Below are 56,275 nucleotides of genomic sequence, written 5' to 3' on the forward strand. Positions count from 1 at the left end.
ACGCTGTCTTCAGACCCCACCTCACGATGACGCCCTTGCGCTTCGCTAATCCTTCGCCGCCATCAGGCTGGATAGAGGACTTCCACCTCCAAGCTGTCGTTCATACTCGGCACACAACAAAAAACGCGGCGTCGCCGCCGCGTTTTTCAATTCATTCTGCCGTTCGCGCTTATGCCTGCGGCTGCGGCTCCAGGCCGGGATCCGGATCGGGCCGCGGGCGGGGCTTGCCGGCAGGCGGCACGGCGGAGGCGCGCGGCGTGGTCGGCTCGAGCACGGATTCGCGGTTCGGCTTCTTGCCCTTGAGCAGGTCGATGATCTCATCGCCGGAGAGCGTCTCGAACTCGAGCAGCCCCTTGGCGAGAGCTTCGAGATCGGCGCGCTTCTCGGTGAGAATACGCGTCGCTTCGTTGTAGCCCTCTTCGACGAAACGCCGGATCTCGTTGTCGATCTTCTGAACCGTCGCTTCCGATGCGTTCTGGGTGCGCGACACCGACATGCCCAGGAAAACCTCGTCCTGGTTCTCGCCATAGGACACGGTGCCGAGCGCCTCGGACAGGCCCCAGCGCGTCACCATCATGCGCGCCAGACGCGTCGCCTGCTCGATGTCGGACGACGCACCCGAAGTCACCTTCTCGCGGCCGAAGATCAGCTCTTCGGCGACGCGGCCACCCATCATGATGGCAAGGCGCGAGGTCATCTGCTCCAGCGACATCGACAGCTTGTCGCGCTCGGGCAGCTGCATGACCATGCCCAGCGCACGACCGCGCGGAATGATGGTCGCCTTGTGGATCGGGTCGGTCGCGACGACGTTGAGGCCGACGATGGCGTGGCCGCCTTCGTGATAGGCCGTCAGCAGCTTCTCTTCCTCGGTCATGACGAGCGACTTGCGCTCGGCGCCCATCATCACCTTGTCCTTGGCTTCCTCGAACTCGGACTGCGTCACCATCCGCTTGTTGCGGCGGGCTGCGGTGAGCGCGGCTTCGTTGACGAGGTTCATCAGGTCGGCGCCAGAGAAACCCGGGGTGCCGCGCGCGATGGTCTTGAGGTTGATATCCGGCGCCAGGGGCACCTTGCGGACGTGAACCTTGAGGATCTGCTCGCGGCCGACGACGTCGGGATTGGGCACCACGACCTGACGGTCGAAGCGGCCGGGACGCAGCAGCGCGGGATCGAGCACGTCGGGACGGTTGGTTGCGGCGATCAGGATCACGCCCTCGTTCGCCTCGAAACCGTCCATCTCGACCAGCAATTGGTTCAGCGTCTGCTCGCGCTCGTCATTGCCGCCGCCGAGGCCGGCGCCGCGGTGACGACCGACGGCGTCGATTTCGTCGATGAAGATGATGCACGGCGCGTTCTTCTTCGCCTGCTCGAACATATCGCGGACGCGGCTTGCGCCGACGCCGACGAACATCTCGACGAAGTCAGAACCCGAAATGGTGAAGAACGGCACGTTGGCTTCGCCCGCGACCGCACGTGCGATCAGGGTCTTGCCGGTGCCGGGAGGGCCGACCAGCAGCACGCCGCGCGGAATGCGGCCGCCGAGGCGCTGGAATTTGCCGGGGTCGCGCAGGAATTCGACGATCTCCTGCAGGTCCTGCTTGGCTTCGTCGACGCCGGCGACGTCCTCGAAGGTGACGCGGCCATGCGCTTCAGTCAGCATTTTTGCACGCGACTTGCCGAAGCCCATCGCCTTGCCGGCGCCGCCCTGCATCTGCCGCGACAGGAAGATCCACACGCCGATCAGCGCGATGAAGGGCAACCAGGACACCAGCAACGAGACGAACCACGGCACGTTGTCACCGGGCGGCTTCGCGGTGATCTGCACCTTGCTGTCATAGAGGCGCTTCACCAGCGTCGGATCGCTCGGCGCATAGGTCTGGAAGCTCGAGCCGTTGGTGAAGGTGCCGTGAATGTCCGGCCCCTGGATCACGACGTCGCGCACATTGCCGCGGTCAACCTCGCTCAAGAGCTGGGAGAAGGCGATGTCCTGCGAGGAGGCGCGCTGACCCGGATTTTGGAAGAGCGTGAACAACGCCAACAGCAGCAAGACAATGATGACCCAGAGGGCGAAATTGCGCAGATTGGCGTTCATCGATCTTCCTTCGTGGTCGCGCGGATCGCGGCCTGATCCTTGGGCGGTATCTTGGGGTAGCTATTTGGGCAGTGCGAGGAAATCCCCAAGGAATCCTCTTCGTTTGATGCATACAATTTAGGTGCCGCCCCGGTCGCTGCCAAGGGAACGAGATGGGACTATTTATCCCATCTTAGAGCGATTCCCGCTGAAATAATGGCGGTCGGACAGGGGTTTTTCCCGCCTGGTTAAGGTGACCTGACGCCGCGCGGCCGAAACGCCCGGTGTCATGGGCCGCGGCTTAGCTCCCTTTGCGCCGCCGGGCCGGCGCCGGCGCGATGTGGATACGCCCCCCGGCAAGGCTGATCAAGGCTCCCGCAAGGGTCTGCTTCAGCACCGGCCGGCCATTTGCAGCCGCGCGCCCTGCCGCCATACGCCCTGCAGCCACACCCCCTGCAGCGATGGCCTGATCGAGCGCGGCCATCAGGGTTTCGACCTTGCCGAGTTCCGCCGGCCCTTCATGACCGAAGGCATTGACCGCCCGCAGCAGTAGCCGCAGCCGGACCTCCTCCGGCAGGAGGGCAAAGCGCGATGCTTCGAAGCTTCGACCGACCGCCTGCGGCGCATCGCCGCGCGCCCGGAGTTGAAGGAAGCGCTCGGCACCGTCGACCATCACCTCGACCGCCGCATTGGCCCGCGCCAGCCTGCCTGCAAGCCGAACCAGAGTGCGGGCATCGCCGCCCTCGACGGCAAGCTGCGGCAGCAGCGCGCGCAGCCGCGGCCGGGTGAAGTCGGTGTCGCGGTTGGTGGGATCGTCGGCAAAGCCGATCTTTGCCCGCTTCAAGGTCGCGATCAGCTGCGACTTCGGGACATCGAGCAGCGGGCGCGCAAGGACGACGCCATCGCGTACCGTGAGGCGGGCCATCGCCGACAGCCCCGCAAGTCCGCTGCCGCGGACAAGACGCATCAACAGGGTCTCGGCCTGGTCGTCGCGGGTGTGGGCGGTCAGCACATGGCTCGCACCGACGGCACGCGCGGCCTGCGCAAGCAGGCGGTAGCGGGCTTCGCGCGCAGCGGCCGGCAGTCCCGTTTTCGGCTTTGCGCCGCGCCAGCGCAGGATCCGGTGCGACAAGCCAAGCCCGGCGGCCAGCCGCTTGACCTCACGCGCCTCGCGCGCCGCTTCGGGGCGCAGGCCGTGGTCGATGGTGACGACGGTGAGACGTGGGCCGTGCGCGAGGCTGCGCTGCCAGCGCGCCGCGAGCCACATCAGCGCGACCGAGTCGGGCCCGCCGGAGACCGCGAGCACCAGCGCGGGCGCGCTTTTCAGGTCGGCGAAGAACCGCTTCGCCTCGCGCGCCGAGATCGGAGAATTGTCGTCGTCTGACATGGCGCTGCAACCGTCCGCGGATGGACCGACTGTTTAGCGCAGCACCATCCGTCTTGTCAGGATCGATCGCCGCGCCTCAGCACTTCACCCGCTTCTGCTCGCGGTCCACCGCGGCTTTGACGCCGGCGGAGGCGCGCGGATATTTGCGGCCGATCTCGCCGAAGGCGGCGCAGGCAGCCTCCTTCTCCTTCAGCGCGGCCAGCGACTGGCCGAGCCGCAGCAGCGCATCCGGCGCCTTGGCGGACTTGTCGTATTTGGTGGTGACGGCGAGAAAGGCTTCCGCGGAGTCACGATATTGCTGGCGCTGGAAATAGCTCTCGCCGAGCCAATATTGCGCGTCGCCGAGCAGCGGGTCGCTCGGATATTTCTGCGAGAAGTTCTTCATGGTCTGCTCGGCAAGCGCATAGTCCTTGCGCTGCATGTAGCCGATGCCGAGGTCGAACTCGTCGCGCGGCGTTGCCGAAGGCGGCAGCGTCGTTAGGCCAACGCCGCCTGATGGCGCAGCATTCCCTTGCTGGGCCGGCGGATAGCCGGGCTGCGCCGCCGGGGGCGCGGCCTGCTGCTGATAACGAGGGCCGGTATTGGCAAGATCGAGCGGTTCGCCCGCGCCACGACCGCCGGGTGCGCCACCAGGGGTGCCTGCCGGCATCGGCTGCTGCCCGCCGCCGAGCGCGCGCGGCGCACCCGGCGCATTCGGGCTCTGGTTGGGGTCGAAGGCATCGCCGCGGCGGCGCGTGCCCGGCGCGCCGGGCGCAGGCTGCTCCTGAACGATCGGCGCGGGAGAGGCAATCTGCGGCTGCTCGTAATTCGGCCGGGCCGGCTGCTGTTGCGGCTGCTGCTGGCGATAGGCCGGCGCGGCCTGCGCGGGCGGCATGGCCGCGACATTGGGCTGGACCGGCGCCTGGCCGGGCGCACCTTGCGCGCCGCCCTCGAGCGCCCGCAGCCGGTCCTCGAGCTGGCGGTTGCGATATTGCAGCTCTTCGTTTTGGCCGGTGAGCTGGCGCAGCTGGTTCTCCAGCCGCTCGATCCGCATCTCGGGATCTGCATCGTCCGACTGCGCGAGGGCGGGCGAGCACAAAGAGAGCAGCGCGGCGATCGCCACGGTGCCGGTAAAGACCTTAAATCTGGATGACATCTTGCCCTGACGACGAAAGCGAAATGGCCTGCGACCGAACACTCGACGCGCCACACATTGAAGGGGAGTACGCCAAAACTGTGGCTGGAACAAACGGGTTTCGGTCACAGATCGCTGAAACGAAGCCGGCGCCCGAGAGGGCGCCGGCATAATCGGTTTCTGAAGATGAACGGCGCCTGACTGATAGTCAGGAGCTCGCGTTCAGCACGGTGACGGCGCGGCGGTTCTGCGACCAGCACGAGATGTCGTTACAGACGGCGACCGGCCGCTCCTTGCCGTAGGAGATCGTGCGCATGCGGTTCGGATCGATGCCGCGCGAGGCGAGGAACGAGCGCACCGACTGGGCGCGGCGGGCGCCGAGCGCGATGTTGTATTCGCGGGTGCCGCGTTCGTCGGCATGACCTTCGACGGTGAAGCTGTAGCGCGGATAGCTCTGCAGCCACTGCGCCTGCTTCTCCAGGGTCACGATCGCCTGCGGGGTCAGATCGGTCTGGTCGCTTTCGAAGAACACGCGGTCTCCGACGTTGACGACGAAGTCTTGCTGGCTGCCCGGCGTCGCCGCGTTGGCCATCGCATCCGTTGCAGAGTTCTTGTTGGCGCAGGCGCCCATCGACAACGCGACAGCAAGCACCGCGACCAGCTTCAATCCCTGGAGGATACGCATAGGATGTTTCATTCCGGAGCCTCCACGCTCACGTTTCGTCCACTGCTGTCCGGTCTACAGGGGGTTGGTTAAGCGAACGTTCCGTCAACCTTGATGGAACCTTGCCACAGCCGGTCAAATGCCCCCAACCAGCGAAAAGCAAACGTCATGGTTAATGGGTTGTAAATGTGGCGCGAGGGTGAAGGCAAGCCGTGCCGAGAAGCAAACGGCGGCCTTTTGCCGGAATTTTTGACCTGCCAGGCGGACAAGCGAGGGATCGAGAGGACAAACGACGCTAACGGGGCGTCCCGACCGTCGAGGCCACCGCATCCAGATTCCGCGGAGTGGCCAACAACACCGGCCGCGGGGCAGCCTGGCGCGGGCTGCTGCGTTCGAACAACATGCGCCGCTCAAAAGCGCTGGAGCGCATGATCGGAAAGCGGGTCAGAACCTTGTCGCGTTGGTTCCGGAAGTCGGATGCCATCAACACCGCCTTCTTGGTGGGCCAGCCCGGAAATCCACGCGGTTCCGGTGAAATGGTCTCGTGCAGAAATACGCGGCGATAAAATGCCTGATGGTCAGTCCGGATCATGGCAAGCCCGGTGTCGGCATTGAAATGGTCGCAAGCCAGAAAAGCAAGCCGCACCGTCAGATAGGGCAGCTCCGGAAAACGCTGATGCTTTTCGGGATCAGCAACAAACCGACATGGATCGACAAGGACCTCGCCACGGTCGAGGCGCGGATGCAGGACATCGCCAAACACTTCGGTCGTATAGGACATTCGCCAGTCCGACGTCAGGACGTGAATGCGGACGGAGCTGCACAGATCTCCATCGACATAGATCCCGAAATTCCAGGTGTTGGGCGCATCATCGAAGCGATCGGTCACGCGCATCGACTCTGACGGCACGATCAGTCCGGCTTGCAGATAAGCCCGGTACCGCATCAAGTAGAGGTTATCTCTATCCTCTGGAGTTTCGATGAGGCGGTAATCGATTCGGTCAAACAGCGCGGCTCCGCGCGGAAGGAGCACCGTGTGCGGTTCGGCCCCGGACTTCATCTAGTACCCCTAAACTCCAAGCAACTTCTGCGAGTGGGGCGAGATTAATGGTTCGTTAATGGAATTGCAAAGCCTTAGAATCGTTAGGGTTAACCATTGGGCCCGAAAAAATACGGGCAAAAACCGAGCTTAGCTTGCTGAAAGAGAAGGCGAAGAAGGATCAAGCGATGGATCGCGACGACACCATGACGATCTGATCCTCCGTCCCGCGACGGCCGTGCGAAGCATTGAGCAACTGGCGAATCCGGATTGCCGGAACCGGCCGGCTGAACAGGTAGCCCTGCCCTTCGGTGACGGTGCCGTCGGCGCTGATCAGCTCGAGCTGATCATTGGTCTCGATGCCCTCGACCACGACCGCCATGCCGAGATCGGCGGACAGCCGGGCCACGCCGCGCAGCAGCGTCAGCGGCCGGTCGGTGTCGATGCCTTCGAGGAAGGAGCGATCGATCTTCACCTTCTGCATCGGGAAATTGTGCAGATAGCTGAGGCTCGAATAGCCGGTGCCGAAATCGTCGAGCGAGATGCGCACACCGAGCGCATGCAATTGCGACAGGATGTCGTGCGTGAGCTGGGTATTGCGCAGTAGCGAGGATTCCGTGATCTCGATCTCGAGCCGGTGGGCCGGGAGCCCTGAGACCTCCAGCGCGTAGCGGATTTCGCTCAAGACGTCGCGCTGGTGGAATTGCTGCGGCGAGAAGTTGACGGCGACGCTGACGCCGTCCGGCCACTTCATGCATTCCATGCAGGCGCGGCGCAGGATCCAGCGGCCGAGATCGACGATCAGCCCCATGTCCTCGGCGACCGGGATGATGTCGATCGGCGAGACCGTGCCGCGCACCGGATGATTCCAGCGCAGCAGCGCCTCGCAGGTGCTGATCTTGCCGGACTTCAGATTGACCAGCGGCTGGTAGAACAACTCGAACTCCTCGTTGGCGAGCGCCTTACGCAGATCGAGCTCGAGGATGCGGCGCGCGTCGACGGTCGCCGCCATTTCGTCGCGGAAGAAGCAGAAGGTGCCGCGACCGTCGGCCTTGGCGCGGTACAGCGCCATGTCGGCGTTCTTGAGCAGCGTATCGGCGCTGACACCATCCGGCGAGGTCAGCGCGATGCCGACGCTGGCGCCGATCTCGACCAGATGACTGTCGATGCGGTAACGCTCGCTCAGCCGCTCGACGATGCGGCGCGCAAGCGCAGCGGCGTCCTCGGGCGAAGAGATGTTCTGCTGGAACACGACGAATTCGTCACCGCCGAAGCGGGCGACGAAATCCTCGGGACGCAGCATCTCGCGCATGCGGTTGGCGACCGCGCACAGGAGCTGGTCGCCACAGGGATGGCCGAGCGTGTCGTTGACCTGCTTGAACTGGTCGAGATCGACGAACAGCAGCGCCGAGAGGCGCTCCGCATGATGCGAGGTCGCCAGCAGGTGCTCGATCTCGTCCCGGAAATGTACGCGGTTGGGTAGCGCCGTGAGATCGTCGTAGCGCGCCAGATGCGCGATCTTCGCCTCGGCGCTGCGTCGCTCGGTGATGTCCTCGAGCAGCACCACCGCGCCACCGTCCGCCATCGGCTGGACGGTCCAGGACAGCGAGCGGTTTCGCTGCGCGTCGGGATCGGCGGTAATGATCTCTTTTGCCTGCGAACTTTCGATGTCCGCGACGATCCATTCGCCGCTTGCGGTCGAGATGGATCCGGCGCGGACGCACGCCGCGACAATGTCGCGCGCGGTGGTGCCGCTCTGCGCGATATCCGCAGGCAGGTTCATCATCGCGCCGAAGCGGTGGTTCATGACCGCCAGCTGTCCGTCGACGCGGAACATGCAAAGCCCGTGCGGCATGTTGTTGAGTGCCGTATCGAACTGGCCCGCGAGCGCGGCCTCCCGCTCCCGGGCCACGACCGCCCCCATGAAGATGCGGTGCAGGTTCACCGAGAGTTGCATGATAGCCATCAGGAACGCCCCGCTGACCACCGCCATCGCGATGTAGTAGGGCGTCCCACGCAGCGCCAACGCGAGCACGGCCGGGCCGAAAATCAGCACGGCCTGGAGGTGGAAGATCGCGGGCCGGCCATACGCCCTGCCGGCGCCGCCCGCCGCGATTCCGGTGGTGACCGACAAGGCGATCATGTGAGCCACGGCGTCGTCCGTGGCCAACAGCGCGGTGGCGCACCAGATGCCGATCGCAGCCGCCTGGATCTTTGCTCCGATCTGATAACGCTTCTGCCAGCGTTCGGCCGCCTTGACGGTCATGACCGCCTTACGTGCCTGATAGAGGCGCAGGTCGATCGCCCGCGCGGTGCCGGCCAGGATAAGAAGCGCCACGCACGCCCAGATCAGCGGCTCGCCCGTCCTCAGCGCGGTGAGGGCAGCGCCGATCGACACGAAAATGAGACCGGCCAGCAGCGGACCGGGCGCTTCGAACAGCGAATCGATTTGCGCCGCCGACGTTTTCGGCGGCCGCTGTTCCGACTCTCCGCTCTGGCTTGGGAACTGCATCGGGTTGTACGCGGGTCCTGTTTGACGCGCAGTTTTACCCAACCCAGGTGAAGCCTTTCTGAGCGAACATCCTTAAAGTTGAGTTGTTTTTCGGCAATAGCGAACCTGTTTCCGCTGAAATATCAAGCAACTAGGCAAGCGTTGCCGAGCACAAGGTGAAGGAAACCTTGCCTTCCCCACCGAACACGAAAAAAATCGGCGCATTTTTTCGGAAACATCGCACGCCTCAACACGCGATGTTAGCCGCACGATCTTTAGCCGCCCGATGTCGAGGACAATAGCGGCGACCATGCCGGGTCGGAGGCGAAACCCGGCGTCGGCACCTTCAGCTCGTTGCGGCCCGAGATGTCGACGGAGAACAGCGACGGCCCGCCGCTGCCGCCGGGATCGCGGAAGAACATCAACACGCGGCCGTTCGGCGAGAAGGTCGGGCCTTCGTTGTGATAGCCGGAGGTGAGCAGCCGCTCGCCGGAGCCGTCCGGCTTCATGACGCCGATCGAGAACTGCCCGCCGCCTTGCCTGGTGAAGGCGATGTAGTCGCCGCGCGGCGACCACACCGGCGTCGAATAGGTGGCGTTGGTGTCGTCCTTGGAGAAGGAGATGCGTTGCGCCGCTCCGCCGCCCGCCGCCATGACATAGATCTGCGACCTGCCGCCGCGATCGGACTCGAAGCAGATGCGGGAGCCATCCGGCGAGTAAGAAGGAGACGTGTCGATCGCCGGCGTGTCGGTGAGGCGCGTGGTCGAGCGCGAGCGCAGATCCATCACGAACAGGTTGGAATTGCCGCCCTGCTGCAAGCTCATGATCACGCGCTGGCCGTCCGGCGAGAACCTGGGCGCAAAAGTCATGCCGGGGAAGTTGCCGACGGTCTCGCGCTGGCCGGTCTCGATGTTGAAGAGATAGACCTTCGGGTCGCCCTGCCCGAACTCCATATAGGTGATCTCTTGCGAGTTCGGCGAGAAGCGCGGCGTCAGCACGAGGTCGGAGCCGCGGGTCAGATAGCGCACATTGGCACCGTCCTGGTCCATCATCGCGAGCCGCTTGACGCGGCGCTCCTTCGGCCCGGACTCGTCGACGAACACCACGCGGCTGTCGAAATAGCCCTTCTCGCCGGTCATCCGCTCGTAGATCTGGTCGGAGATGATGTGGGCGATGCGGCGCCAATATTCCGGTGAGGTGAAATATTGCTGGCCCGCGAGCTGCTGGCCGGAGACCACGTCCCAGAGACGGAATTCGGCCTTGAGCCTTCCGTCCGGCTGCCGCGTCATGCGGCCGGTGACCACCGCCTGTGCGTTGATGGTCTTCCAGTTCTGGAATTGCGGCGCGACGTCGATATTGTTGATGCGCTCGATGAAGGCGGCCTGGTCGATCGGGGCGAACAGGCCCGAGCGCTTCAGATTGTTGGTGATGACCTGCGTGACGCCCATGCCGACGTCGGCGTCGGCCGGCGAGCCTGGCAGGAAATTGGTGATCGCGATCGGGACCGGCTGGAATTCGGTCGGGTCGATGCGGATGCGCGGTTGGCCCTGGGCGAAAGCGTGTCCGCCTCCGAGCATCGCCACCGCCGAGCCGGTAACGGTCATGAAGCGGCGGCGGGTGATCGATCGAGCGTCATTCATCGGAAAATTCTTTTGTTCGGATGTCACAACATATCTTTCAGACCGAAAGTCATCGGAATGAGCTTCCAGCTCTCGTACTGCGGCTTCGGCATGAACGAATAGACCTGACACTGCACGATAGCGCGCTTGGCGCTTTCGGCAATTGCCTGAGCAATCGACCGGGACGGTCCCCTCACCCCAACGATGACCGGCTCAGACGCCAGCGATCCATCGATTTTCATGGAGATGTCGATGTCGGCTTCGTACTGGTCGGCGTCCTGCCCGTTATAGGTCGGCGTGAAGCAGCGCTTGACTGCGCCCTGGAACGCACCTCGCCAGGTCGCGACGTTGTTGGCGGCAGTTCCAGTCGTCGAACCCAGCGAGGCCGACGCATTCAGCGCCGCGCCGGCGAGCTCGTGCCGGGTCGCAGCGCGCTTGTCGAGATCGCGCTGGATCTGCGCGGGATCGAAGCTGCGCTCCTTGGGCTTCGGCTGCTGTTGCGGCTGTACCGCCGCGACCTTGGGCTCGGGAGGCTTGGGCGGCGGCTTCTTGGTCTCGAGCTTTTTCTGGAGTTCGGCGATCGGATCTTCCTTGGCCGGATCAGGTTTCTTTTCCTGCGGCTTCGGTTCCTCTTTGGGCTTGGCCTCGGCCACGGGCTTGGGTGGCTCGGGCTTCTTCTCGACCGGCTTCTCAACGGGTTTCGGCGGCGGCTCGGGCGTCGAGTTGGTCTTGATCAGCTCTTTCTTCTCGGTGACCTTGCCGACGGCGTCTTCATCTGGCTTGGCCTCGGCGATCTTCTCGACCTTGGGCTTCGGCTCTTTCTTGTCGCCGGTCTTCTGCCCGTTGGTCATCTGCGCGAGCTGGTCGGTGGAGATGATGTCGATCGGCAGCGACTCTTCCGGCACGACGAAGGCCCTGCTGCTAAAGGTGACCAGCCCCCATCCAAGCACGAGGACATGGAGGGCAATCGACGCAACGAGTGTCTTGTCGACCTTCACCTTCACGGCTTACCCCTGATCCGCTTCCGTGACGAGGGCCAGCTTCTTGAAGCCTGCACCGGACAACAGGCCCATGACCCTGGCCACCGTGCCGTAATCAGCCTTCTTGTCGGCGCGCAGATAGATGCGCTCCTCGAGCCCGCCGCGCGCGTCCGTGATCGCCTTCAGCTTCGGCACCAGTTCGTTGATCGCGATCTCGGCGTCGTTGATGAACACCTTGCCGTTGATGTCGACCGACATCTGGATCGGCTTCTGGTCGCTGGTCTCAAGGCTCTTGGCCTGGGTCTGCGGCAGGTCGAGCGGCACGCCAACGGTCAGCAGCGGCGCCGATACCATGAAGATGATGAGCAGCACCAGCATCACGTCGACCATCGGCGTGACGTTGATCTCGGCCATGACCGGCTTGCGCCGGCTGCGACGGCCGCCGCCTCCGGACGAACTGGCTGCGTTCATGCCCATGATCTGGTGCCCAAATTGCCCTTCACACTATACATGCCGTCCGTCAGCCCCGCTCGTCGATCTGGCGCGACAGGATGGCTGAAAACTCGTCGGCGAAGCCCTCGAGCCGCTGGGCCTGCCGGTTCACCTCGGAAGTGAACTTATTGTAGAAAATAGTGGCAGGAATGGCGGCGATAAGGCCGACGGCGGTCGCAAACAGCGCCTCCGCGATACCGGGAGCCACCACCGCCAGGGAGGTATTTTTCGACGCCGCGATCGACTGGAAGCTCGACATGATGCCCCAGACCGTGCCGAACAGGCCGACGAAGGGGCCGGCCGAGCCGACGGTCGCGAGCACCAGCAACCGGCGCTCCAGCCGCTCGATCTCGCGCGAGATCGAGACGTTCATGACCTTGTCGATGCGCATCTGAAGCCCCGCGACCGAGCGCGCCTGGCTCTCGAACGAACGCTTCCACTCGCGCATCGCCGCGACGAAGCAGGCCGCCATGGAATGGGTCGGCTTGGCCGAGAGCGTGCGATAGAGGTCCTCGATCGACTCGCCGGACCAGAAGGCCTGCTCGAAACGGTCCATCGAGCGGCGCGTGCGGGCAAACAGGAAGATCTTGTCGATGGCGATTGCCCAGACCCAGACCGAGCAGGACAGAAGTCCCAGCATGACCCCTTTCACGATCCAGTGAGCCTGCCAGAACAGCGCGATCAGCGACACGTCCGCGGAAGCGGCAACCGGAAGGGCTGACTGAGCCACGTCGGCCGGATTCATAAGCAGTATCCTCTCAAGGCGATCATTACCTAATGTCCCGGCCAGCAAATGGCCGCCGGTTCCCCAATAGCCGCGCTAGATCGGCGCGGCCGGCAAGCCCGCTCAAAGCCATATCTTTCTGGGGTGCAGGGCTCGTCCAAAGCCGGCCGCCTGCATTCCCTGCCAAGATGTCAAAACTATGGGCCTTGGCCCAAGGTCCTGACCAAGGTCCTGACGCCGGGCCTCGGGCGCGATTGTCCGCAATTACCAGAGCCCGGCGTTGGTTAATGCGAGGTTACCGCAGGCGAATTTGGCTGCGGGAAAGGGAGGTAGCGCAGAAGGTTGGGCGGCGCCGGGAAAGTTCCGTGTCGCTACGCACCGCAACGCCCATACGGCGTCGAGATGCCCGTGAAGAGCGGAGCCTGCTCTGCGTCGGAGGAACCAGCCCTCGCCCGCAAAATTGTCCCGAGCATCACTTCTCGCGAGGTTTTGCCATGAGCATCAACCCAAAGACGACCGCCGCCATCGGCGATCATCCGCTCCACCCTATGATCATCCCGTTCCCCGTCGCCTTCCTGGTCGGCGCGCCTATCGCCGATCTCGCCTTCATCGGAACCGGTGACGGCTTCTGGGCCAGGGCCGCGATCTGGCTACTCGGCGCCGGCATCGTCATGGCGCTCGTTGCCGCCGTGGCGGGCTTTATCGACTTCCTCAGCGAGCCTCGTATCCGCCGCCTCAACGATGCCTGGTATCACATGGTCGGCAATCTCGCGGCGGTCGTGCTGGCCGTGATCAATTTCTGCCTCCGCTACGCGCAAGGCGCGGAGGCCGCGATCAAGCCGTGGGGCGTGGCGCTCTCTCTGATCGTGGTCGGCATCCTCCTGTTCACGGGATGGAAGGGCTGGGAAATGGTCTACCGGCATCATGTCGCGGTGCTGGACGCGCCGGGCCAGACCAGTTCGGAGCCGGTCACCCCGCATCATGGCGGCGAGAGCCACCGCCGTGCGGCCTGAACGACGGGCACGTCGCCTGATGACGTGAGGGCGAGTCAGGCCGCCGACGCTGGCTCGGGACAATTGGTCAACCGCGCGGGATTGCCGATTGCGGTGCAGCCGCCGGGCACGTCCGATGTCACGACCGTGCCGGCACCGATCTTTGCAAAATCGCCGATCCTGACGTCGCCGAGAATTGTCGCGCCGGAGCCGATGAACACGCCGCGACCAATGCGCGGCGAGCGCGTCGGCAGTTCACTGTTGCGGCCGATGCTGACGTTCTGAAGGATGGTGCTCCCGCCGCCGATGACCACATCGGCACCGATCACGATGCCGGTGGCGTGGTCGAGATACACCGACGATCCGACGCTCGCTGTCGGATGAATGCTGACCTGCAGGACGTTCGAGGCCTCGTTCTGAAACAGCAGCGCCGCGTCTCGATGGTCATGATGCCAGAGCCAGTTCGAGACGCGCCAGGCTTGCAGCGCGACGTAGCCCTTGAAATGCAGCAGCGGCGGCAGCAAGCTGGCGATGGCGGGATCGCTGCGCACGATGGCCTGCAAGTCGCGGCCAGCCGCCTCGATCAGATCCGGGTGCCTGCGAAAGGCGTCGCGGGAAAATGTCGCGAAGCGCTCACGTTCGATAGCGCGACCGCCAAGCCGGCGCCCGATCAGGTCGGCCAAGGCGGCGGTAAAATCGTCATGTGCGAGGATGAGGCCGACAAGAGCCCTGCCGAACACGGGTCCGCGGCTGCTGCGCGCTGCGCCTCGCCGCGGATCTCCTGCCAAAGGTTCTCGCTCGTCATGATCGCCGCTTCCGCCATCGTTACCGCCTGCGGTGTTTTGACGCGTCTTGCTTGCTGCCGGATATAGGCCATCCGCAGCCCGCGCACCACGCTCCCCCGTGCGGCTACGAGCTTGCATGCCAGACAACCGCACTCATATAGTCGGTTGAGTTCGCGGCCGAAGTTTTGGCCTCAGGTTGGCCTTGCCGCGTACTGCCGCCTTGGGCAGGGTTGCCCGAGCATCTCGTTCAAGACCCCGCGGTGGTCCGCCATCCCCGGGTTTGTGGTACGCGGCGGCTTTCAGTGCTGCCGAAATCCCGTTATCCAAGGTCACGCTAATACATGTCGCCCAACGCCCCCGCCGACGACCATCACGACGACATCATGTATCCGTCCGCCCTGCCGTTCCTGCTGGTCCATCTCGGCTGCTTTGCGGCCATCTGGTCAGGCGTCACTTGGCAGGCCCTCGCGATCTGCGCGTCACTGTATGTCGTGCGCATGTTTGCCATCGGAGCAGGCTATCACCGCTATTTCTCCCATCGGGCTTTTGCGACCGGCCGGGTGTTTCAGTTCGTCCTGGCCTGGCTCGCCCAAAGCACCGCGCAGAAAAGCGTTTTGTGGTGGGCGGCCAAGCATCGACACCATCATCTCCATTCCGACACCGAAGACGACGTGCATTCGCCGCGTCACCGGGGCTTTCTCTACAGTCATCTCGGCTGGATTTTTTACCGGGAGCACGACGGGACCGACCTCGTGAAGGTCGGCGATTTCGCCGCCTATCCGGAGCTGATGTGGCTGCATCGGCTGGAACTCCTGCCGGCCGTTACGCTGGCGGGGCTCTGCTTCCTGGTTGCCGGATGGTCCGGCCTCGTCGTCGGCTTCCTGTGGAGCACCGTGCTGGTCTATCACGCGACGTTCTGCATCAATTCCCTCGCCCATGTGCATGGACGCAAGCGGTACGTGACCGGCGACGATTCCCGCAACAACTGGCTGCTGGCGCTGTTCACCCTCGGTGAGGGCTGGCACAACAATCACCACGCCTACCAGAGCAGCGTGCGACAAGGTTTTCGCTGGTGGGAAATCGACGTGACCTATTACATCCTGAAGGTGCTGTCCTGGTTCGGCGTCGTCTGGAACATGAAGACGCCGCCCGAACAGGTGCTGCGCAACGAGCAGCCGCTCGGCGCGCGGGTCATCCATCGGGCGGCCCGCGAGCTTGCCGGACGGTTCGATGCGCAGACTCTGGCGCACGCGATCTCGTCGGCGCTACGCCGGCCCGATTTTGCCCAGTTGCAGCTGCCAACGCTGCACGACATCCTGAATCGCGCCCATGAAGGCGTCGATGCGCTGACGCATCTGCATTTGCCGAAGATTCCGACCCGCGACGAGTTTCTCGCCGAGGCGAGGGCGATGTTCGCGCGAACGCGATCACTCAACGAGATCGTGGACTCCGCCTACGAACACTTCCTGGAGTCGCTGCGCGCGCAACTCGCCACGGCGCGCTGAACCCTCCGGACCAAGGCTCTTCAGACCAAGGCTCTTCAGACCAAGGCTCTCCACGTCGCGGCTGCCAGCCGCGCATTCCCAAAAACCAAACCGCCCGCCTGCGGGTTGCGCAAGCGGGCGGCTCGGGGCCATCAGGACTTTGGGGGCTTGCGCCTGAAGGCTTTGAGAGGCGTCAGTCCAAGATCAACCCTGCCCGAGATCAACCTTGCCCGAGATCAGCCTTGCTGCTGGTCGGCCGGCGGCGGGGTCGGGCGCGTCTTGTGCTGGGACATGAACTGGTCGAACTCTTCCTTGTCCTTGGCGTGACGCAGACGGTCGAGGAAGTTCTTGAACTCGACCTGCTCCTCCTCGAGCCGCTGCAGTGTCTCGGTGCGGTACTCGTCGAAGGCGCGGTTGCCGCTCGAGGGCGGGCCGAAGCCGAAGCCGAAACCGCGGCGCTCCATGCGGCCGCGCATGCGGTCCATCTTGTACTGCATCCGCTCCATCTTGTTCTGCCAGCGGTCCTGATTGCTCCAGCACGACATTCTTCTGCTCCCGAGTGTGAAAAAGAGAAGGGCAAGTCCGATCGGCCACCAGATGATGAAGCCGAGGATCGTCACGGCGATCCAGCCGGGATGCCAGGGCGTCTCGAGCATGCGGGGACGCTCGTATTGTTGCTGTTGGTCCGACGGGCCGCGCCATCGATTGACATCAGCTGTGTAGGCCATTTCCATCTCCGTCACGGCATCAGCGCCGTTGTGAATGTAAATAACATTTACATAGCTAAATCATCCCGCGATTTTGTCAAGCCGACCGCCAGACAGGGCGGCCAAATTATTTGCGCAACTTTATTTCGGCTTGCCCCAGGGACCGCCGGGCGGCACTCCGGAACCGGAGGATGCCTCCGGCGGCACCGGCGGCGGCTCGGCGCTTTTCGCCGGAGGACGGCGGTCGGTGGGGAAGCCGAGACCGCGCAGATAGATCAACACCTCGGCTTCGAGCAGCTCATCCGGCGACATCGGCAGTTTGCGCCGCGCAGCGTCGCCGCGGGAGAACAGCGAGGCCACGCCGTGCGCCATCGACCAGATGTGCAGCGCCATCATCATCGCCGGCGGACGGGGCGTGCCAGGCGGTGCGAGTGCGGCAAGCCGCTCGGCCGCGGCACGAATGACGTTGAAAGCGCGCTCGCTGGCGGCCTGCAGCGCCGGATTGGCATCCACCGGCACGCCGGATTCGAACATCGCGTTGTAGAACGCGGGCTCCTCGCGGGCGAAGGCGAGATAGGCCCTGCCGACGCGCTCGAACGCCGTGACCGTATCGGGCCGTCCGTCGTCCCAGGCCGCGGTCAGGCGCGCCTCGAACTGCTCGAAGCCGCGCTGCGCGATCGAGGACAGTAGTTCCTCGCGGTCGCGGAAATGCCGGTAGGGCGCCGCCGCGCTGACGCCGGCCATGCGTGCTGCATCGGCGAAGGTGAAGCCGGCCGCGCCCTTCTCAGCGATCAACCCGAGGGCGGCCTGCAACAGGGCTTCCTTCAGATTGCCGTGGTGATAGCCGCGCTCGGCGCGGCGCGTCTCCTTGCGCCAGCTCATGTGAACGAGCTTTACATGAGCCGGGCGTGAAGGTCACTAGCAGGAAGCCGGTCGTGATTAACCCCGTACTCTCACGGTCGTCCGTGACCTAGCGGCCGGGGATCGGCAGCACCGGCATGACCTCGATGGCCTCGCCCGGGAAGATCGCAAAGTGCGGGTGGTTCTCGAACAGTTTTGCCGCGTCCTCTTGCGAGGCGGCGCGCACCACCGTGAAGCCGGTCAGCGCATTGCTCACCTCGGTGATTCCGTTGGCATTGATCTTCCGGGTCTTACCGAGCGGTCCACCCATCTCGACGATGACGGCCTTGTGCTTCTCGACCCAGCCGTGCCAGGCGGCCATGCCCTCCTGCTCCTTCGCCTTCCGTTCGGCCTCGGGCAGCGCTTGCCAGGCCGTCATTTTTGGGCCGGTCTTGCTGCCGAGATAGACGGCGAGGAATTTGTGTTCGGTGCTCATGGGTATCTCCTCAGGTTGGTGGGTTAGACAGTTCAGTGCATTGCCCGCGGGCGAGGCCCCTATCGCTTCTTCAGATCGCCGAAACCGGCGGCGGCCTCCTGCACGTCGGGCGGAAAGTCGCTCATCTCCTGCACCTGCCGGATTTCGATGATTTCGTTGGCCGAGCCCGGACACTTCTTGGCCCAGGCGATCGCCTCGGCACGCGAGGCGACTTCGATCATCCAGTAGCCGCCCAGAACTTCCTTGGCCTCGGTGAAAGGCCCGTCGGTCACAACAGGCTCACCGGTCGCAAAGGAGACGCGCGCGCCCATCGACGGCGGATGCAGGCCGTCGAGCGTGATCAGTACGCCGGCGTCCTTTAGCGCCTCGTTGTAGCGCATCATCGCGGTAACGCGTTCGGGATCGAGTTGGACATCGGGCGGAGCAGTCTCGTAGCCGAGCGGGATCATCAGCATCATGAATCGCATGGAGGTTCCTTGCTTTGCGCTCACTTCCAAGACGAACGAGCTTTTATCGAACCGACAGGGTGACGAAAATTATTCCGGAGGTAATTGCGCTGGCCGCTCGCGCGGCTGCGGCAGGAAACGACCATCCTGCCGGGCGGCGCCGAAATAGACTTCGATGCGGCGGACCTTGCCACCGGCGAAGGTGAAGAACTCCGTGTTCCGAAAGCTCCTGCCATCTGTCGCCAGGCAGAGATAGGTGACGAAGGCCTCGTCGCCCCGGACGAAAATCCGCTCGATGTCGTGCCGCGCGATCCAGCCGGTGTCCTTCCAGCAGCGCTCGAAATAGGTCGCCTTGTCGAGGTCGTCGTCGAACGGGCTGGTGAAGCGGAACTCGTCGGCTAGCACGGCGCTGACTTGTTGCCGGTCGTTGGCGAGATAGGCGGCGAACAGATTTCGAATCAGGTACTCGTGATGCTCGGGCACGGTCGCTCCTCCTCAAATCATTTGAAGCTCCGATGGAAGACGAACCGCGCGCAGGCCTGCCGACATCGCACGCCGATTCCCTGCGGCAAAATCGCCCTAGTCCGCCGTCCATCGCCGCGTCGCCTCGCTCGCTCCCTCCGGCAGCGCCTCGAAGACCGGCGAGGCCAGCACGGCGTGGACGTGTAGCGCGGTCGTGCCCGAATTACGAAAACCGTGCTTGCGGCCGGCGGGAACCAGCAGCGATTGGCCGGCCGTCACCGTGACGCGCTCGGCCTCGATCCACATATCGGCCTCGCCCGCACGCACGGCCAGCACCTCCTCGACCGGATGACTGTGCGTCGGCGCCCCGGCGCCGGGCGCGACCCATTGCTCGAAGATGCAGAGCGCAGTGGCGCCGTTGCGCGCGGATGTCAGCATCCGAGTCGTCACACCTGGCCGCCATTCCTCGAGCGGGATCGCACTGGGATCGATGGGCATGAACAGAGGCCCTTTCTTGCCGGGACGAAAGCGAAGTAAAAGGAGCGGGCGCTCGCGCGCGACCGAACTTTCGGACACAGGACAGATTAGCAAATGCCGCAAACTCCGCAAAAACTCGCCCTCGTCACCGGAGCCGCGCGCGGCATCGGGCTTGCGACCGCGAAAAAATTCCTGGTTGAGGGCTGGCGCGTGGCGCTGCTAGACATCGAGGGCGAGCTGCTCGGCCGCGCGGTCGCCGAGATCGGCCAGGACGAGGCCACGCTGGCGCTGACCTGCGATGTCTCGGACGCAGTCTCGGTCGCCGCCGCGATGACGACGATCGAACGGCGGTTCGGCCGGCTCGACGCGCTCGTCAACAATGCCGGCATTGCCGTGTTCGCACCGCTGATGGAGACGTCGGAGACCGATTGGCGGCGGGTGCTCGAGGTCAACCTCACCGGTCCGTTTCTCTGCACCAAGGCGGCGGTGCCACTGATGCGCGATGGTAATGGCGGGGCCATCGTCAACATCACCTCGATCTCGGCGGTGCGCGCCTCGACGCTGCGCTCGGCCTACGGCACCAGCAAGGCGGGCCTCGCGCATCTCACCAAGCAGCTCGCGGTCGAACTCGCCTCGCTCGGCATCCGCGTCAACGCGGTCGCGCCGGGGCCGGTCGACACCGCGATGGCGAAGCAGGTGCACACCAGGGAGATCCGCGCCGACTATCACGACGCCATCCCGCTCAACCGCTACGGCCTGGAAGAGGAACTCGCCGAAGCGGTCTACTTTCTGTGCTCGGAACGATCGAGCTACATCACCGGCCAAATTTTGGCCGTCGATGGCGGCTTCGATGCGGCGGGTATCGGCCTGCCGACGCTGCGCGGCGAGCGGAGGAACGGGTAGGCACGGGAAGAGTTCGGAGAGTGCCATGCGACACGTCATCTCCCTCAAGGCCTTGATGCTCGCATCCGCGCTGCTCGCGTCCGCGCCCGCCGTGGCTGAAATCCGCATCATTCAGTCGCCAGGCGGACAGGTCGGGCCGTTCCTCGATTTGTTCGAGAAGGTGCGCGAGAGCGGCGAGCGCGTGGTGATCGACGGTCCCTGCCTGTCTGCATGCACGCTGGTGCTGAGCATCGTTCCGGGCGAGCGCATTTGCGTCACCCGACGCGCCGTGCTCGGCTTCCATGCGGCGCGCTCGGCCGACCGGCGCGGGCGCTTCTATGCCGAGCCGGAAGCATCCGACGTGGTGCTTGCCGCCTATCCCGGCCCGGTGCGCGACTGGATCAGCCGCCGCGGCGGTCTCTCGTCCAGATTGCTTTTGTTGAAGGGCCGCGACCTCGCCGCGATCTATCCGCGCTGCCGGTGAGGATGATGCGGCCGCGAAGGGTGTGACCAGGTTAAATCCGCCGCTGTCCTGCTGATCGCGGGCGTCAGCTTCACGCTCTTCGCCTTGCTCGTGAGCTGGCGGACAACCGCGTCGGCAAAATTCCGCCGGTCAGGCGCTTCGTGAGGTCTAGTAAAACCTCTGGATCATCTGCGTCAGTTCCATGGTCGCGCAGATGAGCATACCCCAGAGTGCAAAGTTGATCTGTAGCGCCGTCGCCATCGGTCGCTCCCCTTCCAAGTCCGCCTGCCCCAATTTGTAGCTTTTTATGAAGCAATAATTAGCGATTCTGTCACGGAGTTACAGCCTAATATTGCGCCAGTTGTTGTGCGATGCAGTCCGCGTCATTTCACGAAGTGGCCTCACTGCCCTCGCAATGTGGTGCGAGAGCAAAAGTCCATATTCGGCCATGCGGGCCACACGTTTCCCTTAGGTTCCATTTTAGCGGCGTGACGCGAGTTTCCGCATGCGGGGCTAGCGTGTCGCGTATGACACCGAGGGTCCGGCATGATGCGACACGGCTTTGTCTTGCTCACTTTTTGCATAACGCTCATGGGATGCGCAGTCGCGCCTGCGCAGGAACGCCGCCCGATCGCATGGGACGGTCTCGGTCAGGATCCGAACCGCCCCTCTGTCACAAGGCGTCGTGTGGCGAACCAAGCTCCCGCACAGAGCGATCCGAATCAGGAGCGGGAAAGAGTGCTCGGTACCTTGCACCCGTACTCCGCGGCGTGGTGGGCCGTCCGTGACGAAATCGAAGCGGAGAATGACAGGCAGCTCGGCACCAAGCTCGTGATCTGCCCTCGCTGCGTTCCGTCGTCCTCACCACCGGGCAACGACGTGACCGGATCGATCCGCTGAGAGGGCACGCGGCCGATCGGCATATGACGTGGCGTCCTTGTGCGTGTCCCCTCTCCCGCATCGGCAGGAAGAGGGGATCGCCGCTTGGCGCATCAGGCTGTCGCGCCTGTCACATTCCATCGGCCGGGCAGTTCACCATCCAGGGAATGCCGAACTTGTCGACGCACATGCCAAAGCCCTTGGCCCAGAACGTCTTGCCATAGGGCATGGTAACGCTGCCGCCATCGGCGAGTGCGTTGAACTTGCGCTCACCCTCCGCAGGGTCCGCGACCGTGAGCGAGATCGAAAAGCCCTGCGGCTTGTGAAATTGCTCGCCCGGTGCATCGGAGGCCATCAACACGCTGCCGTCGGGCAGCGACATCCGCGCATGCATGATCGTCTTCTCCCGGCCGGGCGCGGCGGCCATGTCCGCCGGCGCATCCGATGCACGCACCATGGCGTCGACCTTGCCGCCGAGGACCTTGGCGTAATAGTTGAACGCCGCTTCGCAGGTGTCCTGATAGAACAGATACGCATTGAGCATGTTTCTCTCCTCTTCGTTTGCTTGAGCCGTTGCTTGACCGTTCCTTCGACGAGGACGGCGTTATTTCTCCGTGAGCTTCTTCAGGCTGGCAAGGCCGGCCTCGAAATCCTTGCCGATCATGCTGTCCATGTTCATGAACACCTGCATCAGCTTGGACATGAAGGGGGCCGGACCGGACATCGCCCATGTGACCATTGTGGCATCGCCTTGCGGCACAAACGTGAACTCGGCGGTGTTGTGGCCTTCGAAGGGGCGCTCGAAATCCAGCTTGATGCGAAGTTTTGACGACGCATTCGCCTCGAGGATCTCCATATGGCCGGCGCCGACATTATTGTCGCCGTCCCAGGCATAGGTCGCGCCCTTGCCTTGCGCGGTGCCGCCAAACGTCCGCTTCATGGCAGGATCGCGGTTCTCATAGGGTGACCAGGCCGTCCAGCGATGGAAATCGGCGACCTGCGGATAGATCGCATTGGCCGGCGCTTTCACGGCGAGGCTGCGCTCGACGCGGAACGTGTCGGGCTTCGTCAGGGCGAAGACGAGGACGCCAACGATTCCGGCCGCGAGCAGGACGGCGATGACGGCAATGGCTTTCAGCATAAAGAACTCCTTGGATGCTCGCTAAGGACGAAGGGGGATGGCCGGGGCCGACAATTCGGAATCAATAATTTGGACGACCGTCATGGCCGGGCATAGCAGTCCAAAGGACGGCGTCGCTTCCGCTTGCCTCTGTCCCGGCCATCCACGTTCGCGGCGCCGATCAGAAGGACGTGGATGCCCGGGACAAGCCCGGCATGACGGCGAGAGATGGGGGTTGCTCCCTACGTGACCTTCGCACCCTGCCTGGCGCCGCCATTGGCGCCCTTCGGCTGGCTGTCCCGGATCAGGCGATCGAGATGCATGCGGATGTGGGCGGCTTCTGCGGACGTGTTGGCGAGGGCGATGGCGCGGTCGAAGGCGATGTGGGCTTCGTCATTGCGGCCGAGCTGCATCAGGAAGGCGCCGCGCACGCCGAAGAAATGGAAATAATTGGCGAGCTTTGGCGCCAGCGGCTCGATCAGGTCGAGCGCGGCTTGCGGTCCGCGCACCTTGGAAACCGCGACCGCGCGATTGAGTGTCACCACCGGTGAGGGTTGCACCACCTCCAGCGCACCATAGAGCAGGTCGATCTGGGCCCAATCAGTCTCCTCCGGCGCCGATGCGCGGGCATGCAGCGCGGCGATCGCGGCCTGGATCTGGTAGGGCCCGCTGCGACGATGGCGCATCGCCTTGTCGATCAGCGCGAGGCCTTCCGCGATCAAGGTGCGGTTCCACAGCGAACGGTCCTGGTCGTCCAGCAGGATCAGCGAGCCGTCCGCGGCAAAGCGCGAAGCACTGCGCGCATGCTGCAACAGGATAAGTGCCGTGAGCCCCATGATCTCCGGCTCGCTCTGGAACAGCCGTAGCAGCAGCCGCGCCAGCCGGATCGCCTCCTCGCACAGCGGCTTTCTGATTTCGGCGGTGTCGCCGCTCGCCGAATAGCCCTCGTTGAAGATCAAATAGATCATCGCGGCGACACCGGCGAGCCGCTCGGAGCGCTCGACCGCGCCCGGCGTTTCGAACGGCGTCCCGGCCTCGGCGACCTTCGCCTTGGCGCGCGTGATGCGCTGCTCCATCGCCGCGTCCGACACCAGGAAGGCGCGTGCGATCTGCTTCACCGTGAGACCGGAGACGATACGGAGCGCCAGCGCGATCTGCTGCGTCGCCGGCAGCCCTGGATGGCAGCAGATGAACATCAGCCGCAAAATGTCGTCGCGATAGTGCGAGCCGTCGAGCCGCTCGGCGAGCGCGCCCTCGGCGTCGTCGAGATCGGAGATCGCCTGGTCGTCCTCCGGCAGCGGCTGCTGCTTCCGGGTGCGGCGCACCTCGTCGATGGCAACGTTGCGGCCAACCATGATCAGCCAGGCCGAGGGATCGCGCGGCGGTCCGTTCTGCGGCCAGGTCTTGAGCGCGCGCAGGCAGGCGTTCTGGAAGGCCTCCTCGGCGGTGTCGAGATCGCGGAAATAGCGCAGCAGCGCGCCGACCGCCTGGGGGCGCGCCGAGGTCAGCGCGGTCTCGATCCAGGCGGTATCGGCCTCGCTCACGTCAGATTCCCTCCGGGCCTGAACACGCCGACCGGACGCACCTCATAGGCGCCGCCGGGATTGGCCGATCCGAGGTCGCGCGCAACGTCGAGAGCCTCGTCGAGGTTCTTGCAATCGACGATGTAGAAGCCGAGCAACTGCTCCTTGGTCTCTGCATAGGGGCCGTCGAGCACCAACGGCGGATCTTCCTTGCGCAATGTCGCTGCCGCAGTGGTCGGCAGCAGCCGCGCCACGGGGCCGAGCCTGCCCTGCTTCGCGAGATCTTCCTGCACCACGGCGAGCTTCTTCATCACGGCCTCGTCCTGGTCCTTGCTCCAGGAGCCGACGAAGTCCTCGTCGTGATAGCAAAGGATCGCATAAAGCATGGGCAGCACCTTCTCTGAACGCTTGTTTTGAAGACGATCCACTATGCCCCGCCCCGACATGGCTGCGGAAAAAAACTGCAAGAAAAATCCGGCAGATCGTGCCAAGGAGAGGCACCAAAAGCGGAACCTTGTGAGGCACTTCGAATGACCGTGGGCATACTGGCAGTCCTGATCAACAGCACGCAGCAGAACTGGCTGCCGGAGCGCTGGAAGGCCCGGTTCGACGCGGTCTGCGGCGGGCGCCGCGTGGTGCTGCTGCCCGATGCCGGACTCGATCCGGCCGAGGTGCACTATGCCGCGGTGTGGAAGCCGGTGCCGGGCGATCTCGGCTCATTCCCCAATCTGCGGGCGATCTTCAATCTCGGCGCCGGCGTCGATGCACTGATGGCGGACAAGAGCCTGCCGAACGTGCCGTTGGTGCGCGTGGCCGTGCCTGATCTGACCGGCCGCATGACCGAATACGTCGTGCAGCACGTGCTGATGCACCACCGCCAGGAGCTTTATCTGCGCGAGTCGCAGCGCGAAAAGCGCTGGGAGCCGACATATCAATGGCCGGCCAGCGCCGTCACAGTCGGTGTGATGGGACTGGGCACGCTCGGCACTGACGCAGCCGATGTGTTGCGGCGGCTTGGTTTCCGCGTCGCCGGCTGGAGCCGCAGCCCGCGCAGGATCGAGGGCGTTGAATGCTTCCATGGCGCCGAGCAGATCGAACCGTTCCTGCGTACGACCGATATGCTCGTCAGCCTGTTGCCGCTAACGCCTGAAACAAACGGCATCCTGAACCGCGACGTCTTCACCAAGCTCAACCGCAAAAGCCCGCTCGGCGCGCCCGTACTGATCAATGCCGGCCGCGGCGGCCTGCAGAACGAGGCCGATATCCTGGCCTGCCTCGACGACGGCACACTGGGCGCCGCCTCGCTCGACGTCTTTGTGCAGGAGCCGCAGCCGAAGGACAGCAGGTTCTGGACCCATCCCAAGGTGCTGCTGACGCCGCACAACGCCGCCGACACCGACGCAGACGCGATCTCGGCCTATGTCGCCGAGCAGATCGCGCGGTTCGAGGCGGGTGGTGTGCTGGAGAACGTGGTGGACCGGGCGCGGGGGTATTGAGACCTCACGTGCCACCCGCGCCGTAAGATTCCTGATCGTCCGCCGATATCTCGTTCACCCTCTCTTAGCGGGAAGTTGATAGGCGTTGTTAATCAACGCTCAACGAACGAGTCGGACATGCGGGCGAGCCTCGGCCTCAGGATGCGGATCACGGTTGCGCTGGCGGTGACCGCGGCAGCGACCGCCCTGTTCGCCGTGCTCGGGGCGATGTGGATCATTTCCGGCATCGTCGACCGGGCCGACCAGCGCGAGCTTCGCAGTCACTACGGCGCGCTCCAGTCGCGAATTGCCGAGGAATCCCAGCGCGCCGCCGCCATGAGCGCCGTCGTGGCCGCGATGCCAGCGACGCAGGACGCCATGGCCAGACAGGATCGCAACGCTTTAATCGGCCTGTTCGGGCCGGTGCTTGCCGCGACCAAGTCGGAGTACGGCGTCGAGCAGTTCCAGTTCCACGTGGCGCCCGCGACCTCGTTCCTGCGCGTGCACCAGCCTGCTAAATTCGGCGACGACCTCTCGGGCTTCCGCAAAACCGTGATCATCGCCAACCAGGAGCACAAGGTCGTGGTCGGCCTCGAGGGCGGCGTGGCCGGGCTCGGCATCCGCGGCGTCGTGCCGATCGCGCAAGGCGACAAGCATCTCGGTTCAGTGGAGTTCGGCCTGACCTTCGGCCAGTCCTTCCTGGACGACTTCAAGCGCAACCGCCACGTCGACATCGCCTTCTATCTCGCGGACGGCGGCGGCTTCAAGCTGTTCGGCGGCACGCTGAAGGGCAAGAGCTTCTTCGACGCGGCGGATTACGGCCGCGCTGCGGGCGGCGACTTCACGGTACGGCAGGCCAGGCTCGACACCATGCCGGTAGCGGCGCTGCTCGGACCAATCAGGGATTTTTCCGGCAAGCCGCTCGGCGCGGTCGAGCTGGTGATGGACAATGCCGACTATGTGGCCTCCGCCGACCGTGCCTGGCTGCTGGCATTCGGCATCGCCGCGCTCGGGCTCGTGCTCGCCGCGATCGTCGGCTATCTCATCGCCCGCAGCATCTCGCGTCCGATCATCTCCATCACGAGCGTGATGCGCGAGCTGGCAGACGGACACCTCGACATCGCCGTCCCCGTCAGCAAAGCGAATGACGAGGTCGGCGCGATGGTGAAGGCGGTCGCAGTGTTCCGCGACAATGCGATGAGCTTCAACAAGCTCCAGACGGACCAGATCGAGGCCAAGGCGCAATCCGAAGCGGAGAAACGGCGCACCTTCGCCGCGCTCGCCGACAATTTCGAAGCCAGCATTCGCGACGTCGTCACCACGGTCTCCTCGTCCGCGGTCGAGATGGAGCACACGGCGCGCTCGATGTCGGCCATCGTCGAGCAATCGCGGCAGCAGACCGGCACGGTGTCGTCGGCCTCGGCGCTCGCCTCCGAGAATGTGCAGACAGTTGCTGCCGCCGCGGAAGAGCTGTCGTCGTCGATGAGTGAGATCAGCCGACGCCTTGCGCACGCAACCGAAGTCGTCGGCAAGGCCGCCAGCGATGGACAGAGGTCCAACGCACGCGTGCAGAGCCTGGCAGACGCCGCTCAAAAAATCGGCGACGTCGTCTCCTTCATCAGCGGCATTGCCGAGCAAACCAATCTGCTGGCGCTGAACGCCACGATCGAGGCGGCACGCGCGGGCGAAGCCGGCCGCGGCTTTGCGGTGGTCGCCTCCGAAGTGAAGGCGCTGGCAACCCAGACCGCCAAGGCGACCGAGGAGATCGGCGCGCAGGTGACGGCGGTACAAGGAGAGACCACCGGCGCAGTGGACGGCATCCAGTCGATCTGCGCGACGATCCAGGAGGTCGACGAGATCTCCGCGGCGATTGCCGCGGCTGTCGGCCAGCAGGGCACGGCGACGCAGGAGATCGCGCAGAACGTCCAGCAGGCAGCGGCCCGCACCGGCGAGGTGTCGCAAAACATCGCAGGCGTCACCGCCGGCATCGCCGCGACGGGAACTGCGGCGGAGGAAGTGCTGGGCTCGGCGATCGAGCTGTCAAAACAATCGCAGCGGCTGCAGGACGAAGTGGATCGTTTTCTCGCGCATATTCGCGCGGCGTAGACGCGATATCTCACTGTCGTCCCGGCGGCGGCTTAACTTTTAGCTCCGATCATCACGTCGATCGCCCCGTTCACGATCGCCTCCAGCTCTTTCCGCGATACCCGCGCGCGGGAGCGGATCGCGATTGAGTGTACGGTTGCGGATGCGATCTGTGCCAGCACGGCGGGATTGGCGCTCTCGGGCAGTTCGCCCTTCTCCTTGGCGCGGCGAAAGCAACTCGCAAATGCCTTGTCGAGCTCGTTAAGCCCGTCGAGCACCATGGCGCGGATATCAGGATCGCCGACCGCTTCGGAGGCCGCCGTGACCACGGTGAAGCAGCCACGCGGGCCGGTTTCGCCGGAAAGATAGATGTTCAGCGCGGAGGCGAAGATGCGCTCCAGTCGCAGTCGCACGGGCATCTCCTGGCGAAAGATCTCCACCATCGATGCGCGCGCCTCCTCGCGGTAACGCTGGTAGCTCTTGATGTAGAGCTCGCGCTTGTCGCCGAAGGCACCGTAGAGGCTCGGGCGATTCATACCGGTGGCTTCGCTGAGATCGTCGAGCGAGGTTGCGGCGAAACCCTGCGTGCGGAACAGGTCGAGCGCTTTGCCAAGCGCGACGTCGGGCTCATAGGCGCGCGGACGGCCCCGGCGTTTGGGTTCACTGGCGGCAGCTGGCGGTTTCGGTTTTTGTACCATTTCGCAAATTAATCCTTGACCGCGAATATAATATGCAAGATGGTACAAAAATCAATCTGGCCAGGTTGAGCAAACACCACAGGGAATTGCCCAAGGAGGCTCAAGATGGATCTTTATTTCTCGCCGCTCGCCTGTTCGATGGCGACCCGCGTCGCGCTGTATGAAGCCGGCGCCGAGGCGAATTATCTCGAAGTCGATCCGCCGACCAAGAAAGTGCTGAGCGACGGCACTGACTTCCGTACCGTGAACCCGATCGGCCTGGTGCCGACACTGCGCACCGACGAGGGCATGGTGCTGACCGAGAACGCCGCGATCCTGCAATATATTGCGGACCGCTTCCCGCAATCGGGCCTCGGCGCCGCAGCGGGCATCGATCGCACGCGGCTGCATCAATGGCTCTGCTTCATCGGCACCGAACTGCACAAGGGCCTGTTCATCCCGGTGCTCGACCGCAAGGCGCCGCAGGAGATGAAAGCCTATGCGCTGGAGAAGAACCTGTCGCGGCTGGACTATCTCGACAATTACCTGAAGGGGCGCGACTTCCTGCTCGACCATTTCAGCGTCGCCGACGCCTATCTGGTCACGGTCATCAACTGGACCATGGCGACGCCGCCGATCGAGCTCGCCAAATGGCCGAACGTGAAAGCCTATTACGATCGCCTGCGTCAACGGCCGTCGGTCGCGCGCGCGATTGCGGAGGAGTTCGAGTTGTATAAGGCCGAGCAGGCGCGGAAGAAGGCGGCGGCGTAGTAACACTCGGAATGAACTAGTGAGAGATCGTCCCGGCTACCTCGGCCGGGGCGGCACCCGCCGCGATGCTTGCGAATATATCGCGTCTGCTCCCGACCTGGCACCCGTAGCTATCTCGGCGCTTGCAGTACGACCCCGTAGCGGCCGTATATCCGATCGATCGTTTCGTCGTTTCGCAACCGTTCAAGCGCTCCATCGATGGCTTCGCGCAACGCATCATCCGGACGGACCATACCGACGGCAACGTTCCAGTTGAGATCGGCCACGCTCTCGTCGCGATCCAGAATGCGGAATGCCTTGCCTGGATGCGTCAGATTGAAATAGCTCGCCGCTGTGGGTGTAACCGCAGCGGCATCGATCTCATGGTTCAACAGGGCGTCGAGGCTGTCGCTCTCGAAGCCGAAGGTCGACGTAGGCACGTGCCGTTGACCGATGATCATGGCTGCGACGGATCCGACCTGCACCCCCACCTTGGTATGCTCATTGAGGCCCTGGAACGAAGCGAGCGCGCTGGATGACGGCACGGCGAGTGCGACTCCCGTGCGATAATACGGTTTTGAGATCCTCAAGCGGGTTTCGCCTTGCGCCGAGTGGTCAGCGATCACATCCAGAAGAATGTCGCAGCCGGCGCTCCGCAGCTGGTACTGGGTGATGATCCAGTCGAGCCGGAGCGAGACGCCGAGTTCGCGTGCCAGCGCCTGGCCCAATTCAACCTGAAAGCCGGGAGGATCGACGGCCTTGCTCGCGAAGGGAAGCGAGTTGGGATGGGCGCATAACCCGAGCGCACCGGACGAGCGGATCGCGTCCAGGGTTCGCGCCTGCGCCGGACCCAACAGTCCGATGATGGCGCCGACCATAAGCGGGAGAATTGACTTCATTCCGCGTTCTCGTATCGATGGATCGGGCCTCGGCGATTCAACCCTCGCGCGGCTTCAGGGCGCGGATATATTTGACGATCTGGTCGATCTGCGCATCGGTGAAAGCCCCGCCGAATGCCGGCATCGCGCCAGACTTGCCGCTCTTGATGCGGCTGCGCAGAAAATCGTCATCGCGTGGCGAATTCATCAACTGCGGTCCCTTGCCGGCGGCCCGGCCGCCGTCGGAGTGACAAAAGCCGCAAGTCCCCGCGAACAACTGCTCGACGTCGAACGTCCCGTTGTCCGGTGCAGGGGTGGCAGACTGCGCGTGAACCGGTGCGGCACAGAGCGACGAGGCGCCCAGCACCGCCGATAGCAGCGCGGTGATCTTCTTCAAATGCAATTTCAAGGTAACCAGCTCCATGTCCTGAAGCGCGCCCGCAACTTCAATGCACGGGAAGCAAGCTTGCGCCTGCTCCCCGGCAATTTGCGATGACCTATTTCAGGCTGAAGACGACGAGCGCCCCGTCGTCACGCGGCATGCTCTTGTAGACGCCGCCGAAGTTTGGCGCGTACTCGTCTGCCAGCATGCCGCCAAAGCCTGCGGCCACGGCAATGTATTGCTTGCCGTTGACGGAATAGCTGACGATGCCGCCCTGATGGCCGGTGCCGTTGTTGTGATTCCACAGCTCGGTCCCGGTTTCAGCATCGTAAGCATGAATGATGCCGCGGGAGTCGGGCACGAACACGAGATTGCCCGCGGTCGACAGCACGCTCCCAAGCGGCGGCTCGGGATAACGAACCTCCCACTTCTTGGCGCCGGTGATGGGATCGCGCGCGTCGAGATGTCCATAAATCTCGCCGCCCGGAGGAGGTGCCATCTTGAAATCGGCGCCGATGTTGAGCTGGACCTGTGGCGCCGTGACCGGCGTCGTCTTCTGGACGTCGAGCGTCATGCACCATTCCTGGCCGATCTTGTAGTAGAGCCCCGTCTTGGGGTTGTATGAGCCGGCGTTCCAGCTGATGCCACCACCAATGAACGGGCACAGCGGCGGTTCGGTGACTTTCCCCGCGGAGAAGTCGCGACGGCCGATCAGAGCACCCGTCTTCGGATCGATATCCTTGACGAAATTGATGTTCTCAACGAGCCGCCAGACATTCTTCACGGCGAGATTGCGGTCGTAGACGAAGACGAAACCGCCTTTGTTCGGATGCACCACGAACTTCTGGCCGTCGCGTTCGAGCATCACAAACTCGCCGACTGCGCTGTCGAAGTCCCAAGCGTCGTGCGGCAATTCCTGATGATAAAATTTCAGCTTACCGGTATCGATGTCGAGACCGATCACTGAACTCGTATGGAGATTGTCGCCGGGCCGCGCACCTTGCGTCTTGTAATCCGCGCCCGACCAATCGTAGAGCGGCGCCGGGTTTGCGGTGCCCCACAGGATGGTGTTGGTCTCGGAGTCGTAAGTGCCCGGCATCCAGCCGCCGCCCCCGCCCGTTCGCCAGGACTCGTTGCCCCACGTCTTCATGGCCTCGTCGGTGCCGGCGACTGTCAGGAACTCCCACTTCTTCTTCCCGGTGGTGGCATCCAGGGCGAAGATCGGGCCGCGGCCCGGCCATTCACCGCCTTGCGCTCCGATGATCACCGTACCCTTCGCGTACAGCGGAGCACCGGTGAAACCGACTGTGAGCTTCTGCGAGTCGATCAGCCGAGTTTCCCAGAGGACTTTCCCCGACTTCATATCCAGGCCAAGCGCCCTGCCATCCATGGTACCGACGAAGACCTTGCCCTCGCCGAGCGCGACGCCGCGATTGTAGGGAGAATGGGTCTGGCGGGCGATCAGCGTCTCGTCCAGTTCCGGAAAATGCGACCAGATCACCTCGCCCGTCGCGCCGTTAAGCGCGAAAACCCGGCTGTAAGAACCAGTGTAGTAGAGTATGCCATCAGCCACGAGCGGCATTGATTGCAGGCCACGGGTCGAGCGTCCGGGAATATGGAGCCAGGCAACGCTCAAATTGCCGACGTTGCTTGCATTGATCTGCGCCAGAGGGCTGTAGTGATAAGATTTGTACGAACCGTGATAGGTCAGCCAATCGTTCTGACCGGCGCTCTCGATCCGCCCAGTATCCACGCTTTGGGCCAACGCCGACGACACGATCAGCGTCGCGCCGGCAACAAGAGGTAGAGCAGACTTACACCAACGCTTCTTCATCCGTTCCTCCCGCTTTTGTGTTTGTTGAACTTGCGTCTTACAGACGGCGCCGCGAGGGATGTTTGCAGCTCGCTATGTGTCGGTTCTCTCCATCGCATATGAGTTGCCAACAGCTCTTGCTCTCTCGGCGGACATCGCCAAAAGAGCTACGTTCACTGGACTGGTTGCTGTTGCACTCCTGCTCGCTCTCATAGAGTACGCCGGATGATAGGGAGCGCAAAGATGGAATGCGCGCGCGGCGCGAATTTGACGCGCAGCGCGCGCTTGAAGCGTCAGCCGCGCTGACCGTTTCGTCCCCCAACTCTCAGACTGAAGCGGTTATCCGGACAGCGCGAAGCTGTCGCCGGAGGGTGTCGTCGCGGACAAGCACGACCGGGATGACGCAGACCGCTGCGCGCCGGCGCCAGGGCCCGAGGATGGACTTATCCGTACAGCACCCTCGGCAGGATCGTGACGATGCCGGGCCAGAGCGTCAGCAGCAGCACGAAGCCCACCATGATGAGGAGATAGGGCATCGTGACGCGCGCGATGTAGCCGAGGCCGTCCTCGGTCAGGCCCTGGATGACGAAGAGGTTGAAGCCGACCGGCGGGGTGATTTGCGCCATCTCGACCGCGAGCACGAGGAAGATGCCGAACCAGATCTCGTCGAAGCCGGCGCCCTTCACGATCGGCAGCACGATCGGCAGCGTCATCACGATCATCGAGAAGCCGTCGAGGAAGCAGCCGAGGATGAGGTAGAAGACGATCAGTGCGACGATCAGCATGAAGGGCGACAGCCCGAGCCACTTCACGAAGGCGGCGACCGCCTGCGGAATGCCGAGGAAGGCGGCCGCATTGCCGAGGATCGAGGCGCCGAGCACGATCAGCGCGATCATCGAGCAGGTCACGACCGAGCCGATCAGCACGTCGCGGATCACCTGCTGCGACATCGAGCCCTGCGCCCAGGCGACCAGCGCGGCGCCAAGCACGCCGACCGCGGCGGCCTCCGACGGCGTCGCGAGTCCGCCGTACATCGAGCCGAGCACGCAGGCGATCAGGAACAGCGCCGGCGCGAGATCCTTCAGCGCCGCAAAACGCTCGCCCCACGGCACCTGCGAGAGTTTGGCTTCCGTTTCCGGTACCATGCCGGGGTTGAGGGTCGTGTGCAGCATGACCCACCCCATGAAGGTAGCGGCCAGCAACAGGCCGGGCAGCACGCCCGCAGTGAACAGTTTCAGGATCGAAACGTCGCCAAGCACGCCGTAGATGATCATGATGTTGGACGGCGGGATCAAAAAGCCGAGCGTGCCGGCGCCGGCGAGCGAGCCGATCGCGATGTCGCGGGAATAGCCACGGCGCAGCAGCTCGTTGAGCGACATGCGACCGATCACCTGCGTCGTCGCCGCCGACGAGCCGGAGATCGCCGCGAAGATGGTGCAGCCGATCACGTTCACATGCAGCAGGCGGCCCGGCAGAAGCCCCGCCCAGGGCGCGAGCCCCTGGAACAGCGAACGTGACAAGCGGGTGCGAAACAGCAGCTCACCCATCAGAATGAACAGCGGCAGCGCCAGCAGCTCCTGCGTCGTCAAAATGTTCCAGGCGTATTGCGGCAGCAGCTTGTCGAGCGGGATCGAGCGGAACATCGCAAGCAGCAGCGTCGCGGTGAGCGCAAGCGTCAGGCCGATCCAGACGCCGCATGCCAGAAGCGCGAACAGGATCACGAACAGGCTGACAACTTCGATGGTCATGCGAACTTGAATCCGATAGCGAGCAAGGCGATCATTCGACGGGCGAGGCCTTCATGCGGTGATCCTCCAGCGGCAGGCCGAGCACGGCCTGGATCGCGCGCGCCAGGAACTGGAGCGTTAGCAGCAGCATGCCGAAGGTGACGACGGCCTGCGGAAACCACAGCGGGGTGTCGCTCGAGGTCGAAACCTGGCCGCGCACATAGGCGCCGAACGCGAACTTCGCCATCGACGATGTCAGGAAAGCCATGAAGCCGAAGCCGGCGGCGGCCGACAAGATTTCGATCGCGCGCTGAAAGAGGGCCGGGACGTTCTTCAGGAGCAGCACGACACGGATATGGCCGCCGACGCGCAGGGTCATGGCGGCGCCGAAGGTGAAGGACGCCGCCATCAGATAGGAAGAATACTCCCACGCGATCGAGATCGTGGGCGGAAAGAGCGGCAGGAAGTTCGAGAGGAAGCGCGTTGCGACCTCGCACAACATCAGCAGCGTCAGCATCAAGAGGCAGCCGCCACCGATCCAGCCGTCGAGCCGACCGAGACGGTCGATACCGTCGAGCAGGATGCGCAGCGGCGCCGGCGCCGCTGCGTTGAGACTATGCGGAGCCGCGGGCGAAACGCTGACCATGACCTGGCCTCAGCGCTTCATTTCGGCGAGATAGGCCCGCACCGGCTTGTCGGCCGCCGGCACGCGCTTGAGGAAAGCGTCAAGCTGCGGCGCGGTCTTGGCGCGAATGTCCGTGATCATGGCCCCCGAGACCGGCACCGCCTCCATGCCGCCTTCCTTGAGGCGATTGAGGCTGTCAACGTCCGCCTTGAGCGAGTTCGCCCAGAAGCCCGGCTCCATCTTCTCGGCAATTGCGGTGACCTGTTGTTGCTGATCGCTCGATAGCGCCTTCCAGGAATCGAGATTGACGGTGAGCATCTGCGACGACCAGACGTGGTTGGTCGGATAGATGTACTTCAAGAATTCCCAGAATTTTCCGTCGACGCCCGATACGGCCGAAGTGGAGACGCCCGAGACCGCGCCGGAGGCCAGCGCGGGGATCGTCTCGCCCCAGGGGATCATCACCGGCGCCATACCGACAACAGCCAGCATATCGACGGCGTTCTTGTCGGGCACGCGGATCTTGATGTTCTTCAACCCGTCGACATCGGCGACCTTGACCTTGAGGTGCAGATACTGCGTCGGCCACGGCACGATGTAGAGGATCTTCTGGTTGTTGCGCGCGGCGACCTTCTCGTATTCGGGCCGCACATATTTGTGCAGCACCTTCAATTCGTCCATGGAGCCGCAGAGGAAGGGAATGCTCTCGACGCCCATGAACGGCTCGTCGCCGACTTGCTGGATGTTGAGGACGTCGGCGAGCGGCACCAGACCGTCACGCACGGCGCGCAGATGCTCGGGGCCCTTGAAGCCGAGCTGGCCACCGGCCTTCACGGTGATCGCGACCGAACCGCCGGTCTGCTTCTTCACTTCCTCCGCGAAAGCAAACGCGTTCTGGGTGTGGAAATTGCCGTCGGGCCATACCGTCGACATGTCCCAGCTCACCGTCGCCGCCCGCACGCGGGTCGAGATGTGGCCGGCTGCGACCAGCGTCGCCGCGCCCGCAGTAAAATTCCGTCGCGTGATCATTGAGCCCCTCCGTTCGCTACGCGCACGACGCCTGAGGCGTCATCGCGTATACCCATAAACTGCAACCGCGTTGTCGGCAGACACGAGGCCGCTTTCGATGTCGTCGTTGACGGCTGTCGGCGCGCGCTCCCGGGGATCGCCGATGCCGGCGCCGCCTGGCGTCAGCACCACCAGCCGGTCGTCCGGTGGCACCTGCTGAAAGCCTTTTCCACGCAGCTTCTTGCCGGACTTCAGGCCGACATAGCCGGCCTCGCCGTTCTTGCCGCCATCGCGTCCGCGCGGCGGATGATCGATGCGGTCGAACGCCGCCAGGATGTCGAACGGTGCATCGACGCCGCTGCCGACCTCGATGATCTGACCGAGGCCGCCGCGGGTACGCCCTGCCCCGCCGGAATCCGGGCGCAGCTCCTTGCGCCAGAAGATCAGCGGCGTCTGTGTCTCGGCGATCTCGACCGGCGTGCCGCGCACGCCGCTGGGATAGGCGGTCGCCGACAGCCCGTCCTTCGCGAACCGCGCGCCGGTGCCGCCATTGGAGGTCACGGCCATCGAGAACCCGTAATTGCCGCCGGCGCCCGAGCGGGTCTGGCCGCGCACGTTGAGATTCCACAGGCACGAGGTGCCTTCCGCAGGCACGCGTTCGGGAATGATCTGGCGCAGGCAGCCGAACACGACGTCGGGCAGCATCTGGCCGATGATGTGGCGCGAGGCGACCGGCGCCGGCTTCGGCGCATTGAGGATCGCGCCTGGGGGAGCCGACACCGTCAGCGGCGAGAGCGAGCCGGCATTGTTCGGGATCTGCGAGGCGACGACGCAGCCGAGACCGAACACGGTGTAGGCGATGGTGTAGGACAGAGGCACGTTGATGCCGAACCTGGACGCGGCGGAGGTGCCGTCGAAATCGACGTGGATGCCTTCGTCCGAGATCGTCAGCGTCGCCGCCAGCGTGACCGGCGCGTCATAGCCGTCGACCACCATGGTGTTGCGCCAGGTGCCCTTCGGCAGCTTCGCGATCTCGGCCAGCACGGCCTCGCGCGAGCGGTCGCAAATGTAGTCGCCGAGCGTATCGAGCGTGTCGATGTCGAACTCGGTCATCATCTCGACCAAGCGCTCGCAGCCGACGTCGTTGCAGCCGGCGAGCGAATAGGTGTCGCCTTCGGTGTCGATCGGCAACCGCGTGTTGGTGCGGATCATCGCCATCAGCGTCTCGTTGACGACGCCCTGGTCGATCAGCTTCAGCATGGGGATGTAGAGCCCCTCCATGAACACGTCGGTGGCATCAGGGCCGAAGCCGATGCCGCCGATGTCCATGAGATGGCTGGTGCAGGAGAACAGCGCGACCGGCTTGCCGTCCTTGAAGCAGGGCGTAGTGACGACGAAATCGTTGAGATGGCCGGTGCCCATCCAGGGATCGTTGGTGATGTAGGCGTCGCCCTCCTTCATCGTCTCGATCGGAAAGTGAGCGATGAAGTGCTTGACCGATTCCGCCATCGAGTTGACGTGGCCGGGCGTGCCGGTCACCGCCTGCGCCAGCATTCGCCCCTTGAGATCGAACACGCCGGCGGAGAGGTCACCGCATTCGCGCACGATCGGGCTGAAGGCGGTGCGGAGCAGCACCTGCGCCTGCTCCTCGACCACGGCGATCAGCCGGTGCCACATGATCTGAAGGTCGATCAGGCTCGCGCCGCTTGCCTTGCTCATGATCAGGCTGCCTTCCGTTCCATGACGATGCTGCCGGCACCGTCGATATGGGCGTCGAAACTGGTGGAGACGAAGGTGGACGTTTCGTCCTCTGCGATCACGGCGGGACCTGCAATCGTCGCGCCCGGCGCCATGTCCTCGCGGCGGTAGAGCGGGATCTCGATCAGCTCCCCGGCCCGGCCGTCGAAGAATTTGCGCATGCCCGACGCCTTGCCGGCGGGCATGCGCGCCACATCGGCGACGCGCGGCGGATTGCGCGCCTCGGTGGTTGCAAGCACCGACCAGCTCAAGACCTCGATCGCAGCGCCCGGGATCGGCCGTTCGAACATCGCCGCATAATCCGCCTCGAACTTCTGGCGCAGGCCGGCCAGATCGGTCGTCGCCAACCGCCGGTTCGGCAACTCGATCGAGATCTCATGGCCCTGGCCGACATAGCGCATGAAGGCGGCGCGGCGCTCGCGGACCGGCGCGCCTGCTGCACCCGTCTCGACCAGCGCACGCGCTTCGGTCACCATCTCCTGGAGCAGGTCGGAAACACCATCGGTGTCGAAATCGTCGAGCCGGACATGACGGCTGCGCACCAGCTCGTAGGCGATCGGAGCGGCAAGGAAGCCAACGGCCGAACCGACGCCGGCATTGGAAGGGACGATCACGCGGGAGACGCCGATCTTCTCGGCAACGCGCGCCGCATGCAGCGGTGCCGCGCCACCGAAGGCGATCAGCGTGTGCTGACCGATAATCTCGCCGCGCTCGACCGCATGCACGCGCGCCGCACTCGCCATGTTCTCGCAGACGACCTCGTGCACGGCATAGGCCGCGGTTTCCGCCGATAAGCCGAGCGGCTCGCCCACGGCGCGCAGCAGCGCCTGTTTCGACAGCTCCGGATCGAGCTTGATCGTTCCACCCGCGAAGTCGTCGGGATCGATCATGCCGAGCGCAACGTCGGCATCCGTCACGGCCGGGCGCAGGCCGCCGCGACCGTAGCAGGCGGGCCCCGGCTCCGACGAGGCGCTCTCGGGGCCGACGGTGACGCGCTTCATCGCGTCGACATGGGCGATCGAGCCGCCACCGGCGCCGATCTCGACCATCTCGATCACGGGGATCCGCACTGGCAGCCCCGAACCTTTCAGGAAGCGCGCGGCGCGATCGACCTCGAACACGCGCGAGGTCTCGGGCTGGTATTTTTCGATCAGGCAGATCTTTGCCGTGGTGCCGCCCATGTCGAAGGACAGCACCTTGCTCTCGCCGAGACGCGCCGCGATCTGCGCCGCGAAAATGGCGCCGCCGGCAGGACCGGATTCGACGAGACGCACTGGAAAGCGCCGCGCCGTCTCGATCGAGGTGACACCCCCGCCGGAGGTGACAAGATAGATCGCGCCGCGGTACTGCTCGACCTGCAAGGCGTCGGACATGCGGGCAAGATAGCCGTCGATCAGGGGTTGCACATAGGCATTGGCCACCGCAGTCGATGTGCGCTCATATTCGCGGATCTCCGGACACACCGCGGACGATACGGTCACGGAAATACCGGGCATCTCCTCGCTGATGATCGCAGCCGTGCGGCGCTCGTGCTCGGGGTTGGCGTAGGAGTGCAGCAACGCGATCGCGACACTCTCGACCTTCAGCGCGCGCAATCTTGGCGCGAGCGCGCGTACCGCAGCTTCGTCCAGCGGGAGGCGGACGGCGCCATGGGCGTCGATACGCTCGGGCACGGTGAAGCGCAGCGATCGCGGCGCCAGCGGCTTCGGCTTGTCGATGGAGAGGTCATACTGGTCGTAGCGGCTCTCGGTGCCGATATCGAGCACGTCGCGAAAGCCGTCGGTCGCGATCAGCGCCGTCTTGGCGCCGCGACGCTCGATGATGGCGTTGGTCGCGAGCGTCGTGCCGTGTATGAAGACGTCGATGTCGCTGATATGCGCGCGCGCATCAGCGAGAATGAGCCGCATGCCATCGAGCACCGCCTGTTCGGGCCGCTGCGGCGTCGTCAGCAACTTGCGCGTCTTGCGATCCTGCCCCACGTCCAGCACGATGTCGGTGAACGTGCCACCGATATCAACGGCAAGCCGCACCTCGGCTCCCTCAAGCATTCCAAATTCTCCGTGCTGATCGTCAAGACTGAGGACAAAAGCGCAGCAATTTCCATGCCAATGGATGACGAGGACATGCGGCGTTCGGCTATTCTGCTTGGCACCTATGCAATAGGCAAGGCGTGTTCGCAGCCTGCGCGATCAGAGCAGGAATGCAAGCGCCGCTTCGCAGCGCTCCTCGACCTTCAGCGTCAGGAGATCATCGGCGCGGGTGCGTCCGAGATTGACCGCAGCGATCGGGATTTGCCGGTGCGCGGCAGCCTGCACGAAGCGGAAGCCGGAATAGACCATCAGCGAGGAGCCGACGATCAGCATGGCGTCGGCCTGCGCCAGATGATCCTGCGCGGATGCGACGACGTCGCGCGGGACGTTCTCGCCGAAGAACACGACGTCGGGCTTGAGAATGCCGCCGCAGGCGTCGCAGGCCGGGACCTTGAACGACGAAAAATCCGCATGCTCCAGGTCGGCGTCGCCATCGGGTGCATCGGCGGCATCGAGCGTCAGCCATTCCGCATTGGCGCGGCCGAGCGTCTCCTGGAATTCGCTCCGCGGCGCCTTTTGGCCGCAGCCCATGCAGCGGACCAGATCGAGCCTTCCGTGCAGGTCGATCACCTGGCGATGGCCGGCGGATTGATGCAGCCGGTCGACGTTCTGGGTCAGCAGCATCCCGCAACGCCCGCTGGCCTCGAGCCGGGCGAGTGCGTGATGCGCAGCGTTCGGCCTCGCCTGGCCGAACCTGCGCCAGCCGATCAGGCTGCGCGCCCAATAGCGCCGGCGCGTATGCTCTTCCGACATGAAGGCCTGGAAGTTCACCGGCTGGGTCCGCTTCCAGTTGCCGTGGCTGTCGCGGTAGTCGGGAATGCCGGAGTTCGTGCTGCACCCGGCGCCGGTCAGCACGAACAGTTTTTCGTGCCGGCCGACGAAATCCTGGAGCGGAGGGTTTGCCATGGCGCAGATGTAGGGCGCTCCGCCGGCTTTTGCCAGATCACCGCCGATCGGACAGGTCGAATCGCGATCAGCTCCACGTGCTCGACCTGATCGACCAGCCCGCCTCCGGTTGATCCGCACCCGAAACTTGGAGGCGCTGGCCTAGCTCGCCCAGTTCTCGCGAAACTCGGGAAACAGGGTCAGGCCTCCGCAGGCATAGATGGTCTGGCCGGTGATGTAACTGGCATCATCCGACGCGAGGAACGCAAACACGGCGGCGATCTCTTCCGGCGTGCCCACGCGACCGAGCGGAATGTGGCTGGAGACGACACCGCGCTTTTCCGGGTCGCCGGTCCAGGCCGCGTTGATCGGCGTGTCGATCGCACCGGGACCTACCGCGTTGACGCGAATGCCACGGCCGGCAAATTCGAGCGCCAGCGTACGCGTCAGATTGGCCATGCCGCCCTTGCTGATCGAATAAGCGAGATAGCCGGGTTTCGGGATGATCTGGTGCACGCTGGAGCAGTTGATGATGCTGCCGCCTGCGCCGCGCGCGACGAAATGGGCGAGCGCCTTCTGCGCGCAAAGCACGGCGCCGTTGAGATTGACTTCGATGATGCGGCGATAGGTTTCGACGTCGAGCGCCTCGCTCGGGGATTCCCGCTGGAAGCCGGCATTGTTGACGAGGCAATCGAGCCGTTTCCAGCGCGCCAAAATCGTCTCGAACATCGCGGCGATGTCCGGCTCATTGCCGACATCGGCCTTGACGATGACGTGGTCGAGCTTGCCATGGCCGCGGTCACCCGATGCCGTCCGCGCGAGCGCGAGCGTCTCCTCGGCCCCTTCAGGGTGACCGAAATAGTTGATGGCGACGGTCGCGCCTTCCTGGGCGAGCCGGATCGCGACCGCGCGGCCGATGCCTTGCGAGGCGCCTGTTATCAGCGCGTATTGGCCGACGAGGCGCGAGTGAAACGAGGTCGAACGATCGGTTTGTGGCATGGGTTCTCTCCGGGACGCCTGATCATCGACGGAACCGGCTTTTTGTTCCATCCCTCAGCGCATCGCTGCGATTCATTTAGCGCGCTGGGCCAGTGGCGAGCTTAGGATCTGGTAGAGGATGATGGCGCCGAAGGTTGCGGTGCCGATCCCGCCGATCGTGAACGCGCCGAATTTGAGCGTCAGATCGCCCGCGCCTGCGGTGAGCGCGACCGCGACGGTGATAAGGTTTGCCGGACTTGAGAAGTCGACCTTGTTCTCGACCCAGATCCGGCCCGCCATCGCGGCGATCAATCCGAACAGCACGATCGAGAGCCCACCGATGACGGGACCCGGGATCGAGAGGATCAGCGCGCCGAATTTCGGCGAGAAGCCGAGCACGATCGACACAATGGCCGCGAACGCAAACAGCAAGGTCGAATAGACCTTCGTCGCCGCCATGACGCCGATGTTTTCGGCATAGGTGGTGACGCCGGTGCCGCCGCCACAGGCCGCCACGATGGTCGCGAGGCTATCGGCGAGCAAGGCGCGGCCGAGATAGCTATCGAGGCTCCGGCCTGTCATGGCGCCGACGGCCTTGATGTGACCGAGGTTCTCGGCGACGAGGATGATCGCAACCGGCGCGATCAGGACGATCGCATCGACCTGAAAGGTCGGCGTGGTGAAGCTCGGCAGGCCGATCCACGGCGCAGCCGCAAGCTGGGTGAAGTCAATCGGCTTGCCGAAACCGAGGCCGTTCGCGAACAGCAAGTACAAAAGATATCCACCGATCGCGCCGAGGATGACTGGCAGGCGGCGCCACAGGCCCGGAGCGGCAACGGCAACCACGCCGATCATCAGAACGGTCGCGAGCCCGATCCAGGTGTCGAACGCGCCCGCGCTCACCGCCTTGACCGCCACGGGCGCGAGGTTGAGGCCGATCGCGGCGACCACAGCACCGGTGACGGCCGGCGGCAGCAACCTCTCGACCCAGCCAACCCCCGACCACATCACAATCAGCGCAATCACGCCGTAGAGGACGCCGGCCCCGACGATGCCGCCAAGCGCAATCGACAGGTTCGGATTCGGCCCGTGCCCGGCATAGCCGGTGGCAGCGATGACGACCGCGATGAAGGCGAAGCTCGATCCGAGATAGCTCGGCACGCGCCCCGCGACAATGACGAAGAAGATCAGCGTGCCGACGCCGGAGAACAGGACCGCAACATTGGGGTCGAACCCCATCAGCAGCGGCGCGATGATCGTCGAGCCCGACATTGCGACGCAATGCTGGAGACCGGAGACGACGGTCTGGCCGAGCGGCAATCGCTCCTCGGGCATGATCACGCCGGAGGACTTCAGCGTCCAACGCGGAAAATAGCCTTGCGCTCGCTCTTCGGAGCCCGTTGCAGTCGACATGTTCCCCCCGAGTTGCGGTGCAGCCATCAATCTTCGTGCGAACAGACAAAAATGTGATTGTCGCTTCTGCGGCGGCCATCACATGATGCAAATCAAACAAGATCAATACGTTCCGGGGCCCACTCTATGACACAAGTCGCGATCCAGCCAGCCATCCACCGCCGGCACCAGCCCTGGTACAAGGTCCTCTACGTCCAGGTTCTGATCGCGATCGTGCTCGGGGTGCTGATCGGCTATTTCTACCCCGATCTCGGCAAGGCCCTGAAGCCGCTCGGCGACGGCTTCATATCACTGATCAAGATGATGATCGCGCCTGTGATCTTCTGCACCGTGGTGCACGGCATCTCCTCGATGGGCGACCTCAAGCGCGTCGGCCGGGTCGGACTGAAGTCACTGATCTATTTCGAGACCGTCTCGACTGTCGCGCTCGCGATAGGCCTCCTGGTCGGCGAGGTGCTGCAGCCCGGCAGCGGCTTTAACATCGATCCCGCCACGATCGACCCGAAGTCGGTGGCGACCTACGTCACCAAGGCCAAGGAGGAAGGCATCGTCGCCCATTTGATGGCGATCATCCCCGACAGCTATCTTGGCGCCATCGCACGCGGCGATCTCTTGCAGGTGCTGCTGATCTCGATCCTGTCGGGCTTCGCCATTGCCTTTCTCGGCAAAGCCGGCGAGCCCATTGCGGAAGCGATCGACAAGGCCGCAAAGATGTTCTTCGGCATCATCCGCATCATCGTGCGTGTCGCCCCGATCGGTGCATTCGGCGCGATGGCGTTCACCGTCGGCGCCTACGGCCTCGGCTCGCTACTCAATCTCGCCGCCCTGATCGGCACGTTCTATCTCACCAGCATCCTGTTCGTGTTGATCGTGCTCGGCGCAATCGCACGGCTTGCCGGCTTCTCGATCCTGCGCTTCATCGCCTACATCAAGGACGAGCTGCTGATCGTGCTCGGCACCTCGTCGTCGGAGACGGTGCTGCCGCAGATGATCCAGAAGATGGAGCATCTCGGCGCGTCGCGCTCGGTGGTCGGCCTCGTGATTCCGACCGGTTACAGCTTCAACCTCGACGGCACCAATATCTACATGACGTTGGCAACGCTATTCCTGGCGCAAGCGACCAATACCCATCTGACCATCTGGCAGGAGCTCGGCATCTTGGGCATCGCCATGATCACCTCGAAGGGTGCTTCAGGCGTGACCGGGGCGGGCTTCATCACGCTCGCGGCGACGCTCTCGATCGTGCCTGACATCCCGATCCAGTCCATCGCGATCCTGGTCGGCATTGACAAGTTCATGAGCGAGTGCCGCGCGCTGACCAATCTGATCGGCAACGGCGTTGCCTGCGTCGTCATCAGCCTCTCCGAAGGCGAACTCGACCGCGACGCGCTGCACGAGACCATGGCCCATCCGCTGGAGATGGGCGAAGCGCTGGAGCCCGGTGGAGGTGCGTAAGACCGCGCCCGGTTCCGACGCGGTAGTTTCCCGGAGTGGAAAATTGATGCGGCACGCCTCACAATACCGGTGTTGGGATCACGGATTGATACTCATTTTTTCCACCCGACGCGCTGGGGGCAGAGCGTCGGGTTTTTGTTGTTAGGACGACAGGCCTTGGCGAGCCGAATTATCCGGCCAGCTCGACCCTGCGCGTGATCCCTATCGCCTGCAAGAACGCCTCGTCATGACTGACGACGAGAAGCGCGCCGTCATAAGCCCTCAAACCTGCCTCGACGGCTTCGATGGAATCGATGTCCAGATGATTGGTCGGCTCGTCGAGGATCAGCAGGGACGGCGGCGTCGCCCCGCCCAGCACACAGGCGAGGCCCGCGCGAAACATTTGCCCGCCGCTCAGGTGTCCGACGATTTGCAAGGCCGCATCGGCGCGAAACATGAAACGCGCCAGCGCGGCATGGCACTCATTCGGACCCGCCTTCGGATTGAGACGCCCGAAATTGTCCAGGATGGAGATCGCGGGATCGAGCAGGCTGACCTTCTGGTCAAACAGCGCAAAGTCCGGCCTGACCCGCACGATGCCGGAGAGCGGATGCAGCTCCCCGGCGATGAGTTTCAGCAGCGTCGTCTTGCCGGAACCGTTGGGCCCGACAATGGCCACGCGCTCCGGACCGACGATCGTGAGCGATAGATCGTGCAAGATTATCCGGTCCGGCTGATAGCCAGCACTTGCCCGATCGAGCCAAACCACCTCCCTTCCCGCCGGCAGGTGGGTCGAAGGTAGTTTCACCGACATTGGCTGAAGAATCTCGATGCGCCGGCGTGCGGTATCGACGGCCTCAAGCGCTTCCGCGCGACGCCGCTCCGCGATCTGCACGTTCTTGCCGCCGCTATCCTCGCTGCGATCCTTGCGCGCGCCGGCGAGGATGCGCGGCATGTCGCCTTTGGCGCGCTTCTTCTTACCCCCGCTGTCCTTGCGCGCTTTCTTCTCCGCAGCTTCCTGCGCCTTCCCGTCGATCCCGGACAGGCGCCTCTCGGCATGTGCGAGATCGTGCCTGGCAGCCGCAAGCGCGACGGCCTTCTGCTCGCGGTAACTGCTCCAATTGCCGCCGTATCGCGTGGCTCCCAGCGAAGTCAGCTCGACAATCGCATCCATCGTTTCGAGCAGGCTCCGATCATGGCTGACGACAATCGCCCCACCGCGCCAGGACGCAAGGAAATCGATCACGGCCGCGCGTCCCTCCCGATCGAGATTGTTGGTGGGCTCGTCGAGCAGCAGGAAGTCCGGCTCCGCGAAAATCAGCGCGGCGAGACGAACCCGCGTGATTTGCCCGCCCGACAAGCGCCCGAGCTCGATCTCCGGAGCGACGCCGAATCCGACAAGCGCAAGGGCAGATGCAAGCCGTGTCTCAAGGGTCCAATCGACCTCGGAGACCTCATCGGCCGAGGCTTCCCCGCGTTCAGCCCGGCGAAGCAACTCCAGCGCGCGTCGCGCACCGAACAGGTCCATCACCTTCGCCCCCGCAAGGAGCTGGACGTCCTGGCGCAGCAGTCCGGCGGTTCCGTTGACGGCAACGCGCCCCGATTGGGGGACGTGCTCGCGCGAGATCGACGCGAGCAGCGTCGTCTTCCCGACGCCGTTGCGGCCGACAAGGCCCGTCCGCTCGGCGCCGAACGTCAGATCGATGTCGGAGAGAAGAGGACGGCCGTCAGGCGTGGACAGCGACAGATTGGACAGGATGATTGAAGCAGGCATGGAATTCCCCGTGAGCAAGGCAGGTCGGCTTTGCGGTCGGGGTAAAATCCATGGCTCTCGAATATCCTGATTGGAGACTGTCTAACTAGTCCCATTGAAGGGCGAGATCAAGGCGAGGCTCGCAGGGGCGACAGCGGGAGGGAACGCTGACGTTCCCCGCCGGCCTGCGTGATCAGCCCTTGAGCGCGGTCACCACCACCTCGATCAGCGCGCTGCCGCCGAGATCGGCGACGCCGACGGTGGCGCGGGTCGGCAGATTGTCGCCGAAGAACTCGGTCCAGACCGCGTCCATCTCTTTCTTTTTGGAAAGGTCCGTGACGAAGATCGAGGTGCTCACGACGCGCGACTTGTCGGTGCCCGCTTCCTTCAGATAGCCGGCGATCTTGCCGAGGATGTTACGGGTCTGCTCGCCCATCGAGACCGAGGTGTCGTCGGCGATGGTGCCGCCAAGGAAGACGAAGCCGTTGGCCTCGACGGCGCGGTGCATGATCGGCGTGCGAATGCTGCGGGTAATGCTCATGATGTCCTCTTGTTGCTAGAGCGTGGGGGAATAGAAACGGTCGATGCCGAGATCGCCAATGCGGGTCTGGCTGCCGCCATTGACAATCAGTTCCGCCATCACGGCGCCGGCGCCGGGGCCGAGCTGGAAGCCGTGCAGCGAGAAGCCGAACTGGTGATAGAGGCCCTTGTGTCGGCTGCTCGGCCCGAACACGGGCAGATCGTCCTTCGTCTTGGCCTCGATGCCGGCCCAGGCGCGGACGATCGTCGCGGTGCGCATCACCGGAAACAGCTCGAACACGGTGCGCGCGCTGGTCGCGAGGCTCTTCCAGTCCAGCACCGTCTCGTTGCGATCCTGATAGGGCGTGGCCAGATGGCCGCCGCCGATCAGCACGGTGCCGTTCTTGAATTGCTTGAAGGAGAGCTTTCGGCCGCGCAGGATCACGACGGGATCGATGAAGTGAGGCACGCGTGAGGTGATCATCAGCATCGGCGCCACAGTCTCGACCGGAACGGGCTCACCGAGCGTGGCTGCGATGGTCCCGGCCCAGGCGCCGGCGGCATTGACCAGCACCGGCGCAGCAAAGCTCTCGGCGCCGACATCGACATGCCAGAGGCCGTCGCTCTGCCGGATGTTGCTGGCGGCGACGCCCTCGCGCACGGTGGCACCGAGCTGCTCCGCCTTGCGCCGGAACGCCGTCGTCGTCTGCGCCGGATTGGCGGCGCCGTCGCGGCGCGAGACCACGCCGCCGGGACAGGTTTCGGCGACCGCCGGCACGAGGCGGCGCAATTCAGTGGCGTCGATCAGCTCCTCGTGGGTGAAACCGAGCGCGTTCAGCTCGGCGACGCGCGCGCGGCAGATCGCGAGTTCTTCCTCGCTCTCGGCGACCAGCACCTGGCCGTAGTTTTCAAAACTGCAATCGTCGTCGACGAGGTCCGAAATCTTCTCCCAGATTCCCATCGAGCGGATCGAGAGGGGGATTTCCGGGATGTGCCGCGCGAGCTGGCGCACACCGCCCGCATTGACGCCGGAGGCGTGGCGGCCCGCATAGTCCTTCTCGATCAGCACCGGCTTCAGGCCGGCGAGGCACAGATGCAGCGCGGTCGAGCATCCGTGGATGCCGCCGCCGACGACGATCGCATCCACGTTTTTCGTCATCCGCGCACCACCGCCTTGATGTCGTCTTCGCTCTTCGGAACCGCGGCAAGCTCGGCGAGCGTGATCGGCTTGACCGGCGCGCGCAGCCGGTAATAGCCGATCTCCTGCGGGGTTTTGGCCCGCGCCTGCGCCATCAGCTCGGTGACGGTGAGGCCGCAGAGCCGGCCCTGGCACGGACCCATGCCGGTGCGGCGATAGGCCTTGAGTTGATTGGGCCCGGTCGCGCCGATCGCGACGGCATCGAGAATGTCCTTCGCGGTCACCTCCTCGCAGCGACAGACGATGGTGTCGCCTGCGGGAATGCGAAACTGCGGCGCTGGGCGGAACAGCGTGTCGAGGAAGCTGCGACCACGCTCGGCCTTGGCGAGATCGGAACGGAGCGCCGCCATCGCGGGAAGCTTCGCGGCAGCCGCAGGCGCCAATGCTTCCACCGCTGCCCGCGCCGCGATGCGGCCGCGTACCACGGCTGCACTCGCACCGCCGATGCCGGCACCGTCGCCGGCGACCGCAATGCCGGCGACCGACGAATTTCCGCTCGCGTCGAGCACCGGCGACCAGCACAATTGCAGATCGTCCCAGCGATGATCGATGCCGGCCACCATCGCCAGATTGACATTGGGCACGACGCCCTGATGCAGCAGCAGCAAATCCGCCGGAATGGTCTCGCGCTTGCCACCGGCCACATAGCTCACGCCCGCGAGCTGGCCGTCGCCGGATGCCGCAAGCTCGGTGACGCCGGAGACGACCTGAACCTTCGCCTTCACTTCGCGCATCATCGACAGGCCCTTGCGGAAATAGGGCGAGGCCAGGAAGGCGAAAGCGTGAGGCAGAGCGGCGAAGTAGTTGCCACGCTCGGTGGTGTCGAGAATGCGATCGATGCGGCCGCCGAGCCGCAAAATCTGCGCGGCGAGCAGCCAGAGCAGAGGCCCCTGCCCCGCGATCACCGTGCGTCCGTCCGGCACCAACGCTGACGACTTCAACATCGTCTGCGCCGCGCCCGCGGTCATCACACCCGGCAGCGTCCAGCCGGGAATCGGAAACGGCCGCTCCAGCGCACCGGTCGCAAGGATCACGCGCTTCGCCTTGACAAAGGCGGAGGCGCCCCCGACCGAGACGGCGATCTCCAGGTTGCGGTCGAGGCTCCAGACCGTGGCGCGATGGATGACTTCGGCGTTGCTCGCGCGCAACGCTTGCACGAGATCGGCACCCACCCAATAGTCCGCGCCCAGCTGATTGCGCTCGGTCACCGGCGTCGAGGCGATGGCGCGAAACACCTGGCCGCCGGGACCGATGTTCTCGTCGAGCAGCAGGGTCGACAGACCGGCTTCGGCGGAGGTCGCAGCGGCCGCGAGGCCCGCAGGCCCGGCGCCGATCACCACGACATCATAGTCTTCGCGCTTGGGAGCCACAGTCATTTTCCGATCTCCCGTTTGCCCTTCTGAATCTCGATCTGCATGCCCTCAGTGACCGGCACGAGGCAGCCCTGGCGGTTGCCGACGCCGTCGATGGTGACGAGGCAATCGAAGCACACGCCCATCATGCAGTAGGGAAGACGCAGTGCACCGCTGACCGCGGTCGACCGGCGCACGTCGCAGCTCGAGGCCAGCAGCGCCGCGGAAACGGTGTCGCCCTGCCGCGCCGCAACGGCAATGCTGTCGACGAAGATTTGCACCGGCGGCCGTTTGTCCTGTTCGGATCGTTTGAACATCTTTGGCTCCTTCAATATCTCTAATAGCCGCTGTTGTTCGCAGCGCCGGCGGCGCCAAAACGGCTGGCCGAGAACGCGCCGACCAGCTCCGGCTCTAGCGAACCTTGCGCGACCATCCGCGCGATCTCGAAAGCGTGGTTGGAGGCGAGCGTCACGCCGGAATGGCAGCAGGCGACGAAAGCGCCGGGATGGGTCTCCGACTGGTCGTAAATCGGAAAGCCGTCCTCCGGCATGACGCGGATGCCGGCCCAGCTCCTCACCACGTTGAGCCGCGACAGATGCGGAAACATCCGTTGGGCGCGATCGGTCATCACGGCGCTGATCGAGTGCTTCAGCGCGCCATCGTCGAGCTCGTCTTCCTTGCTGTCGCCAATCATCACCGTGCCCTCGTCGGTCTGGCGGATCGTGGTCAGGGGATGCGGCAGGAACGGCATGGTCCGCTCGGTCACCACGATCTGGCCGCGGGTCGGGCCCATCGGGGCGTAGAGACCGACCATCGGTGCGAGCGTCTGGTTGGCGTTGCCGGCGGCCAGCACGATCTTGGCGGCGCGAAGCTCGCCCTTCGGCGTGGCCAACTTGAATTCACCACCGCTTTTGCTGATAGCCGAAACCGGGCGCTCCGGAAAATAGTCGATGCCGTACGCCTTGAAGCCGGTGTGGAACGCTCGGAACGTGCGCAGCGAATTGACGTGGCCGTCGAGCGGGCAATAGCTGCCGCCGGACACCTCGGGGCCGATCAGCGGCAGCGACTTCTTCACGTCGGATGCGGAGAGCATCTCCATCTTGTAGTCGGCCGCACCAGTCTGGTTGTGCATGCGCTTGACCAGTTCGGCGCGCTGGCCAAACTCGTCCTCGCCGAGCGTCAGATGGAAGCCGCCATTTTGCTGAAGCGAAACATCGAGACCGGTCTGCTGCTTCAACTCCGAAGCAAGCCTTCCCCATGCTTGTGACGCCTGCACAGTCCACACCGTATACGCCGGCATGCCCAGGCCCTTGCTCTGAACCCAGACCAGGGCAAAGTTGGCGCGCGAGGCGCGCTTGGTGATGTCGCCCTCGTCAAGCACGGCGACGCTCTTGCCGAGCCGGCCGAGGCCCCAGGCAATGGCGGAGCCGAGCAATCCGCCGCCGATAACGGCGACGTCGTAATCCCCTGACATGAGTTCTCCTATCGTCCCGTATCGCCCTTGCCGGCGAGCACGCGGTCGAGCCCGTAGAAGCGGTCGAGCAGAATGAGGGCGGTCATGGTGATCGCGATCACGCAGGCCGAGACCGACGTCACCAGCGGATCGATGTTGTCCTGGATGTACAGAAACATGCGCACCGGCAGCGTCTCGGTGCCGGGTGCCGCAAGGAAGACGGTCATGGTGAGATCGTCGAAGGACTGGATGAAGGCGAGCGCCCAGCCGCTGATGACGCCTGGCAGGATCAGCGGCAAGGTGACTCGGCGGAACAGCGTCCAACCGCCGGCGCCGAGCGAGACCGCGGCCATCTCGACCGAGAGATCCATGCCGGTTGCGGCCGCAAGCGTCAGCCGCAGCGCGAACGGAAACACGATGATAACATGCGCGATGATCAGCGCCGCGAAGCTGCCGCCGAGGCCCGCCGAGGTGAAGAAGCGCAGAAAGGCGATGCCGAGCACGACATGCGGGATCATCAGCGGCGACAGGAACAGCGCGGCCAGCGCATCGCGGCCGCGGAAGCGATAGCGCGCGATCGCGAGCGCCGCCGGCACCGCGAACAACAGCGCCACAAAAGAGGACAGCGCGCCGAGGCCAAGACTGATCCAGAAGGCGTGAATGAATTCGGGATAGTTGGCGATCGCCCTGAACCAGCGCAGCGAAAACCCGTTGGTCGGCAGCGACAGGAAGCCTTCGGGCGTGAACGCGACCAGGCAGACCACGAGGATCGGCGCCACCATGACGATGACGAAGACGGTGTGGAAGATCAGCGCGAGCGGGCCGTTCCGGCTCATCGGAACACCTCCGCGTAACGGCGCTCGATCAGCGCGTTGCTGCCAACGACGATCAAGACCAGCGCGGCGAGCAGCAGCGTGGCGACCGCCGCACCCAGCGGCCAGTTCAGCGTGTTGAGGAACTCGTCGTAGGCGAGCGTCGCCGCGACCTTGAGCCGGCGTCCCCCGATGATCGCGGGCGTCGCAAACGCGCTGGCCGAGAGCGAGAACACAATGATTGCACCCGACAGCACGCCCGGCATGATCTGCGGCATGATGATGCGGCGGATGATGGTCACAGGACCGGCGCCAAGCGACAGCGCGGCATTCTCGATCTGCGGATCGAGCCGCTGCAACGCGGCCCACACCGAGAGCACCATGAACGGCATCATCACATGCGCGAGCGCGACCACCATGCCGGTTTCGGTGAACATGAAGGGAATGGGTGCGCGGATCAACCCGGCCGACATCAGCAGCTTGTTGACGAGGCCGTTGTTACCGCCGAACAGCAGCGCCCAGCCGAGCGTCCGCGCCACCACGGAAATCAACAGCGGCCCGAGGATCACGAGGAGGAAGACACTCTTCCAGCGTCCGCTCATGCGGTTGAGGATGTAGGCTTCGGGCGCGCCGAGCACGGCGGTGAGCAGCGTGGTCAGGATCGCGATGCGAAACGTCCGCCAGAACATTTCGGCGTAATAGGGGTCGGTTACGATCTCGTGCCAGTTCTTGAGGATGAAGACCGGCTCAATGCCCTTGTACTGACCCCAGTCGTGGAACGACAGCATCACGGTCATTGCCAGCGGGATCAGCAACACGCCGACGAACAGCATCAGGGCTGGCGCGGTCAGCGCCCAGGGCGCGCGTGCGTTCCGCTCCTCAGCAGCCGCGCTCATGCGGAGGCTCCTCCGCGCACACCCATATCCTCCGGACGCCAGACGAGACGAACGGCCTCACCCTCGACCGGCTGCCTCTCGCCGTCATTCTGGCGGATCACGGTCGCCGGGCCGCATTCGCTGTCGCACTGGAACAGCCAGTGATTGCCCTGGAAGATGCGGGTAACGATCTTCGCGCCGAGTCCCGTATCGCCAAAGCCAATCCGCTCAGGGCGGATGCTGACGGTCACGGGACCGCTGAGCCCGGCAGGCGCGGGCGCGCTCCACGAGCCGGCGATCAATCGCGCAGGCGCACTCGTCCGATCAATCGTCGCGGCAAAGTCGTTGGTCTTGCCTAAAAACTGCGAGACGAAGGCCGAGGCCGGCTTCTCATAGGTCTCCTGCGGCGTGCCGATCTGCTCGATGCGGCCCTGGCTCATCACCACGATGCGGTCGGACAGCGACATCGCCTCGTTCTGGTCGTGGGTGACCAGGATCGTGGTGGTGCCGATGGTGCGCTGGATCTGGCGCAGCTCGATCTGCATCTCCTCGCGCAGCTTGGCGTCGAGATTGGACAGCGGCTCGTCGAGCAGCAGCACGCTCGGCTTGATCACCAGCGCGCGCGCCAGCGCCACGCGCTGCTGCTGGCCGCCGGACATGCGGCGCGGATGGCGGTCCTCGTAGCCGGCGAGACCGACCATCGCGAGCGCGGCGCGGACGCGCTCGGCCCGCTCTGAGCGCGCCACCTTACGCATCTCGAGGCCGAAGGCGACATTCTCCGCCGCGGTCATGTGCGGAAACAGCGCGTAGCTCTGGAACACGATGCCGAGCCCGCGTTTGGCCGGATGGATCGCGATCAGGTCCTTGCCCTCCAGCCGGATCGCGCCGCGGGTGGGATCGAGGAAGCCGGCGATCATTTGCAGGGTCGTTGTCTTGCCGCAGCCGGAGGGGCCGAGGAAGGAGATGAACTCCCCCTTCCCCACCGCGAGACTGAAGTCGTCGACGACAGTCTGCGCTCCGAATTGCTTGGCGATCCCTTCGAGTTCGAGATAGGCCATGGCACTGTCTCCGGTATGACCGATCAGCGCTCGACTTCGCGATTCCAGCGCTTGGTCCACTCCTCGCGCTTGTCGTTGATGACCGTCCAGTCCGGATTGTAGAGCTTTGCCGCGCGCTCGCCGATCGGCGCCATCTTGCCGAGCTCCGGCGGGACCACCAGCGATTTCAGCACCGGGCCGTAGCCGTAGTCCTTCAGCAACACGAGCTGGATTTTTGGGTCGAGCAGCTTCTTGATGAAGCTCGAGGCGAGCGGCGAGACGTTCGGCTTGGTGATTGGACATGCCGTCGTCAGCAGCGTCGCCGCGCCCTCCTTCGGGTAGATGAAGTCGACGGGGAAGCCGGTATTGGCAAAGCTCTGCACGCGTCCCGTGCCCCATACCGCGATCACGGCCTGACCGGACTGAAACAGCTCGGTCATCTTGCCCGGCGACGGCTCATAGGCCAGCACGTTCGGATTGATCTGCTCCTTGAAGATCTTGAAGCCGGAATCGACATTGGACTCGCCGCCGCCGTTCATCTTCGACAGCATCACCAGCGCTTCGAGGCCATAGGTGTTGTTGATCGGCGGGATCACGAGCTGTTTTGCGTATTTCGTGTCCTTCAAATCGTTCCAGGAAGTCGGCGGCGCCCAGCCCTTCTCCGCAAACACCTTGGTGTTGTACATCAGGCCGGTGGCGACGATGCCGATCGCGACAGCGCGATCGTCCTTGAAGCGGGCGGTGTCGTAGAGATCGGCCGGCAGGCCATCAAGCTTGCCGCAGAAGCCGAGCTGGATCGCCTGGTACATCGGGCCGTCGTCGACGATGGCGACGTCGATCTGCTGGTTGCCCTTCTGCGCCTGAAGCTTTGCCAGCGTGTCGGTGGAGTTGCCAGCGACGTATTCGACCTTGACGCCGTTCTCCTTCTCGAACGTCGGGATCACCTCGTCACGGATGGTTTTCTCGAACGAGCCGCCATAGCCGGCGATATAGAGCGTCTTTTGCTGGGCCGAGGCGACCGAGGGGGCGGCCATGAGAGCCGCGATGCCGACCGCTGTCAGAAGGCGAAAAGTCTTCATGTGGTCCGATCTCCATACCGAGGTGAGGTGACGTGCCGACGAGTCTCATGAGCCGAAGCGCCTTCCGCATTCCCTTCCGCGCCAACCCGACACCAATCAGGGCTCCGGCCCCTGCTCGACAGGTTTCGACGCGATCCGGAGGTTTGAACCCCTCCAATCTGCCGAAAAAGCGGGCTCTCTCCAGCTCTGATGAAAAAGATCGCAAACCTAGCCTTCCATCGTCCAATGAATAATGGCAACCCTTGCATGCCGAAATGTTATGAATGGAATTCGGGATGGCGCGGATCAATTCGCGGCAGGTGGAGGCCTTCCGGGCGACGATGCTGACGGGCAGCGTGACAGAGGCGGCGGCGCTGATGACCGTGACGCAGCCGGCGGTCAGCCGGCTGCTGCGCGACCTCCAGGCGCTGCTGAAGATGGAGCTGTTCGAGCGGCGCGGCACCGGGCTCGTGCCGACCGCCGCGGCAATGGCACTCTACACCGAAGTCGAGCGCTCCTTCGTCGGCCTCGAACGCATCACGGCGGCAGCCGAAGAAATCCGTGGCCGCCGCACCGGCTCGCTGCGGATCGCTGCACTTCCAGCGCTGTCGAATGGCTATCTGCCGCGGCTTGCCGGACATTTTCTGAAAGAGCGGCCGAACCTCAACCTCGCCTTCTTCGGTGTGATCTCGCCGATCGTGGTCGACTGGGTGCTGAACAATCAATGCGACATCGGCTTTGCCGAGGTGCCGATCGCGCATTCCGGCCTGCCGAGCCAGCGGCTACCGTCACTGGCGCGTGTCGCGGTGCTGCCGACTGGACACCGGCTTGCAGAAAAGGAAGTGCTGGAGCCGGGCGATTTCGAGGGCGAGACGTTCATCTCGCTATCGGCGGGATCGTCGAGCCGGCACCTCGTCGATCAGGTCTTCCACCGCAGCGACGTCCGCCGCGTGCTCAGGGTCGAGACCACACTGTCGGAAATCATGTGCGGCATGGTGTCATCAGGCCTCGGGGTCGCGATCTGCGATCCCTTCACCGCGCAGGAATTTTCAACCCGCGGCGTCATCGCGCGCCGCTTCCTGCCGCGCATCGACTTCGAGTTCTCAGCCGTTTTCCCCGCACAGCGCAGCCCGTCGCCGGTGGCACTGGATCTCGTCGAGACCATGCGCAAGTCGCTCGCCGAATTCGAGGACGAAGCGATGCTCAACCGTTGAACGCGGCCTGGGCCTCGGGCAGGTCCCAGATCTTGCCGATCGCAGCGGTGCCGGCGGCCATGATCGCCGCCTCGTCGGCGCCGAGAGAACGGCCAGCATCGATCAGCATGCGGCCATGACTTGATCGATATTGGCGCGGTTGGCGAGCGCGATCAGTGCGCGGCGCCGATCGAACAGCGGCTGAAGATCCGGATGGATCAGATCGACGACGGTGAGATCGGCGGTCGCCCCCGGTTCGATCCGGCCGCTTGATGACATCAGCGGCGACCGCCGTGTTGGCCTCGATCAGCTCGGGCGAGTTCGCGACATCGGCGCGCGCTGAGGTGATCTTGGAGATCAGCGAAAGCGCATTGAGTTCGCCGAGCGGTTTCTGGCGCGCAAGTCCAACCCCTCATCCTGAGGAGCGCGCCCGTTGCGCGCGTCTCGAAGGATAGAGGCCGAGGTGCAGCAACAGGGCCTGCATGGTTCGAGACGCCGCTTCGCGGCTCCTCACCATGAGGGTTGAAATCTCAGAACGGATCGGTCCCCAACCCCGGCACATCCGCCGGCCTCGGCCCCGGCGCCGGCCAGTGAAACCGCCGGTCGTTCTCCGCAATGGCGATGTCGTTGATCGAGGCCTCGCGCCGCCTCATCAGCCCCTGCTCGTCGAACTCCCACTGCTCGTTGCCGTAGGAGCGATACCATTGGCCCCTCGCGTCGTGCCATTCGTACTGGAAGCGCACCGCGATACGGTTGCCGTCGAAGCCCCAGAGGTCCTTGATCAGGCGGTACTCCTGCTCCTTCTCCCATTTGCGGGTGAGGAATGCGACGATGGCCTCGCGACCCTGAAACACGTCCGAACGATTGCGCCAGCGACTGTCCTCGGTATAGGCGAGCGAGACGCGCACCG

At 64.4% G+C, this 56,275-nt stretch carries 53 protein-coding genes and 2 pseudogenes (1 of these 55 cut by a window edge); 10 read left to right on the forward strand and 45 right to left on the reverse strand.

Going from position 1 to position 56,275, the window contains the following annotated elements:
* Positions 1-169 precede the first annotated feature (169 nt).
* From ftsH to tolQ, 10 genes are all read right to left on the reverse strand, one after another.
* Positions 170-2,092, reverse strand: coding sequence for an ATP-dependent zinc metalloprotease FtsH (ftsH, locus tag ABIB00_RS00005; protein WP_247343042.1), 1,923 nt, complete (start codon positions 2,090-2,092; stop codon positions 170-172).
* A 280-nt stretch (positions 2,093-2,372) separates the two neighbouring features.
* Complete coding sequence (tilS, locus tag ABIB00_RS00010; RefSeq protein WP_354102951.1) at positions 2,373-3,458, reverse strand: tRNA lysidine(34) synthetase TilS; 1,086 nt, start codon at positions 3,456-3,458, stop codon at positions 2,373-2,375.
* 76 nt (positions 3,459-3,534) lie between these two features.
* Positions 3,535-4,593: a tol-pal system protein YbgF gene (gene ybgF / locus ABIB00_RS00015; protein ID WP_354102952.1), complete on the reverse strand. Its 1,059-nt coding sequence runs from the start codon at positions 4,591-4,593 to the stop codon at positions 3,535-3,537.
* A 187-nt stretch (positions 4,594-4,780) separates the two neighbouring features.
* Complete coding sequence (gene pal, locus ABIB00_RS00020) at positions 4,781-5,269, reverse strand: peptidoglycan-associated lipoprotein Pal (RefSeq protein WP_247319754.1); 489 nt, start codon at positions 5,267-5,269, stop codon at positions 4,781-4,783.
* Positions 5,270-5,531: 262 nt separating this feature from the next.
* Entirely contained in the window at positions 5,532-6,296 is a 765-nt protein-coding gene (locus ABIB00_RS00025; protein ID WP_247343032.1) for an N-acyl amino acid synthase FeeM domain-containing protein, read from the reverse strand.
* Positions 6,297-6,456: 160 nt separating this feature from the next.
* Entirely contained in the window at positions 6,457-8,787 is a 2,331-nt protein-coding gene (locus ABIB00_RS00030; RefSeq protein WP_247343029.1) for a putative bifunctional diguanylate cyclase/phosphodiesterase, read from the reverse strand.
* 254 nt (positions 8,788-9,041) lie between these two features.
* Positions 9,042-10,406: a Tol-Pal system beta propeller repeat protein TolB gene (tolB, locus tag ABIB00_RS00035; RefSeq protein ID WP_354102953.1), complete on the reverse strand. Its 1,365-nt coding sequence runs from the start codon at positions 10,404-10,406 to the stop codon at positions 9,042-9,044.
* A 23-nt stretch (positions 10,407-10,429) separates the two neighbouring features.
* The gene (tolA, locus tag ABIB00_RS00040) at positions 10,430-11,389 is read right to left on the reverse strand and encodes a cell envelope integrity protein TolA (RefSeq protein WP_247343022.1); all 960 of its coding nucleotides are present in this window, start codon (positions 11,387-11,389) and stop codon (positions 10,430-10,432) included.
* A 3-nt stretch (positions 11,390-11,392) separates the two neighbouring features.
* Positions 11,393-11,842: a protein TolR gene (tolR, locus tag ABIB00_RS00045; RefSeq protein WP_354044903.1), complete on the reverse strand. Its 450-nt coding sequence runs from the start codon at positions 11,840-11,842 to the stop codon at positions 11,393-11,395.
* Between the two features lie 43 nt (positions 11,843-11,885).
* Complete coding sequence (gene tolQ, locus ABIB00_RS00050) at positions 11,886-12,602, reverse strand: protein TolQ (RefSeq protein WP_247343015.1); 717 nt, start codon at positions 12,600-12,602, stop codon at positions 11,886-11,888.
* Positions 12,603-13,075: 473 nt separating this feature from the next.
* Between tolQ and ABIB00_RS00055 the strand changes: the two genes are divergently transcribed.
* On the forward strand, positions 13,076-13,594 hold the full coding sequence (locus ABIB00_RS00055; RefSeq protein ID WP_354102954.1) for a DUF2231 domain-containing protein: 519 nt from the start codon (positions 13,076-13,078) through the stop codon (positions 13,592-13,594).
* Positions 13,595-13,629: 35 nt separating this feature from the next.
* On the opposite strand, the pseudogene ABIB00_RS00060 reads toward ABIB00_RS00055, so the two are convergent.
* A pseudogene (locus ABIB00_RS00060) lies at positions 13,630-14,396 on the reverse strand (serine acetyltransferase domain-containing protein).
* A 303-nt stretch (positions 14,397-14,699) separates the two neighbouring features.
* Here ABIB00_RS00060 and ABIB00_RS00065 point away from each other — a divergent pair.
* A complete protein-coding gene (locus ABIB00_RS00065; RefSeq protein ID WP_247447484.1) occupies positions 14,700-15,863 on the forward strand; it encodes an acyl-CoA desaturase in 1,164 nt (387 codons plus the stop codon).
* Positions 15,864-16,078: 215 nt separating this feature from the next.
* On the opposite strand, the gene ABIB00_RS00070 is transcribed toward ABIB00_RS00065, so the two are convergent.
* The 6 genes from ABIB00_RS00070 to ABIB00_RS00095 form a co-directional block, all read right to left on the reverse strand.
* Positions 16,079-16,570: a DUF2852 domain-containing protein gene (locus ABIB00_RS00070; RefSeq protein ID WP_354102955.1), complete on the reverse strand. Its 492-nt coding sequence runs from the start codon at positions 16,568-16,570 to the stop codon at positions 16,079-16,081.
* A 120-nt stretch (positions 16,571-16,690) separates the two neighbouring features.
* On the reverse strand, positions 16,691-17,431 hold the full coding sequence (locus ABIB00_RS00075) for a TetR/AcrR family transcriptional regulator (RefSeq protein WP_354102956.1): 741 nt from the start codon (positions 17,429-17,431) through the stop codon (positions 16,691-16,693).
* A gap of 88 nt (positions 17,432-17,519) precedes the next feature.
* Entirely contained in the window at positions 17,520-17,885 is a 366-nt protein-coding gene (locus ABIB00_RS00080; RefSeq protein WP_247447482.1) for a hypothetical protein, read from the reverse strand.
* A gap of 59 nt (positions 17,886-17,944) precedes the next feature.
* Positions 17,945-18,352 carry a YciI family protein gene (locus ABIB00_RS00085; RefSeq protein ID WP_354102957.1) on the reverse strand — a complete coding sequence of 136 codons (408 nt, stop codon included), beginning with the start codon at positions 18,350-18,352 and terminating at the stop codon, positions 17,945-17,947.
* 69 nt (positions 18,353-18,421) lie between these two features.
* On the reverse strand, positions 18,422-18,814 hold the full coding sequence (locus ABIB00_RS00090) for a nuclear transport factor 2 family protein (RefSeq protein ID WP_354102958.1): 393 nt from the start codon (positions 18,812-18,814) through the stop codon (positions 18,422-18,424).
* Positions 18,815-18,910: 96 nt separating this feature from the next.
* Positions 18,911-19,291: a cupin domain-containing protein gene (locus ABIB00_RS00095; protein ID WP_247342989.1), complete on the reverse strand. Its 381-nt coding sequence runs from the start codon at positions 19,289-19,291 to the stop codon at positions 18,911-18,913.
* Positions 19,292-19,384: 93 nt separating this feature from the next.
* Between ABIB00_RS00095 and ABIB00_RS00100 the strand changes: the two genes are divergently transcribed.
* The 3 genes from ABIB00_RS00100 to ABIB00_RS00110 all read left to right on the forward strand — a co-directional run bounded on the left by ABIB00_RS00100 (position 19,385) and on the right by ABIB00_RS00110 (position 21,515).
* Entirely contained in the window at positions 19,385-20,173 is a 789-nt protein-coding gene (locus ABIB00_RS00100; RefSeq protein WP_354102959.1) for an SDR family NAD(P)-dependent oxidoreductase, read from the forward strand.
* A gap of 25 nt (positions 20,174-20,198) precedes the next feature.
* Positions 20,199-20,636 (forward strand): hypothetical protein, encoded by a 438-nt coding sequence (locus ABIB00_RS00105; RefSeq protein ID WP_247342984.1) that lies wholly within the window; start codon positions 20,199-20,201, stop codon positions 20,634-20,636.
* Between the two features lie 525 nt (positions 20,637-21,161).
* Positions 21,162-21,515, forward strand: a complete 354-nt coding sequence (locus tag ABIB00_RS00110; protein ID WP_354102960.1) for a hypothetical protein — start codon at positions 21,162-21,164, stop codon at positions 21,513-21,515.
* Between the two features lie 109 nt (positions 21,516-21,624).
* Here the strand turns inward: ABIB00_RS00110 and ABIB00_RS00115 are convergent, their stop codons facing one another.
* The 4 genes from ABIB00_RS00115 to ABIB00_RS00130 all read right to left on the reverse strand — a co-directional run bounded on the left by ABIB00_RS00115 (position 21,625) and on the right by ABIB00_RS00130 (position 24,523).
* Positions 21,625-22,038: a VOC family protein gene (locus ABIB00_RS00115; RefSeq protein WP_354102961.1), complete on the reverse strand. Its 414-nt coding sequence runs from the start codon at positions 22,036-22,038 to the stop codon at positions 21,625-21,627.
* 60 nt (positions 22,039-22,098) lie between these two features.
* Positions 22,099-22,635 (reverse strand): SRPBCC family protein, encoded by a 537-nt coding sequence (locus ABIB00_RS00120; protein ID WP_247447476.1) that lies wholly within the window; start codon positions 22,633-22,635, stop codon positions 22,099-22,101.
* Positions 22,636-22,856: 221 nt separating this feature from the next.
* Positions 22,857-24,158 carry an RNA polymerase sigma factor gene (locus ABIB00_RS00125; RefSeq protein ID WP_354102962.1) on the reverse strand — a complete coding sequence of 434 codons (1,302 nt, stop codon included), beginning with the start codon at positions 24,156-24,158 and terminating at the stop codon, positions 22,857-22,859.
* Positions 24,155-24,523: a YciI family protein gene (locus ABIB00_RS00130; RefSeq protein WP_211394665.1), complete on the reverse strand. Its 369-nt coding sequence runs from the start codon at positions 24,521-24,523 to the stop codon at positions 24,155-24,157. Before ABIB00_RS00130 ends, ABIB00_RS00125 begins: the two co-directional genes overlap by 4 nt.
* Before the next feature lie 144 nt (positions 24,524-24,667).
* Between ABIB00_RS00130 and ABIB00_RS00135 the strand changes: the two genes are divergently transcribed.
* Both ABIB00_RS00135 and ABIB00_RS00140 read left to right on the forward strand, forming a co-directional pair.
* Complete coding sequence (locus ABIB00_RS00135) at positions 24,668-25,633, forward strand: 2-hydroxyacid dehydrogenase (RefSeq protein ID WP_354102963.1); 966 nt, start codon at positions 24,668-24,670, stop codon at positions 25,631-25,633.
* 117 nt (positions 25,634-25,750) lie between these two features.
* Entirely contained in the window at positions 25,751-27,718 is a 1,968-nt protein-coding gene (locus ABIB00_RS00140) for a methyl-accepting chemotaxis protein (RefSeq protein ID WP_354102964.1), read from the forward strand.
* 32 nt (positions 27,719-27,750) lie between these two features.
* On the opposite strand, the gene ABIB00_RS00145 is transcribed toward ABIB00_RS00140, so the two are convergent.
* Positions 27,751-28,395: a TetR/AcrR family transcriptional regulator gene (locus ABIB00_RS00145; protein WP_354102965.1), complete on the reverse strand. Its 645-nt coding sequence runs from the start codon at positions 28,393-28,395 to the stop codon at positions 27,751-27,753.
* A gap of 105 nt (positions 28,396-28,500) precedes the next feature.
* Between ABIB00_RS00145 and ABIB00_RS00150 the strand changes: the two genes are divergently transcribed.
* Complete coding sequence (locus ABIB00_RS00150; RefSeq protein ID WP_354102966.1) at positions 28,501-29,145, forward strand: glutathione binding-like protein; 645 nt, start codon at positions 28,501-28,503, stop codon at positions 29,143-29,145.
* A 110-nt stretch (positions 29,146-29,255) separates the two neighbouring features.
* On the opposite strand, the gene ABIB00_RS00155 is transcribed toward ABIB00_RS00150, so the two are convergent.
* The 11 genes from ABIB00_RS00155 to ABIB00_RS00205 form a co-directional block, all read right to left on the reverse strand.
* Positions 29,256-30,023: a substrate-binding periplasmic protein gene (locus ABIB00_RS00155; protein ID WP_354102967.1), complete on the reverse strand. Its 768-nt coding sequence runs from the start codon at positions 30,021-30,023 to the stop codon at positions 29,256-29,258.
* A gap of 37 nt (positions 30,024-30,060) precedes the next feature.
* The gene (locus tag ABIB00_RS00160) at positions 30,061-30,411 is read right to left on the reverse strand and encodes a c-type cytochrome (RefSeq protein ID WP_354102968.1); all 351 of its coding nucleotides are present in this window, start codon (positions 30,409-30,411) and stop codon (positions 30,061-30,063) included.
* A gap of 88 nt (positions 30,412-30,499) precedes the next feature.
* Positions 30,500-32,218, reverse strand: a complete 1,719-nt coding sequence (locus tag ABIB00_RS00165) for a pyrroloquinoline quinone-dependent dehydrogenase (protein WP_354102969.1) — start codon at positions 32,216-32,218, stop codon at positions 30,500-30,502.
* A 422-nt stretch (positions 32,219-32,640) separates the two neighbouring features.
* Positions 32,641-33,945, reverse strand: coding sequence for a TRAP transporter large permease (locus ABIB00_RS00170; protein ID WP_354102970.1), 1,305 nt, complete (start codon positions 33,943-33,945; stop codon positions 32,641-32,643).
* A gap of 31 nt (positions 33,946-33,976) precedes the next feature.
* The gene (locus tag ABIB00_RS00175; RefSeq protein WP_354102971.1) at positions 33,977-34,570 is read right to left on the reverse strand and encodes a TRAP transporter small permease subunit; all 594 of its coding nucleotides are present in this window, start codon (positions 34,568-34,570) and stop codon (positions 33,977-33,979) included.
* A 9-nt stretch (positions 34,571-34,579) separates the two neighbouring features.
* Positions 34,580-35,578, reverse strand: a complete 999-nt coding sequence (locus ABIB00_RS00180) for a TRAP transporter substrate-binding protein (RefSeq protein ID WP_354102972.1) — start codon at positions 35,576-35,578, stop codon at positions 34,580-34,582.
* 39 nt (positions 35,579-35,617) lie between these two features.
* Positions 35,618-37,276, reverse strand: coding sequence for a hydantoinase B/oxoprolinase family protein (locus ABIB00_RS00185; RefSeq protein WP_354102973.1), 1,659 nt, complete (start codon positions 37,274-37,276; stop codon positions 35,618-35,620).
* Between the two features lie 2 nt (positions 37,277-37,278).
* Positions 37,279-39,363, reverse strand: a complete 2,085-nt coding sequence (locus ABIB00_RS00190) for a hydantoinase/oxoprolinase family protein (RefSeq protein ID WP_354102974.1) — start codon at positions 39,361-39,363, stop codon at positions 37,279-37,281.
* A gap of 141 nt (positions 39,364-39,504) precedes the next feature.
* Positions 39,505-40,311, reverse strand: coding sequence for an NAD-dependent protein deacetylase (locus ABIB00_RS00195; RefSeq protein WP_354045079.1), 807 nt, complete (start codon positions 40,309-40,311; stop codon positions 39,505-39,507).
* A 141-nt stretch (positions 40,312-40,452) separates the two neighbouring features.
* Positions 40,453-41,289, reverse strand: coding sequence for an SDR family oxidoreductase (locus ABIB00_RS00200; protein WP_354102975.1), 837 nt, complete (start codon positions 41,287-41,289; stop codon positions 40,453-40,455).
* A 72-nt stretch (positions 41,290-41,361) separates the two neighbouring features.
* Positions 41,362-42,681, reverse strand: coding sequence for a solute carrier family 23 protein (locus tag ABIB00_RS00205; protein WP_354102976.1), 1,320 nt, complete (start codon positions 42,679-42,681; stop codon positions 41,362-41,364).
* Between the two features lie 126 nt (positions 42,682-42,807).
* Between ABIB00_RS00205 and ABIB00_RS00210 the strand changes: the two genes are divergently transcribed.
* Positions 42,808-44,136 (forward strand): dicarboxylate/amino acid:cation symporter, encoded by a 1,329-nt coding sequence (locus ABIB00_RS00210; protein ID WP_247342926.1) that lies wholly within the window; start codon positions 42,808-42,810, stop codon positions 44,134-44,136.
* Between the two features lie 169 nt (positions 44,137-44,305).
* Here the strand turns inward: ABIB00_RS00210 and ABIB00_RS00215 are convergent, their stop codons facing one another.
* The 10 genes from ABIB00_RS00215 to ABIB00_RS00260 all read right to left on the reverse strand — a co-directional run bounded on the left by ABIB00_RS00215 (position 44,306) and on the right by ABIB00_RS00260 (position 54,193).
* Positions 44,306-45,889, reverse strand: a complete 1,584-nt coding sequence (locus ABIB00_RS00215) for an ABC-F family ATP-binding cassette domain-containing protein (protein WP_354102977.1) — start codon at positions 45,887-45,889, stop codon at positions 44,306-44,308.
* A 172-nt stretch (positions 45,890-46,061) separates the two neighbouring features.
* Positions 46,062-46,409: a RidA family protein gene (locus ABIB00_RS00220; protein ID WP_247447459.1), complete on the reverse strand. Its 348-nt coding sequence runs from the start codon at positions 46,407-46,409 to the stop codon at positions 46,062-46,064.
* 15 nt (positions 46,410-46,424) lie between these two features.
* Positions 46,425-47,546 (reverse strand): NAD(P)/FAD-dependent oxidoreductase, encoded by a 1,122-nt coding sequence (locus ABIB00_RS00225; RefSeq protein ID WP_354102978.1) that lies wholly within the window; start codon positions 47,544-47,546, stop codon positions 46,425-46,427.
* Complete coding sequence (locus tag ABIB00_RS00230; RefSeq protein WP_354102979.1) at positions 47,543-48,961, reverse strand: FAD/NAD(P)-dependent oxidoreductase; 1,419 nt, start codon at positions 48,959-48,961, stop codon at positions 47,543-47,545. Before ABIB00_RS00230 ends, ABIB00_RS00225 begins: the two co-directional genes overlap by 4 nt.
* Positions 48,958-49,254 carry a (2Fe-2S)-binding protein gene (locus ABIB00_RS00235; RefSeq protein ID WP_354102980.1) on the reverse strand — a complete coding sequence of 99 codons (297 nt, stop codon included), beginning with the start codon at positions 49,252-49,254 and terminating at the stop codon, positions 48,958-48,960. Before ABIB00_RS00235 ends, ABIB00_RS00230 begins: the two co-directional genes overlap by 4 nt.
* 20 nt (positions 49,255-49,274) lie before the next feature.
* Positions 49,275-50,411, reverse strand: coding sequence for an NAD(P)/FAD-dependent oxidoreductase (locus ABIB00_RS00240; protein ID WP_354102981.1), 1,137 nt, complete (start codon positions 50,409-50,411; stop codon positions 49,275-49,277).
* An 8-nt stretch (positions 50,412-50,419) separates the two neighbouring features.
* Positions 50,420-51,226: an ABC transporter permease gene (locus tag ABIB00_RS00245; RefSeq protein ID WP_354102982.1), complete on the reverse strand. Its 807-nt coding sequence runs from the start codon at positions 51,224-51,226 to the stop codon at positions 50,420-50,422.
* Positions 51,223-52,098, reverse strand: coding sequence for an ABC transporter permease (locus ABIB00_RS00250; protein WP_354102983.1), 876 nt, complete (start codon positions 52,096-52,098; stop codon positions 51,223-51,225). Before ABIB00_RS00250 ends, ABIB00_RS00245 begins: the two co-directional genes overlap by 4 nt.
* Entirely contained in the window at positions 52,095-53,135 is a 1,041-nt protein-coding gene (locus tag ABIB00_RS00255) for an ABC transporter ATP-binding protein (RefSeq protein WP_354102984.1), read from the reverse strand. Before ABIB00_RS00255 ends, ABIB00_RS00250 begins: the two co-directional genes overlap by 4 nt.
* Positions 53,136-53,158: 23 nt before the next feature.
* Positions 53,159-54,193: an ABC transporter substrate-binding protein gene (locus ABIB00_RS00260; protein WP_354102985.1), complete on the reverse strand. Its 1,035-nt coding sequence runs from the start codon at positions 54,191-54,193 to the stop codon at positions 53,159-53,161.
* 275 nt (positions 54,194-54,468) lie between these two features.
* On the opposite strand from ABIB00_RS00260, the gene ABIB00_RS00265 reads away from it, so the two are divergent.
* On the forward strand, positions 54,469-55,386 hold the full coding sequence (locus tag ABIB00_RS00265) for a LysR substrate-binding domain-containing protein (protein WP_354102986.1): 918 nt from the start codon (positions 54,469-54,471) through the stop codon (positions 55,384-55,386).
* On the opposite strand, the pseudogene ABIB00_RS00270 reads toward ABIB00_RS00265, so the two are convergent.
* Together ABIB00_RS00270 and ABIB00_RS00275 are read right to left on the reverse strand one after the other, a co-directional pair.
* Positions 55,376-55,750 (reverse strand): annotated as a pseudogene (locus ABIB00_RS00270) (amidohydrolase family protein); the annotation flags it as partial. The gene ABIB00_RS00265 and the pseudogene ABIB00_RS00270 overlap by 11 nt on opposite strands.
* A 145-nt stretch (positions 55,751-55,895) precedes the next feature.
* A protein-coding gene (locus ABIB00_RS00275) for a nuclear transport factor 2 family protein (protein WP_354102987.1) crosses the window boundary here: on the reverse strand, positions 55,896-56,275 show its 3' portion. 88 nt of this gene lie beyond the right edge of the window; the window shows 380 of its 468 coding nt (coding positions 89-468); its start codon lies off the right edge, out of view; the stop codon is at positions 55,896-55,898.

Source organism: Bradyrhizobium sp. LB14.3 (assembly GCF_040547985.1).
GTDB lineage: Bacteria > Pseudomonadota > Alphaproteobacteria > Rhizobiales > Xanthobacteraceae > Bradyrhizobium.

Coding starts and splice junctions, on each gene's coding strand:
- ABIB00_RS00080 (WP_247447482.1), bottom strand. CDS start 17,885: ATGAGCACCGAACACAAATTCCTCGCCGTCTATCTCGGCAGCAAGACC.
- ABIB00_RS00025 (WP_247343032.1), bottom strand. CDS start 6,296: ATGAAGTCCGGGGCCGAACCGCACACGGTGCTCCTTCCGCGCGGAGCC.
- ABIB00_RS00250 (WP_354102983.1), bottom strand. CDS start 52,098: ATGAGCGCGGCTGCTGAGGAGCGGAACGCACGCGCGCCCTGGGCGCTG.
- ABIB00_RS00245 (WP_354102982.1), bottom strand. CDS start 51,226: ATGAGCCGGAACGGCCCGCTCGCGCTGATCTTCCACACCGTCTTCGTC.
- ABIB00_RS00030 (WP_247343029.1), bottom strand. CDS start 8,787: ATGCAGTTCCCAAGCCAGAGCGGAGAGTCGGAACAGCGGCCGCCGAAA.
- ABIB00_RS00230 (WP_354102979.1), bottom strand. CDS start 48,961: ATGACTGTGGCTCCCAAGCGCGAAGACTATGATGTCGTGGTGATCGGC.
- ABIB00_RS00240 (WP_354102981.1), bottom strand. CDS start 50,411: ATGTCAGGGGATTACGACGTCGCCGTTATCGGCGGCGGATTGCTCGGC.
- ABIB00_RS00070 (WP_354102955.1), bottom strand. CDS start 16,570: ATGGCCTACACAGCTGATGTCAATCGATGGCGCGGCCCGTCGGACCAA.
- ABIB00_RS00190 (WP_354102974.1), bottom strand. CDS start 39,363: ATGCTTGAGGGAGCCGAGGTGCGGCTTGCCGTTGATATCGGTGGCACG.
- ABIB00_RS00175 (WP_354102971.1), bottom strand. CDS start 34,570: ATGGTCAGCGTTTCGCCCGCGGCTCCGCATAGTCTCAACGCAGCGGCG.
- tolR (WP_354044903.1), bottom strand. CDS start 11,842: ATGGGCATGAACGCAGCCAGTTCGTCCGGAGGCGGCGGCCGTCGCAGC.
- ABIB00_RS00170 (WP_354102970.1), bottom strand. CDS start 33,945: ATGACCATCGAAGTTGTCAGCCTGTTCGTGATCCTGTTCGCGCTTCTG.
- ABIB00_RS00215 (WP_354102977.1), bottom strand. CDS start 45,889: ATGCCTGCTTCAATCATCCTGTCCAATCTGTCGCTGTCCACGCCTGAC.
- ABIB00_RS00205 (WP_354102976.1), bottom strand. CDS start 42,681: ATGTCGACTGCAACGGGCTCCGAAGAGCGAGCGCAAGGCTATTTTCCG.
- ABIB00_RS00115 (WP_354102961.1), bottom strand. CDS start 22,038: ATGCTCAATGCGTATCTGTTCTATCAGGACACCTGCGAAGCGGCGTTC.
- ABIB00_RS00085 (WP_354102957.1), bottom strand. CDS start 18,352: ATGCGATTCATGATGCTGATGATCCCGCTCGGCTACGAGACTGCTCCG.
- ABIB00_RS00235 (WP_354102980.1), bottom strand. CDS start 49,254: ATGTTCAAACGATCCGAACAGGACAAACGGCCGCCGGTGCAAATCTTC.
- ABIB00_RS00105 (WP_247342984.1), top strand. CDS start 20,199: ATGCGACACGTCATCTCCCTCAAGGCCTTGATGCTCGCATCCGCGCTG.
- tolB (WP_354102953.1), bottom strand. CDS start 10,406: ATGAATGACGCTCGATCGATCACCCGCCGCCGCTTCATGACCGTTACC.
- ABIB00_RS00110 (WP_354102960.1), top strand. CDS start 21,162: ATGATGCGACACGGCTTTGTCTTGCTCACTTTTTGCATAACGCTCATG.
- ABIB00_RS00180 (WP_354102972.1), bottom strand. CDS start 35,578: ATGATCACGCGACGGAATTTTACTGCGGGCGCGGCGACGCTGGTCGCA.
- ABIB00_RS00260 (WP_354102985.1), bottom strand. CDS start 54,193: ATGAAGACTTTTCGCCTTCTGACAGCGGTCGGCATCGCGGCTCTCATG.
- ABIB00_RS00120 (WP_247447476.1), bottom strand. CDS start 22,635: ATGCTGAAAGCCATTGCCGTCATCGCCGTCCTGCTCGCGGCCGGAATC.
- tilS (WP_354102951.1), bottom strand. CDS start 3,458: ATGTCAGACGACGACAATTCTCCGATCTCGGCGCGCGAGGCGAAGCGG.
- ABIB00_RS00145 (WP_354102965.1), bottom strand. CDS start 28,395: ATGGTACAAAAACCGAAACCGCCAGCTGCCGCCAGTGAACCCAAACGC.
- ABIB00_RS00055 (WP_354102954.1), top strand. CDS start 13,076: ATGAGCATCAACCCAAAGACGACCGCCGCCATCGGCGATCATCCGCTC.
- ABIB00_RS00220 (WP_247447459.1), bottom strand. CDS start 46,409: ATGAGCATTACCCGCAGCATTCGCACGCCGATCATGCACCGCGCCGTC.
- ABIB00_RS00200 (WP_354102975.1), bottom strand. CDS start 41,289: ATGCCACAAACCGATCGTTCGACCTCGTTTCACTCGCGCCTCGTCGGC.
- ABIB00_RS00155 (WP_354102967.1), bottom strand. CDS start 30,023: ATGAAGTCAATTCTCCCGCTTATGGTCGGCGCCATCATCGGACTGTTG.
- ABIB00_RS00255 (WP_354102984.1), bottom strand. CDS start 53,135: ATGGCCTATCTCGAACTCGAAGGGATCGCCAAGCAATTCGGAGCGCAG.
- ABIB00_RS00265 (WP_354102986.1), top strand. CDS start 54,469: ATGGCGCGGATCAATTCGCGGCAGGTGGAGGCCTTCCGGGCGACGATG.
- ABIB00_RS00150 (WP_354102966.1), top strand. CDS start 28,501: ATGGATCTTTATTTCTCGCCGCTCGCCTGTTCGATGGCGACCCGCGTC.
- ABIB00_RS00165 (WP_354102969.1), bottom strand. CDS start 32,218: ATGAAGAAGCGTTGGTGTAAGTCTGCTCTACCTCTTGTTGCCGGCGCG.
- ABIB00_RS00100 (WP_354102959.1), top strand. CDS start 19,385: ATGCCGCAAACTCCGCAAAAACTCGCCCTCGTCACCGGAGCCGCGCGC.
- ABIB00_RS00195 (WP_354045079.1), bottom strand. CDS start 40,311: ATGGCAAACCCTCCGCTCCAGGATTTCGTCGGCCGGCACGAAAAACTG.
- ABIB00_RS00130 (WP_211394665.1), bottom strand. CDS start 24,523: ATGCTTTATGCGATCCTTTGCTATCACGACGAGGACTTCGTCGGCTCC.
- ABIB00_RS00095 (WP_247342989.1), bottom strand. CDS start 19,291: ATGCCCATCGATCCCAGTGCGATCCCGCTCGAGGAATGGCGGCCAGGT.
- ABIB00_RS00225 (WP_354102978.1), bottom strand. CDS start 47,546: ATGACGAAAAACGTGGATGCGATCGTCGTCGGCGGCGGCATCCACGGA.
- pal (WP_247319754.1), bottom strand. CDS start 5,269: ATGAAACATCCTATGCGTATCCTCCAGGGATTGAAGCTGGTCGCGGTG.
- ABIB00_RS00135 (WP_354102963.1), top strand. CDS start 24,668: ATGACCGTGGGCATACTGGCAGTCCTGATCAACAGCACGCAGCAGAAC.
- ABIB00_RS00210 (WP_247342926.1), top strand. CDS start 42,808: ATGACACAAGTCGCGATCCAGCCAGCCATCCACCGCCGGCACCAGCCC.
- tolQ (WP_247343015.1), bottom strand. CDS start 12,602: ATGAATCCGGCCGACGTGGCTCAGTCAGCCCTTCCGGTTGCCGCTTCC.
- ftsH (WP_247343042.1), bottom strand. CDS start 2,092: ATGAACGCCAATCTGCGCAATTTCGCCCTCTGGGTCATCATTGTCTTG.
- ABIB00_RS00185 (WP_354102973.1), bottom strand. CDS start 37,276: ATGAGCAAGGCAAGCGGCGCGAGCCTGATCGACCTTCAGATCATGTGG.
- ABIB00_RS00065 (WP_247447484.1), top strand. CDS start 14,700: ATGTCGCCCAACGCCCCCGCCGACGACCATCACGACGACATCATGTAT.
- ABIB00_RS00075 (WP_354102956.1), bottom strand. CDS start 17,431: ATGAGCTGGCGCAAGGAGACGCGCCGCGCCGAGCGCGGCTATCACCAC.
- ABIB00_RS00140 (WP_354102964.1), top strand. CDS start 25,751: ATGCGGGCGAGCCTCGGCCTCAGGATGCGGATCACGGTTGCGCTGGCG.
- ybgF (WP_354102952.1), bottom strand. CDS start 4,593: ATGTCATCCAGATTTAAGGTCTTTACCGGCACCGTGGCGATCGCCGCG.